The sequence below is a fragment of the Providencia sp. PROV188 genome (assembly GCF_027595165.1).
Taxonomy (GTDB): Bacteria; Pseudomonadota; Gammaproteobacteria; order Enterobacterales; family Enterobacteriaceae; genus Providencia; species Providencia lanzhouensis.
This window is the reverse complement of record NZ_CP097291.1, coordinates 519,043-576,713: the sequence shown is the minus strand read 5'-3', so window position 1 is coordinate 576,713 and position 57,671 is coordinate 519,043. Positions and strand designations below refer to the sequence as shown.

The window sequence follows — 57,671 nt, the reverse complement described above, 5'->3', positions numbered from 1 at the left end:
TTTTGTTCACTATCAATTCATTCGGGAAGTGGTAAATGGAGAATATCGAAGTCCGCGGCGCACGCACGCATAACCTAAAAAATATCAATCTCATCATCCCCCGAGACAAGCTGATAGTTATTACAGGGCTATCTGGTTCAGGGAAATCTTCCCTTGCCTTTGATACCCTCTATGCTGAAGGTCAGCGTCGTTATGTTGAGTCACTATCCGCGTATGCTCGTCAATTCCTTTCTTTAATGGAAAAGCCGGATGTTGACCATATCGAAGGGCTGTCGCCTGCTATCTCCATTGAACAGAAATCCACTTCTCATAACCCACGTTCAACGGTTGGGACCATCACCGAGATCCATGATTACCTGCGTCTATTGTTTGCCCGTGTAGGTGAGCCACGCTGCCCTGATCATGATATTCCGCTTGCGGCACAAACCGTTAGCCAGATGGTGGATAACGTCCTCGCACAGCCGACCGATCGCCGCATGATGCTGCTGGCTCCGGTCGTAAAAGAACGTAAAGGTGAGCACGTTAAGTTACTCGATAACTTAGCGAGCCAAGGGTATATTCGCGCCCGTATTGATGGTGAAGTTTGTGATTTATCCGATCCACCAAAACTCGAGTTACAGAAAAAACATACCATTGAAGTCGTGGTTGACCGTTTCAAAGTACGCGACGATATCGCCCAGCGTCTTGCAGAATCCTTTGAAACTGCACTCGAGTTATCTGGCGGCACCGCTGTTGTCGCTGATATGGATGACTCAAAAGCCGAAGAATTAGTGTTCTCTGCTAACTTTGCGTGCCCTGTTTGTGGCTATAGTATGATGGAGTTAGAGCCACGCCTGTTCTCATTCAACAACCCAGCAGGGGCTTGCCCAAGCTGCGACGGCTTAGGGGTTCAGCAATTTTTTGATCCTGAGCGTGTGATTCAAAATCCCGAAATTTCCCTTGCGGGCGGGGCTATTCGCGGCTGGGATCGTCGTAATTTCTATTATTTTCAGATGCTAATGTCATTGGGCGAACACTATAAGTTTGATGTTGAAGCCCCCTATGACTCACTCAGCCCAGCTATTCAAAAAGTAATTTTGTATGGTTCAGGCAAAGAAACTATTGAATTCAAATATCGTAATGATCGCGGAGATATTACCGTACGCCACCATCCGTTCGAAGGTGTGCTTAACAATATGGAACGCCGTTATAAAGAAACGGAATCCACCGCGGTGCGCGAAGAGTTAGCAAAATACATTAGCAACCGCCCTTGTGTGACTTGCTCCGGAACCCGTCTGCGTAAAGAAGCTCGCTTTGTGTTTGTGGAAAATACCACCCTGCCTGAAATTGCAGATTACAGCATCGGTCATGCAATGGAGTTTTTCCAAAACTTAAAACTCAGTGGGCAACGCGCCAAGATTGCCGAAAAAATCCTGAAAGAGATCAGCGACCGTCTAAAGTTCTTAGTGAATGTGGGACTCAATTACTTAAGCCTTTCACGCTCCGCAGAAACATTATCCGGCGGTGAGGCCCAACGTATCCGTCTAGCAAGCCAAATCGGTGCGGGTCTGGTCGGTGTGATGTATGTGCTGGATGAACCGTCTATCGGGCTCCACCAGCGCGATAATGACCGATTACTGGAAACCCTGATTCACCTACGTAACTTAGGGAACACCGTGATTGTGGTTGAGCACGATGAAGATGCGATCCGCGCTGCTGACCATGTGATTGATATTGGTCCAGGTGCCGGTGTTCACGGTGGTCAAATTGTGGCGCAAGGTACATTGGAAGATATCGTTGCTAACCCAGAATCCTTAACGGGTAAATTCTTAAGTGGTGAGCGCAAGATTGATATCCCACAAATGCGGGTTCCATTTAATAAAGATAAAGTGTTGACGGTGATGGGCGCAACAGGCAACAACCTGAAGAATGTCACCCTGAATATTCCTGTTGGCTTATTTACATGTATTACAGGGGTTTCTGGTTCCGGTAAATCCACGCTCATCAACGATACGCTATTTCCAATTGCTCAGCGCCAGTTAAATGGGGCAACAGTGATTAACCCTGCGCCGTATACCAATGTCGAAGGTTTAGAGCATTTCGATAAAGTGATCGATATCGACCAAAGCCCTATTGGACGTACACCGCGTTCTAACCCAGCCACTTATACGGGTATATTTACGCCAATTCGTGAGCTGTTCGCAGGTGTACCAGAATCACGGACTCGTGGCTATAACCCAGGGCGTTTCAGCTTTAACGTGAAAGGCGGTCGTTGTGAAGCCTGCCAAGGGGATGGGGTAATTAAGGTGGAAATGCACTTCCTGCCCGATGTCTATGTGCCGTGTGACCAATGTAAAGGTAAGCGCTATAACCGCGAAACCTTAGAAATCAAATACAAAGGTAAAAGCATTCATGAAGTGTTGGATATGACCATCGAAGAGTCCCGCGAATTCTTTGATGCCGTGCCTGCGCTAGCGCGTAAGCTGCAAACGCTGATGGATGTGGGTCTCTCCTACATTCGCTTAGGTCAATCTGCGACAACCTTATCCGGCGGTGAAGCCCAGCGCGTAAAATTAGCTCGCGAGTTGTCTAAACGCGGCACCGGACAGACCATCTATATCTTGGATGAGCCAACCACCGGATTGCACTTTGCCGATATCCAGCAACTGCTTGTTGTCTTGCACCAATTGCGTGATCAAGGCAATACCATCGTCGTCATCGAGCATAACTTGGATGTGATCAAAACGGCAGACTGGATTGTTGACCTAGGCCCAGAAGGTGGTAGCGGTGGAGGTGAGATTTTAATTTCAGGTACCCCTGAGCAAGTGGCTGAGTGTGAAAAATCCCATACTGCGCGTTTCTTGAAGCCTATCTTAGCGCGTGGCTACTGAGTTAACTGAAGTAAAAATAGTTAACAGAAACCGCCAATCAAAATAGAAAAAGGGGAACTCAGTTCCCCTTTTTAATGCTTATATAACCGTTCGTTACTAACGATTACTGGCTAACTGCCGCGAACGCTTCCACGATACGCTTCACGTTATGACGGTTTACACCTGCCATACACACGCGACCTGTTCCAACTAAATAAACCGCAAACTCATCTTTCAGACGGTCAACTTGTTGTTGAGAAAAACCCGTGTAGCTAAACATACCGCGCTGTTTTAACAAGTGGTCGAAGTTTTTGTTTGGTAGTGCTTTTTTCAGCTCATCCACCAAAACAGTACGCATATCTAAAATACGCAAACGCATCTCTTCCACTTCGTCCAGCCATTTGGCTTTTTGTTGGCTATCAGTCAGTACTGCCGCAACAATTTTTGCGCCGTTAGACGGTGGGCTTGAATACAGACGACGGACACCCGCTTTCAATTGACCCAACACGCGGTCGCGCTCATCTTTATCTTTACAGATAACAGATAAACCACCCGCACGTTCACCGTAGATACCAAAGATTTTCGAGAATGAATTGCTGACGAATACTGGCAGACCCGCTTTTACCATCGTGCGAATTGCATAAGCATCTTCATCGATACCTTCCGCAAAACCTTGATATGCGATATCTAAGAATGGGATCAATTTGTGTTCAAGTGCCACTTTCGTCACTTCATCCCACTGAGCTGGGGTTAAATCCGAGCCGGTTGGGTTATGGCAGCAAGGGTGCATTAAGATGATGCTGTTCTCTGGTAACTTCTTGAAGGTTTCCAGCATTTCATCAAACTTAACCCCTTTAGTTTTTTCATCGAAATAAGGGTAGTAATGCACTTTCGTGCCTGCGCCAGAGAAGATAGAGGCGTGGTTTTCCCATGTTGGGTTACTGCACCAGACTTCTGAATTCGGGAAATAATGGTGTAAAAAATCAGCCCCAATTTTCAGTGCGCCAGAACCACCGATGGTTTGTACGGTAGCAATACGCTCTTGAGCAATTAGCGGACAATCTTCACCGAACACCAATTTTTGTAATTCAGTACGGTAATCTTTCAAACCTTCCATTGGCAGATAAAGCGATGCACTTGCCGGAAGTTTTCTCAGTGCAGCTTTCGCTGTGCCGACGGTTTCCAGCTCAGGGGTTTTCCCCTCTGCATCATAATAAAGACCAATACTCAGGTTAATTTTGCCTTCACGAGTATCTTTATTAAATTCATCCATCAGCGACAAAATTGGGTCGCCCGGATAAGCATCAACATGTTGGTACACAGGATATCTCCTACTTGTAGGTTTTCTTTATTACTTTTGTCTTGTGAAAATAACCCTTTAAAACCTATTCGTCTACATATTCCATTGCGACTCGTGAGGTCAATTTCGTCAAAAGCTCATAGTTAATGATGCCTGTTTGTGTGGCAATTTCTTCCACAGGCAGAGCATTTCCCCATAGAATGACGTCATCCCCCACTTTATCGGTGGCATCTGGTCCTAAATCCACGACGGTCATGTCCATGGAAATTCGTCCAATAATCGGCACTTTTCGCCCATTTACTAGAACGGGTGTTCCTGATGGTACGTTACGCGGATAACCATCTCCATAACCAATCGCTACCACCCCAAGGCGGGTATTGCGTTCACTGCACCATGTTTCGCCGTAGCCAACACACTGCCCTACCGAATGCTCTCTCACTGCAATTAGGCTGGATTTTAAAGTCATGACGGGTAATAAACCAAAGCTTGCAGCGCTTTTGCCTTCTTGCGGTGAGGCGCCATACATCATAATGCCGGGGCGAACCCAGTCATAATGGGCTTCTGGCCATAAAAGGATCCCCGCGGATGCCGCGATGGATTTTTCACCCGGTTTATCAGAGACAAACTGTTGGAAGCATTCGATTTGTTTTTTGGTGGTTGGGAGTTCAGGCGCATCGGCCTGACAGAAGTGGCTGACAATGTTGATAGGTAAATCCACGTTGCTACAGCTTTGAAGACGTTGGTAAAAACTTTCCGCATGCTGAGGAAGTACGCCAAGGCGATGCATGCCAGTATCGAGTTTCATCCATACTTTGATTTTTTTAGCGAGCTGGGCATTTTCCAGCATTTCCAGTTGTTCAATGCAGTGGATCACCGTATCGATGTTGTATTCCACCATCAACTGCAAATCGGATTTTTCGAAGAAACCTTCTAATAAAACAATCGGTTTTGTCACGCCTTGATGTCGAAGCAGCAGGGCTTCATTTAAACGCGCCACCCCAAAACCGTCGACAATTCCTTGAATTTCGGTGCCAACTCCAATTAATCCATGACCATAAGCGTTTGCTTTAACAACTGCAATCAGACGGCTATTCGGCGCCAATTCTCTCACGCGTTGCAGGTTGTGTCGCAGAGCGCGGCGGTTTATTAATGCGGTTGCCGCTTTCATTTCTTCCTCTTAATTATTCATTTTAAAATTTAACTTATTTAGTCTTCAGTCTTCAATCTTCAATTTTCAATTTTCTATAAGCTCTAAATAATTCGCACTGTGGCTAGGCGGCAAGAGAAGCTAAGCCTGGGGAGCATACAAAAGTATGTGACTCAGGTTAGCGAACGCAGCCAACAACGCCACAGTGTGAAGTATGACGAGATTACTCGTCGTCATAAGCCGGGCCGGCGTAGTTATCAAACCTCGACCACTGCCCATTAAACGTCAGCCTCACCGTCCCTATCGGACCATTACGTTGTTTACCTAAAATAATTTCTGCGACCCCTTTGAGGTCGCTGTTATCGTGATAGACCTCGTCACGATAGATAAACATGATTAAGTCGGCATCTTGCTCGATGGAGCCTGATTCACGTAAGTCGGAGTTTACTGGGCGTTTGTCTGCACGTTGCTCCAAGCTACGGTTTAGCTGAGAAAGCGCCACCACTGGTACGTTTAATTCTTTCGCTAACGCTTTGAGGGAACGGGAAATTTCGGCGATTTCTAATGTACGGTTATCCGACAACGCTGGCACACGCATTAACTGAAGGTAGTCGATCATAATCAGGCTTAGCCCCCCGTGTTCGCGGTAAATTCGGCGAGCACGAGAACGCACTTCCGTTGGCGTTAACCCCGATGAGTCATCAATGTACATATTGCGTTTTTCCATCAATATGCCCATGGTGCTCGAAATTCGTGCCCAATCCTCATCATCAAGCTGCCCCGTACGAATACGGGTTTGGTCTACGCGAGACAGTGATGCGAGCATACGCATCATGATCTGGTTGCCGGGCATCTCCAAACTGAAGATAAGTACTGGTTTTTCTTCAGTCATCGCCGCATTTTCACACAAGTTCATCGCAAAGGTGGTTTTACCCATGGATGGACGCGCGGCAACAATAATTAAATCTGAGCCTTGTAACCCTGCGGTTTTCTTATCTAAATCTTGATAACCCGTAGAAACACCGGTGACACCATCATGAGGCTGCTGATAAAGCTGTTCTATTTTCTCAACGGTTTCCGACAAAATCGCTTCAATCCCTTTCGGACCTTCATCTTTATTCGCGCGAGATTCTGCGATTTGGAAAACTTTGGTTTCTGCGAAATCGAGTAAATCTTCGCTACTGCGACCTTGTGGGTCATACCCTGCATCAGCAATATCATTGGCGACAGAGATCATATCGCGAACAATGGCACGTTCGCGCACGATGTCCGCATAAGCGTTAATGTTCGCCGCACTTGGGGTATTTTTCGATAATTCCGCTAAGTAAGCAAAGCCTCCGACGCTGTCCAATTCTCCTTGCTGTTCAAGGGATTCTGACAGGGTGATCAAGTCAATAGGCTTGCCCTGCTCAAGCAGGATCTGCATTTGTGCAAAGATTGTGCGGTGAGGACGACTAAAAAAGTCAGCTGACGTGACACGCTCAGAGACCGTGTCCCAGCGTTCGTTGTCTAACATCAGTCCCCCCAATACAGACTGTTCCGCTTCGATAGAGTGCGGCGGAAGTTTTAAACCTTCCATTTGCTGATCGCGCGGTGGGTTTGTCTTGTAATCTGAGGAGGGTTTTTTAGCCATACTTGAAATATCCACGTCTATAATTAACCAACAGTTAGTATACGCCAATCTTAGGTGTCATGTGGCGTCTTTATTGTTATCTGCACAAGATATTATTGCAGGCACAATCTTAACACAGCGCACAAACCGATAATTCTTCTCAGTAAAGCATCGCGTTATGATGGGGCAATTGATACTGTTAATAAAAACAAACTCACTCATTGGAGATGATCATGGCAAAACGTATTGAATTTTCGCAACATGGTGGTCCTGAAGTCCTCAATTTTGTCGACTATTCCCCGAATGCGCCGGCTGAAAACGAAATCCAAATCGAAAACCGTGCAATTGGTATTAACTTTATTGATACCTATGTACGCAGTGGACTGTATCCAGTTGCAAGTTTGCCATGTGGACTCGGCACCGAAGCGGCGGGTGTCGTGGTTAAAACTGGCTCCCAAGTCACCGGTTTCAAACCAGGTGATCGCGTAGTTTATGCACAAGGCCCGCTAGGCGCATACAGTGAAGTTCATAATGTACCTGTCAATGCCGTGGCACACTTACCCGATGGTATCACTTTCGAACAAGCAGCTGCCTGTTCGCTTAAAGGCATGACCGTTTACTATCTGCTCAATCAAACCTATCAAGTTCAAAAAGATGAAGTTTTCTTATTTCACGCTGCCGCGGGTGGTGTTGGTCTGATTGCTTGCCAATGGGCAAAAGCGTTAGGCGCGAAAATGATTGGTACCGTTGGCTCTGAAGAGAAAGCGCAGCGTGCGAAAGCCGTAGGGGCGTGGGAAGTCATCAATTACCAAACCGAAAACATCGCTGAACGCGTAAAAGAAATCACTCACGGTGAAAAAGTGAATGTGGTGTATGACTCTGTAGGTCAAGCGACTTGGCTCGCTTCTTTAGATTCACTGAAACGTCGCGGTTTAATGGTGAGCTTTGGTAATGCTTCTGGCGCCGTAACTGGGGTTAACTTAGGGATTTTAAATCAAAAAGGCTCTCTGTATGTGACCCGCCCATCATTAGGCGGCTATGTCACTAACAGAGAAGAGTTAGACCAAGCCAGCAACGCCCTGTTTGATATGATTTTAAGTGGCAAAGTGAATGTGGATGTGCCGGCATCTCAAATTTTTGCGCTGAAAGATGCCCAAAAGGCGCACCAAACATTAGAACAACGTAAGACTCAAGGCTCAAGCTTGCTCATTCCTTAATTCATAAAAAAGCGCCAGCTATCAATAACTGGCGCTTTTAAAATTCTAACAACGGTAATTTTTACTCACTTCCGTTGCACTAAATAATTACTTCAGTTGCACGAATTAATAGTGCCCTTTGCGTGCTTGCTGCTCTTTGTAGATCTGCTGGTTCTCTTTAATGGTGTTTAACACTGTTCCCTCATAGGGATCTTGCTTTGGTGGTTCTCGCATCTGCCCACCTGACCCCGAACATCCAGCAACTAACAGCAGCAAAGAGGTTGCTATTAATATTTTCATCTGCTTCTTCCTCATTCATTAATGAGTTTTATCATAGCATGCAGATAATCCTACTCAGCCCGCATCAGCCAAAATCGCAATTTCATTTAAGTAATATTTACTCGCCACGGGTCACAAACGCGAGCGCTTGTTCAACCACTGATAAGTCAGCACCCTGTTTATGGGCATTTTCGCTTAAGTGGCGACGCCATTGACGAGCCCCCGGAATTCCTTGGAAAATCCCTAAAATATGGCGAGTCATATGCCCTAAATAAGCCCCGTTAGACAGCTCTTTTTCGATGTATGGATACATGCTACGGACAGCAGCAACGCTATCGACAATGGGCATTGTTTCATCAAACAATTGATTATCTACCGCGGTTAAGATTGATGGATTTTGATACGCTTCACGACCCACCATCACGCCATCTAAATGTTTTAGATGTTCTTTAGCTTCTTCGAGAGTTTTAACGCCCCCATTGATAGCCATGGTGAGATGCGGAAAATCACGTTTTAATTGGTATACGCGAGGGTAATCCAGTGGGGGAATTTCACGGTTTTCTTTTGGACTTAACCCTGATAACCACGCCTTGCGAGCATGGATAATAAACATGTCACAGTCCCCTTTTGTGGAGACGGTATCAATGAATTCACATAAAAATTCGTAGCTATCTTGCTCATCAATCCCAATGCGTGTTTTCACCGTTACAGGGATAGACACCACGTCACGCATCGCTTTGACACAATCCGCGACCAGCTGAGCATCCGCCATTAAACATGCACCAAAACGCCCGTTCTGTACGCGGTCTGATGGGCAACCAACGTTCAGGTTGATTTCATCGTAGCCACGCTCTTGCGCTAATTTTGCGCATTGCGCTAAAGCCGCGGGGTCACTGCCACCCAACTGCAAGGAAACGGGATGCTCTTCTTCGCTATAAGCAAGATAATCACCTTTGCCATAAATGATCGCGCCCGTCGTCACCATTTCGGTGTACAGCAACGTATTTTTCGTTAATAAGCGATGGAAATAACGGCAATGGCGGTCGGTCCAATCCAGCATAGGCGCAACCGAGAAGCGGTTAAGGTTTTTGTAACCACCTGTTGTTGATGGTGTATTTTGTTCTATCGTTTGATTTTGTTGCATGTTGGTCTTTTGGCGTTGATATCGAATTTAAGGCTTATGCTGTTGTGAAATAGCAAAAGAAAGCCGCATTTTAACAGCTGACTTTCTTTTGTCATAATAAACTGTGCTGGCCGTTTTCGAGGAGTTGGTGACGCCCTTGTTATCTATGATAAAAAAGGCGCTTCTGGCTTAGATTTTTTGAAGGGAAACTTGGCCGAACGTCATAAAAATCAGTGTACTACCTGCAACGCCGCGATAAACACCTTGTTGCTCATTTAACTCACAAGCCAATGCCGCCAACTGCCATGCATCATACTCTTCGATATCGCTCACACGGGAGGTCAGCAAACTATTATCTTGGCGCTCACCGTAAGCTTTAACCGCAATCGCATCTCGCATTAATGACTCATCAATGGAGCTATTCGCCCAGCCCCACATCCAGCTCCCCACATTTTGGTCATAAGTCCCAATGATTTGCACGGGTGCCGTCACCATTATATTGTCCGGTGCATGGAAAATAATGGTGCCTTCATCTTGATCCACCGACCAACTGGCTTCATCCAATTTCCAATTATCGCAATGGAACTGATTTTTCAATTCCAGAGAGTTCATGCTGCGTTCAATTAATGCCTCATAAGGCATCTGTTCTAATTCACTCTTCATGTTAAATACGATTCCATTAACCAATATTTTTCAGTGCGTCGATAACCATCTGCCAAAACTTGTCGCGGTCTAATTTCACGGCAACCTGGGTATGGCAATCCGCAGGAGCGGGATGTCGAAAATCTGCCACCGTCATGCCAAGAGTCAGCGTTCCCGTTAATTCGATGTCCACAGGAACTTTTTGGGTGGTCATTACTGATGGGTCTATCACATAGGCAACAGCGCAAGGATCATGCACTGGTGGCGCATCAAAACCCTGAGCTTGTTTGTACATTTTTCCGAAGAAATCCAGCAATTCGACAACAAACTGCGAGCATTTCGTGTCTATTTCGGCAATTTTCGCCACGACTTCTGGCGTTGCCAGTGCTTGGTGAGTGAGATCCAGACCAACCATCGTTAGCGGCCATTTTTCATTGAAAACAATATGGGCGGCTTCTGGATCTATTTTGATATTAAATTCTGCGACTGGACTCCAATTTCCCACATGGTAGCCACCGCCCATCAACACCACTTCTTTTACGCGTTCCACAATCCGAGGTTCTAGTCTTGCCGCTAACGCGATATTGGTCAGTGCCCCCGTAGGCACCAAAGTAATGGTTTTTGGTGGGTGGGACATAATCGTATCGATGATCAAATTCACCCCATGGCGCTCATCCAACGCTAGCGTTGGAGTTGGAAGCTCAGGACCATCCAACCCGGAATCCCCATGAATATCGGGCGCCACTTCCACTTCACGCACTAATGGACGCGCTGAACCCGCAGCAAAAGGAATGCCGCGAATATTCGCCATTTCAGCAATCGCACGGGCATTACGGGTGACTTTTTCGAGAGTTTGGTTGCCTGCAACCGTGGTGACGGCGAGTAAATCGATGTCTGGATTACCGTAAGCCAGTAGCATAGCGATGGCATCGTCATGCCCTGGGTCACAGTCTAAAATAATCTTTTTCGTCATAGGGTTGCCTTATCGTCAATCGGGATCCACATTTTGCGGATCCCAATTTAGCTATCTCATGCGGCAAAATCTATGCTCGATGTCTGAATACGGAGAAATTTATTTCAAAACATGCGCATACACGCGTTTTGGTCCATTTTCATTTTTTGAAATATAGACCCCTTGTAGCTCTGGTGCAAAGCCCGGCAAGGCGTTAATTCCCGCTTCCAGCGCTTTAAAATACTGAAGAACAGGTCCTGACCAGACTTCCCCCGGTACCACACACAGCACGCCCGGCGGATAAGGTAACGCCCCTTCTGCGGCAATTCGCCCCTCTAACTCATCCAGTGGCAGTAATTCCACATTGCCGCGAATAAACTCCAGATGTGCCTGTTGTGGATTCATTTTCACTACAGGGAAATGCGCCTTGCGGAACATCTCTTTTTGTAGCTGTTTAATATTAAAATCCACGCTTAATTGATGCATTTCTTGGCACAATCGACGCAGAGTATACCCTTGATACTGTTCCTGATAACGCTGATACACGGATGGTAAAACGTCTTCAAATAATGCGTCTTCATCCAGAAGCTGCTCGAAACGTACTAAGTGAGAAACCAGCAATTCCAGCTTTTCACGTGATTCCGCTGGTGTTAGCAGGAATAAAATCGAGTTTAAATCGCATTTTTCAGGGATCACCCCATGTTCACGCAGGAAATGTGCCAAAATCGTCGCAGGAACCCCGAAAGACTCATATTCGCCGCTTTCTACATCAATCCCCGGCGTCGTCAGCATCAGCTTGCATGGGTCAACGAAATATTGGTCTTGCGCGTAACCCTCAAACGCATGCCAACGCTCTTTCGGAATGAAATTAAAGAAACGCTGCTCCGATGCAATTTGTTCTGTTGGGTATTCATGCCACGGCTTTCCATCCACTCGCTCAGGCACAAACGATCTAAAGTGACGGCAGTGTTGAATAATGGATTTTCTGACCTCAATCCCTTGTCGCACACACTCCATCCACATCATTTCCCCCGCTTCCCCTTGGTGCATGCGCGCATTCACATCTAATGAAGCAAACAGTGGGTAAAACGGGCTGGTAGAGGCGTGCATCATAAACGCGTTATTCAGTTTCTTATGGGAAACAAAGCGCTCTTGACCTTTGATATGGTTATCTTTTTTATGGATCTGCGAAGCCTGTGAAAAACCCGCCAACTGCTTATGAACAGATTGCGTCACCATAATACCGGGGTCATTCTCGTTCAGTTCCAGCAGCAACGGCGAGCATTGGCGCATCATCGGGATAAATTGTTCGTAACCCACCCACGCGGAATCAAACAGAATGTATTCGCAAAGGTGCCCAATCTTATCCACCACTTGCCTCGCGTTGTAGACTGTTCCGTCATAAGTCCCTAGCTGGATCACGGCAAGGCGGAACGGTTTTTCTGCCTGTGCTTTTTCCGGCATCACTTCGCTCACCGCGTTTCTTAAGTATTCTTCGGTAAAACAGTGGGCATCAATTCCACCAATAAATCCAAATGGATTACGCGCTGTTTCCAAATAAACGGGTGTTGCCCCTGCTTGGATCAGGGCGCCATGATGGTTAGATTTATGGTTATTGCGGTCAAACAGCACTAAATCACCCGGTGTTAATAAGGCATTTAAGACCACTTTATTGGATGACGACGTGCCATTAAGCACAAAATAGGTTTTATCTGCATTGAACACTTTCGCCGCAAATTTTTGGGCTTCTTTTGCCGCACCTTCGTGGATCAGCAAATCCCCCATCGCCACATCAGCGTTACATAAATCAGTGCGAAAGAGATTTTCACCATAGAATTGGTAGAACTGTTCACCCGTTGGATGACGACGGAAAAATTGTCCGCCTTGGTGTCCTGGGCAGGCAAACGTTACATTGTGACCCGCAGCATAATCCATCATTCTCGCAAAGAATGGCGGTAATAGCTGTTCAAGGTATTGGTTTGCAGCATCCCGTAATTGGCGGCTATTCTCTTCACGCGCAGCAGGCGCTGGCGGTAATAATGCGGTCAAATAGTCAGGTGTTGGTGCATTGTCTGGTAGCTGCTTGTCACTAATGACAAACAGCGGAATACTGAGTTTACTGTCTGCAACTCTCTTCCACAGCCCTTGGTTTGCATCTTGTTCAGAGAGCACAACCGCAGCGATATTATTTAACTGTGCATCGCGAATATCTACCCACTGGAATTGACCCGTAAAATAGATAGCGACCCCCTGGCTACATGCCACATTGATTTTCTTCATAGCAGTCTGGCTCTTGGTTAGCTGAGGTAAAGAGGGGCTCAATATACTTGATAGATACTGAGATTGAAATAGTCAGAATTAATGCAAAATTATTCAGTTTTGCCTAGAGTGAATATTTTTTATAACTTACTGGTTAATAGTATAAAAATTTCCGGATAACCTCACCGGATTTTTAGTCATAAACCATGAAAAATAGATTATTTGCAGATTAACCGACCGAAACAGACAATAATGACAGTGGATCAGTCGGTTAATTTTTCGAGACGACGAGGTTACTTGTTTCTTTCTACGTACAGAGTTTGAGATGGATATGCAAAGTCCGCATTATGACGCTTAACTATATCAATAATTTTCAAATAGACCGCTTGCTGCGCATCCAGCCATTCTGCCCATACGGTGGTTTTCGTAAAGCAGTACACCATAATATTTAGGGAAGAATCCGCAAACGCATCAAAATAGACCAGCAAGGTTTGCCCTGTATCGATATTTTCATCTTGCTTCAGCATGGTGCGAATATCGTCCACAATCGCGCTGACTTTGTCGGCATCTTCATAACGTAAACCGATTTCTGTTTTAATCCGTCGGTTAGTCATGCGCCCTGGGTTTTCAACACTAATGGAAGAAAATAGCGAGTTAGGAATATAAAGCGGACGATGGTCAAACGTAACAATCTTGGTGATCCGCCAGCCAATTTCGACGACCGTACCTTCAATATTTCTATCCGGCGAGCTGACCCAATCCCCAATATTAAACGGGCGGTCGAAATAGAGCATGATCCCTGAGAAAAAGTTACTCAGGATATCTTTACCCGCCATACCGATGGCGATACCGCCAATGCCCCCAAATGCCATTAATCCTGACAAACTCATGCCAAAATGTTCGCCAAATAACAGCATAATGATGACGATGACCGCAGTCTTAAATACTCGTGCAATAATCCGCGCGGAAGTCGGGTCACTGCCTTTTTTAATCTGTTTTTTCTCTAGGCGGTTAACCAACTGAAAGAATTTTCGCGTGATAATCAATGCTATCACCGATATGGCGACTAGATTAATCAGTGGTGTTGAAATAAAGGTTAAATCAAAGTCACTGGCTGCCATATCTACAGATTGAGCTGTCACCAACACCATCACGCACAGCACCATGGTTTGGATCACATGCACCAAAATGCTTTTTCGCTTATGTTTGTGCCGCTTGTGTAAAACTTCAAAAAGCAAATACAACGCTAAACAGACGGCAATGATGGTCATGCCAATGGCATATTTTTCAAGTAATGCTTCTATCATGTTTATTGCCCTAAACTGACATTGAAAACTAATTTGCTGTGTAAAATATAACACTCTAAATAGTGAGTGAATAACTGCTAAGATATCAATTATTCATTTAATTTTCTCAATAATTATCAATTACTTTTCAGGTAGTCTAATAATGAACAGTGTCTATTTCTCACCTAAAAAACAAGAAATTCAAAATGTTCTACTACTGAATCCTCATCAACGATATGACTATTTTATCGGCAAGGTTGCAGATTGGGAGCAAGTATGGACATTGGGTAACCATGAGGGTTTAGTCACGGCACAAGATGATAGCCAGTGTTTATTTTTACCTCTGTGGGTCGCAAAAGAGTATGCCGAATTATGCTTAACCGATGAATGGAGCAGATGTTACCCGCTTCCTATGACACTGGAACATTTAATGGCGGAAATATTACCTGACATGGCGAGCGCCAATATTAAAACGGCAATTATGATGCTACCTAATGGTAAGGGTACCCCGATATTTGATGCTCAGAGCGTGCTCGATGACTTACAAGAAGAGTGCCAGCAATATGAGTAAAAGGCTGCGTATTGGCAGCCTCATAAAAAATTAAAAAACAAAATTTACTGTTCAACACCCGTCGTCACGGTAAATTGACGGTTTTCCCCCGCCTCCAACCAAATCAGCGTTTGGTTATTTTTCGCAGCAATAAACCCTTCAGGGCGACAGGTTGCTGGTAACACGAATGCCCCCACTTTTTGATCGCCATTATATAAAATCCAGCGAGTCGCATAATTCAGTTCATTGGCTTTAAAGCGGGTCACAAAGGTATTACCCGCTGGCGAAGTCATCTTAAATTCAGGGTTTGCCGTGTATTGGCTCAAATTGTCCATAAAAAAGACAATTTCAGGGTCGCACATTTGCGGCTGATTCAGCTGATTGAGCGTCGCCTTGCCTGACTTGAGCGCTTGATTAAAATCGAGCCATTTTTGCGTTGGATGCACATGCCCCGGAATAGATTCACGCAGCTTAATCGCCTGCTCAGGAATATTCTGCGTTAAAGTACCATCGTCCACATAGGCATAGTTCATATGGCACATATATTGGAGCGGCATAGGTACTGATGCCAAGTTAGTGACGGACATATGAATGTCAAACAGCGCGCTATCGGTATGTAATTGCACAGACGGCGCGGCACGATAATGATGGCCAAAGCCCATCACATACTCATACTCGCCACACACTTTAAGGCTGTTTTCCGTCAATTCAAGCCATGCGCTATCCATTGGTGCGCAAGGCATTTCCCCGTGCAATGGGTGATTATCTTCTGGCGATGGGCAACCATTACTAATTAATCCAGAATGGAAGGCGAAGCAGCCATAGGTTTCAATCACAGTTGGAACAGGCTTAGGTTCTGAAAACATATTTTCCATTTTCAGATTTTGCCCGCAAAACTCAGCATCCCAAATCATCTGCCCTAAAAATGGCAAAATGGTTAAATGCCCCTGCGAGTTTTCAACACGCAGCCCTTGCACACCAGATTGATAGACAAATGCGGAAACGGAAAACTGGCTATTTTTCAGGATTAAGGTCGGTTTTTCCGTAAATAAGCGTTTATGTAACGGGATAATTGTGTTCATTGTCATACTCACGGTTTGAGGTAAAGATGGGTAGGCGTAGCGCCTACCCTGAGTCACAGTTAATTATTTGGCTTGTTGTTTAGCTTTAAAGCGACGTTCGCCAACGAAGTAAATGCCCACGTAGACGAAACACAACATGGAAACTAAGAAAGAGAGTTGCAGAGAGTGAGTGATATCCGCGACATAGCCTTGGATAGCAGGTACAACTGCCGCACCAACAATCGCCATGACAATCACTGCACCCGCCATTTCAGTATGCTCGTTGTCGACGGTTTCCAAAGTGCCCGCATAGATAGTTGCCCAGCACGGTCCAAACAGGATGCTCACCAGTACTGCTGCATACACCGCAGTGAAGCTCGGCATAAAGGCCACATACACCAGGAACAGCACACCAATAATCGAATAGATAATCAGTACTTTATCCGCGTTAAAGCGAGTCATTAAGATGTTGGCAATAAACTTACCGATAAAGAAACAGGCAAAGCTGTAGACCATAAAGTTAGAGGCATCACGCTCGTTGATATCCCCCATTTCCAGCGCTAAACGGATGGTGAACGACCAAACGGCAACTTGCATTCCCACATATAAGAACTGGGCAATGATCCCTTTTCTAAAGCGACTGTTTTTAGCTAAATATTTTAAGGTATCCAGTGCAGAAGGACGTTTATGTTCCGCCGTTTCTGCCACTTTGCATTTCGGGAATTTAGTCAGTAAAAACAGGATCATCACAACAACCAATACCATGATCATATAACGGTATGGTTCAAGGGTGTTTTCCAGCATCGCTAAACGGAATTCATGGATTTGAGTCGCATCCATGTTTGCCATTTGATTTTGCAGGCTTTCCCCTTCAGAGAAGACCAAATATTTACCTAATAAGATCCCGCCTGCGGCACCAATTGGGTAGAAGGTTTGGCTGATGTTCAGACGCAGAGTCGCGTACTGTTTTGGACCAATCATCGAACTGTAAGTATTCGCTGCGGTTTCAAGGAAGCTTAAACCAATCGCGATAGCAAAAATCGCGGCTAAAAACATGGTGTAAGTCGCCATATGAGACGCAGGGAAGAACATGGAACAACCCGCGATATACAAAATAAGCCCGATCATAATCGCGTATTTATAACTGGTTTTTTTGATAACCAGTGAAGCTGGAATGGCAATCAAGAAGTAACCGCCATAGAACGCACTTTGCACTAATGCAGAGGCAAAGTTACTGAGTTCGAAAACGCTTTTAAACTGTGTGATTAAAATATCATTCAGTGCTGCTGCACATCCCCAGAGCGGGAATAAGCAGGAAAGTAGGATAAATTGGAATATAGGTGTCTTATTCAGGTACCCATCAGGTAACTGAGTTATATTTTTGATGTTCATATTAACCCTTAATAATTTTTATTATATTTTTAACCGGCTAAACGGGCTTTTTGCTCTAATGGCAACCTTCATTTCAACCGGCCATGCTCAACATCATTCAAATTCAGAGCAAATATTGTGGGTACAGGTAATGCTTCTGGTGCTTGAAAGATGATGCGTACTAATTATTCAACTGCACAAACTCACTGAACTGCTCGATGCTTGGGTAAGAAGATTGGGTGCCTTTTCCCGTTACGCTAAAGGCTGAAAACAGAACCGCTTTTTTCATCGCTTCTTCGATATTTCCGGTATGAACATAGTAATGAGAGAAACAACCAATGAATGCATCCCCTGCCCCGCTGGTATCAATCGCGTTCACTTTAATAGCGGGAATGAATAGCTCATTGTCGCGAGTCATCCATAGCGCACCTTTATCACCTAAAGTGACAATCAGATTTTTCAGGCCTTTGTCTAACAAGGATTGAGCCGCACGACGCACGTTATCCATGGTATCCACTGGCATATTGGTCAGAATTTCTAGCTCGGTTTCATTTGGTACAAAGAAATCACAACGGCATGCGTAATCTAAATCCAGTGCGCGTTGTGCTGGCGCTGGGTTAAGCAATACAGGGATGTTGTGCTTATTACCAAAGGCAATTGCGTGGTAAACCGTTTCCAGCTGCACTTCCAGCTGCAATACGATCAATTTACATTTTTTCAGATCTTCCGCAGCGCGGTCGATATCTTCAGGGGATAAAAACTTATTCGCCCCTTTGACAATCAAAATGCTGTTAGACGAATTTTGGTTAACGAAAATTGGCGCAACACCGCTTGAGGTACATGGCACTTTTTCTACATAACGCGTATTGATGCCGTAAGACTCAAGATTACGAATAGTGTTATCCGCAAAAATGTCGTCACCGACCTTAGTTAGCATAATCACTTTGGAGTTTAATTTTGCTGCGGCAACAGCTTGGTTTGCCCCTTTACCGCCACAACCGATTTTGAAGGCTGGAGCTTCGAGGGTTTCCCCTTCTTTAGGCATTTGATCAATGTAAGTGATCAAATCGACCATGTTTGAACCGATAACTGCTATATCCATAATGTCCCTCGTGTTAAATAAATCACATAATGATATAATCCTAACATTATCATGTTGCAAAAATATCATTTGTGATTAGGATCTCGAATAACGAATGATCAAGTGTTATATCTGCCACATTTCCTCATTCTTTGTTACCTATTCCACATCTATTCTGAAAAACTTCATATAGGAAGGTTTAAAATGCAAGATTTAGCGAAATATATTGATCACACTTTATTGGCTGCCAATGCAACAGTTAACGATATCAAAACGTTATGTGCAGAAGCCGCAGAGCATCACTTTGCCTCTGTGTGTGTTAACACTGGCTATGTGCCATTGGCAAGCGAATGTTTAAAAGATAGCGATGTGATGGTGTGCTGTGTTGTTGGTTTCCCATTAGGCGCATGTTTAACAGAAGCCAAAGCGTTTGAAGCTGCTGAAGCAGTACGCCGTGGTGCCGATGAAGTGGATATGGTCATCAACGTAGGCATGCTGAAAAGCGGTGATTTAGACTTTGTTCGCCAAGATATCGAAGCTGTTTTTGCGGCTTGTGGTAAGGCAACATTAAAGGTGATCCTCGAAACTTGCCTGTTAACTGATGAAGAAATCACACAGGTTTGTGAAATTTGCCGCACAATTAACGTTGGATTTGTGAAAACTTCAACAGGATTCAGTACAATGGGTGCCACTGAGCATCACGTCGCTTTAATGCGCAAAGTGGTTGGTAATGAAATTGGCGTCAAAGCATCCGGTGGCGTACGTACGCGTGAAACCGCAATTAAGATGATTGAAGCTGGTGCTAACCGCGTTGGTGCAAGTGCGAGTGTCGCTATTGTAACGGGAGAAAATACCACTCCAAGTGACTACTAAACAACGGGGCGCGGTTCGTCCGCGCCATCATAAAAAGGATTGCAGGGTGATAGAAACTAAACAAAAAGAACGCCTTCGCCGATTAAGTGAATGTATTAAACGTTCAGGACGCATTCATCTTAAAGAAGCCGCGAGAATACTCGAAGTCTCTGAAATGACCATTCGCCGAGATCTCAATGCGGACACCGAAGGTCCTATCCCAATGTCACTGCTTGGTGGCTATATTGTTTCTGTCACTCAACCTACCGCTTTAGCTCCTCACGAACCCCATGCCGATATTTTCACGCCAGATCAAACTGAAGACCTATATATTCCTAATTTAGCCGCCAGTATGATCAGTGAAGACGATGTGATCTTTTTCGACAATGGCATCGAAATGGCGACCTTAATAGCCTTAATCCCAGAAGAAATTAGCTTTACCGGAATTTGTTATTCTCATAACGTTTTTCTCGCATTGAGCCAGAAAAAAAATGCCACGGCGCTACTGTGTGGTGGGGAATACCGCCCAAAAAGTGATTCTTTTTACAGCCCAACGCTGCCTTCGTTATTAGATTCCATTAACCCCAAAAAAGCGTTTATGTCCGCCACTGGGGTTCACAGTGCTTATGGGGTGACTTGCTATAATCTCGATGATTTACCGATGAAAAAGAAAGGCATGGAAAAATCTATCCGTAAGATTTTATTAGCACCTTACAATCTGTTTGATGAAGTGGCGACCGCCAATATGGGCGAACTATCCCAGTTTGATGTGATTGTCACAAATCGGCAACTCAGCGATGAGTATGAAACCTACTGCCGCAATGGGTTTGTGAAAGTGATTTATTAGTACAATATATCCCTTCTTCTTTATATGTCGATTTTTACAATAAAAATCGACATTTCATATCTATGTATCGATTGAGTCGACACAATTTTCCTATATGTATATTTTTCGTCAGTTTTTCGACACGTTTTCCTTATGCGTGTCGATTGCTTAAAAACTAAATCCGCACCGTCAAATAATCTTCCGCAATCTGCGTCTCAGGAAACTCAGCTTGGCACTCCGCCAGTAAACGCGGAATGTCATCCGACCCATAACGCCCACTGATATGCGTCGCAATAAACCGTTTTACTCCTGCTTGTTTGGCAAGTTGCGCCGCTTGTCGGGTAGAAGAATGCCCATGTTCATTGGCTTTCGCCTCTAGCGCCACTTCTAGCGTAGTTTCATGCACCATCACATCGGCATTTTTTGCCAATAACAACGCATCTGGCGTTGGGATGGTATCCCCAAACATCGCCACTACTTTACCTGCAACTGGCTCACCAAGGTAGTCAGCTCCATTCACGGTACGACCATCTTCTAGCTCAATCACTTCGCCCTTTTTCAGCGCCTGCATCCAAGGCCCGCGAGGGATCCCATCTTGCTCCAGTTTTTGCACATTTAGCGCCCCCGGTTTTGGATGTTCTTCAATACGATAGCCATAACATTCTACGCGGTGATCCAACCGATACGCAGTGACGATCATCTCCCCATCATCAAATAACTTACCTGCCTCAATTTCTACAATTTCAAGAGGATAAGTCATATAGGAGTCGCTCACTGATAAGACGGTTTCCACGTACTGTTTCAGCCCTTTTGGTCCATATAGCGTTAAGGGATCCGTCGTTCCCCCCATCGAGCGGCTACACAGCAATCCCGGTAAACCAAAAATATGGTCACCGTGTAAATGAGTAATAAAAATCTTCTCGATTTTGGGTGTTTTAAAGGGGCTGTTTAAGATTCGGTGCTGAGTGCCTTCGCCACAGTCAAAGAGCCAGTAGCTTTTACGGATACCGACTAAATTTAATATCATACTGGTGACATTGCGCTCTTTTGTTGGCACACCTGCGCTAGTACCCAAGAAAGTCAGCTCCATAATTCCTCTTCTATCTCTTTGTTTTTAAATTAAGAAAATACAATTCCAAACTTTTCCAAAATGGCTAACGTCGCTTTTTTGAGGGCTTTTTTATTGTTGCAATTTTCGTCGTGACCACGCGGGTAAAATTTATGGAATTCACAGCTATTCCAACTAGCAAGTTTAGTTTCTTTTTAAGTCAAATTAATTCACAAGCTCATACCTAGCTCCCTACTCCAAAATGGCCGCGTAAATTTTCGCCACTAGGAATCCATTGAATGAGTCCCTCTTTTTTAACCGTTAAACAAAAACTGGCTAACAGTTTTGTTATATTTACGGCTATTTGGTCGTCCGTCATTATGCCTGTTGTTCCAGCTTATGCAAAAATGTTGGATAACAAAGAGCTACCATCACTAGGTAGCGACCAGATCATCAACGAAGATAATACTGAGCGCTTAACCGCCGAGCACACTAAAACAATCGGAACCTTCTTTTCACAAAAGAAAACGATGAAGGATCTGTCTGAGATGGCGCAAGACTACGCGCGAAATAAAGTTGCCAGTGAAGCCACAAAAGAGATTGAACATTGGTTATCCAAAGCGGGTAATGTCAAACTCAATATCGATATTGATAAAAAGTTCTCCGTTAAAAACTCACAGTTTGACTGGCTGATCCCTTGGTATGACCAAGAGGAAATATTGCTATTCACCCAGCACAGCCTACATCGTTATGATGAACGATTTCATACCAATAATGGGATTGGCTTACGTCATTTCCATGAAAAAAGCACTATTGGTATGAATGCATTTATCGACCACGATTTTTCTCACGCCCATACTCGCGCAGGATTAGGAATTGAATATTGGCAAGACTACTTAAAATTAAATGCCAATAGCTATTTCGGTTTAACCGCATGGAAAAGCGCTCCAGAACTCAACCATGACTATAATACCAAACCCGCCCACGGCTGGGATATTCAAGTAGAAGGCTGGCTACCGGCTTATCCACACCTAGGTGGAAACTTAAAGTATGAGCAATACTATGGCGATAGCGTTGCCTTATTCGGAAAAACAAAACGTCAAAAAAACCCGAATGCCGCGACCATCGGTGCTAACTGGACGCCATTCCCATTATTAACATTAAATGCCAGCCATAAATTTAGCAGCGAAAAACAAGCCGAGACCCAAGCGAAACTTCAATTTACTTGGACTTTCGGTAAGAGCTTAGCCCACCATTTAGATCCAACTAAGGTCGCCGAGACACGCCGTCTTTCAGGTAACCGTTATGATTTTGTTGAACGCAATAATAATATTATTCTCAACTATCAAAAGAAAACCTTACTGCACCTGTCATTACCGACTAAAATCCAAGGGGAAACAGGACAATCCGTTCCACTAGTCAAATCTTTCACTGGTAAATATCCTCTCAAGCACATTGAGTGGCAAGCACCTGAGTTTTTAGCTGCAGGCGGCTCTATTAGCTCCACTGATCAAACGGCTACCCTGACTTTACCATCATATAAAACATCCAATACGGCAAAAGATACACAAAAGATAAATCGCTACCGTTTACAAGCAACTGCCTATGATATTAAAGGCAACGCCTCTCCTATTGCTGAAACCTTAATTGAAATTATTCATCCTGACATGCTCAGCATCAGCCCTAATGACGTGACCTTTCATGGTAAAGGTTTAGCTAATGGTCTTGATATTAATGCCCTTACCGCCATTGTCAGAGACCCTTTAGGTAATCCAGTTTCCAACGCAAAAGTCATGTTTATTTTACCCAATACACTCTCTCTCGCTTCCCAGAATATAAAAACTGCCACTAACTCCAGTACTCAGAACGGCCTACGTAAAAAAATGCAAGCGATGAAAGGAACAAAACCATTGGAGTACACCACGACAACAAATACGAAAGGCGAAGCTCGAGTACAATTCACTTCACAAATTGCAGGATCATACGAAATTAGTGCTTACACAGGTAATCAGCAACTCACGAAAGCTCAAGTCGTTTTCAAGCCTGATTCCACTCAAGCGCATATTTACAGTGTTATCGTCACCCGGGCTAAGGCTATAGCTGATGGTATTTCAACAAATTCAGTTCAAGCTTATATTACTGACAAAAATGGAAACCCTATTGCCAATCAGGAAGTTACCTTTGCAGCTACTCATGCAAAAATCGTCGATAAAGCAACAACGGATAAAAATGGTGTTGTTGAAGTTACACTCACTAGCTTAAAAGCCGGTCCAAGTGAAGTGACCATATCAGTCAATGGTCATAGTGAGACCAAAGCCGTTGAGTTCCTTAGCGGAAAATTACATCAAGTTACTATCTTAGATGTACATGAAGTACATGCAGGCAGAGAAAGCCAAGTGTCATTCCAATTATTGGATAGCCACGGCAATCCAATAATTGATGCCCAAAATGACATTACAGTCATCATTGACAAAAAACCGGAATCTGCCGCAATTAGGTATACTGATGTCGATAATGGTATCTATGAGGCTAAAATTTCAGGACAACAATCAGGGAAGCATACGATCCAAGTTGTTCTGGATAAATTAATCTCACCTGAGCGAACATTTACCACACTTGGAGCTTCATCCATAAAATCAGCCAATACAGATGGTAGTGGTGCAGCAGGGGCATTAGGCGTCATTGCAAGCATTGAAATAGACATCAGCCCTAACCGGACTAATTTTAAATCTGGTGACAACCCGCTGATTATGGTCACGCTGAAAGATAGTTTTGGTAATGCAATTGAAAATGTGGATTTCAATAATATTCACCTTGGCAACACTAAAGGCAAAGATCTTGCTTGGCGCGATGAAGGGCACAGTGACTATATTGTCAATTTACCATTAACCACAGTTGGTGATATTGATATCACTGCCCATGTAAATGGAATATTTAGTCCGAAAACCATTTTGACGGTCAACCGCAATAGTGATATTTCAAATATTCAAAATGTCGTGGTGACACCAATCGATCCATCGGCCAATGCGGGGGATAAACCGGCATTAAAAGTTGAACTAACAGATAGCTACGGCAACTCTGTTAACGATATTAAGCAACTTGACGTGATCATTGCCGGAACAAAACTCACGCTGCCAGCCACCCAAAATCCAGATGGTAGCTACACCGTCACCCTGCCGGCACAGCACAGTGGAAATAAACATATTCAGGTGTCGGTCAATGGTAAAGGCTCCAACCAAGCGACCATTACCGTACAAACACCTTCTACCATCTCGTCGGTCCCAAATGGGCAATCCGGTGCACAAGGGGTGCTGGATACTGTTATCCTGAGCAGCAGCGCCCTCACCAACCTCAAATCCGGTGACTCACTGGCGTTAACCGTGACAGCAACCGATAGCTTTAATAACCCGTTAACTGGTTTGGCTTCAGCTATCACGTTGGCCCATGTCCAAACCGGCAATGTAACATGGACAGATAATCAAGACGGCACTTATACCGCGTCACTGGTATTAAGCAAACTGGGCAGTGATACCCTGACGGCAACTGTAAATGCTATCGCTAGCCAAACCATTTCAATCACAGTGGAACCTAAATAAAGTAAAGCAATAACCACCGTAGAGTTACATGCCTAGCCCCCAATGATTATTACTACGGGGTAAAGCACAACGTTCACTCTTACTCTACGTGACAAACTTGCATTAACAATGCTTTACCCCTCCCCCGCTTCGGCGGGGATTTTTCTTATGGCTTTATATTTTCTGCGATATAGCACCTTCAAACTCCTGCTTTCACCCCATCCCAATCCAATCCAAATTTAGCTAAATACTTTCGCAGCCTATCTGCATCATTCGGTTGCTTTTTCTGTTGGCGAGACACCGCAAATAGAGTGCGCCCAGCTTCTGATAATGATGAAGATTTTCGGCACACATCCAGTACGGTGGCTAACTGCTGCTGCTCAAACAGGTCGATTTCCCCGACTTGCTTAGGTAGCTGTAGTTTAGATTTCGGCTGCCACTGCTGGCTTAAACGCTGAATTTCCTCCTCCACCACAGATTGCGTAATACGCCCACGTTCGGCGAAGGTTGCCATACGGGAAATTGAAGCGCCTAATTCACGGAAGTTGCCTCGCCATGCGGCTTTAGGGGAGCAAGCAAACTGAACATAGTGCTGACGAGCTTCTCTATCAAAACGGATTTGGCTCTGCTCTGCTTGGCAGAATTTTGCCAGTTCATAATCGATATTCGGCTCAATATCCTCACGGCGATCCGCCAGCCCTGGCAGCGCAAACGTCCACATATTAATACGGGCGAATAAATCTTCGCGGAATTTTCCCTCTTCCACCCACTCGGCAAGGTTGCGATGGGTGCCAGCTATCAACTGAAAATCACTTTGAATTTCACTGTCCGAACCAAATGGAAAAAAGCTTTTTTCTTCAATGGCTTTTAATAGCATTGCCTGCTCATCAAGCCCTAACTCGGCAATTTCATCCAAAAATAAAATGCCGCCGTCGGCCTCTTTCAGTAACCCTTGGCGTGGGTTAAGCGCGCCCGTAAATGCGCCCTTCACATGCCCAAATAACGTGGACATCGCATTATCGCCGCGCAAGGTGGCGCAGTTAATCTCCACAAAGCGACCTTTGACTTGATGGCGCCCTTGGCGTAACTGGTAAATTCGCCGAGCCAGAAATGATTTTCCTGCCCCCGTTGGACCATTGAGCAAAATCGGCGCTTTAGAGCGTAGTGCCACACGCTCGATTTGCTCAATCATGGTATTAAATGCCTGATTACGGGTGGCGATCCCCGCTTTTAAGAATGCCAACTGAGTTTGCTGCTGGCTATCAAAGCGGCTGGTGATTTGCGCATAACGGCTTAAATCAAGATCAATTTCCGCATACATACCCACAGGATCGGTTTCCCGTTCCCCGCGAGTCGGTGAAGTTTGGATCAATTTTGCGGGCAAATAGTGTGCTTCCGTCAGTAAGAACCAACAGATTTGTACCACGTGGGTGCCTGTCGTGATATGCACCAAATACTCTTCGTTTTCTGTATCGAAAGGGTAGTTCGCAGAAAAATCCAGCAGTGAAGTGTAGACCTCTTCAAAATCCCACGGATCCGCAATATCCACTTCACGCAGTATCACCTCAGTTTTCGGTGATGCCTGCTCAATATCTTCTTTCACCCGGCACGCGAGCGAGTAGTCGTTCACCTGATGAATTAGCTCAAAACGGTGAATATCTAAATCTGCTTGCTGGCACAGTCCCACAGTAGGACGCCATTTTTTCCAGCGATTGGCTTTTTTACCGCGTCTATCAAGCACAGTACCCAATACGCCAATAACCACTTTTCTTTTTTGATTCATATTTATAAATATTTATAAGTTACGATATAAAAATATATAAATAAGCATAAGTCATTCTGATAAACAATGGCACCGGAAAAATCATAAAAATAATTAAATGTTAATTATCAATTAATTAAAAGTATTTAATGGCATTTTTAGAAAGTTGGCACGCATCTGGCAATAGTCTGACTGTCCACTACCGGAATTTGTCAGAACTTCAGTTCTACCGGTGCAGACATGGTGGCTAGCCCCACTTCATGGTCTGTATTCCGCCGTTGGTAAGACCTATCTGGTAATAGCATGCGCTATCGGGTTCGAGTCCCGACATTCAAAACCAAATGAATAAAACGTGGTTGCCGTTTCGCCACACAGTGTTATCCGAGTCATCGCACCGGGCATTGAGCAAAACAGTAGACAGCCGTATGGCGCTCGATTGTTTCCCTCCTCGCTTCGTCGATGATTTCGATAACACCTCAATAAATAAAAAGGAAAATAACAATGACAAAAATTAACGTGGCACAGGGATACATTGCACTGACTTCAAACAAAGGCGACTTCAAGCAACTGTTCGTGGCTGGCGAATATCGCCTTAATGATTGGTTTAATAAACTGACCGTTTCACTGTTTGAACTAAATAATGACCCAATTGAAGAGAAACTTGCTGAGCATTTACGCCAGTTTCACCCTGATTGGGTTGAAGAATACTGTGTGGATATCACTCTTGCAGATGATGAAATGGGCTTTGTGTATTTGCATAACAGCTTGAATGAAATTTTAGCGCCCGCGACGCGCCGACTGTACTGGAAAACGGGCAATACGTTGCACATCGAAACTCAATCGACGGACGATGTGGTTATCAACCCAACACTACTGGCGCGTTTGGCGGGTAAAAAACGCATCAAAGGTACCGATCTGGCGTTAATCAGCCAAGTTCCTGCATGGCATGTAGGTATCTTCAAATTAGATGGTGAAATTCAATCCATTTTACAGCCCGGCACTTACGGCTACTGGAAGATTTGCCGTAAACCTGAAGTGGACGTGATTGATACACGGTTACAGGCATTGGAAGTCAGCGGTCAGGAGATTTTGACCAAAGATAAAGTCACTTTGCGTGTTAACTTATCGGCAAACTGGCGCTATGCCGACATCCTGTTGGCGTTATCCAAATTGAGCCAACCGGTAGATTATTTATATCGCGAGCTGCAATTTGCCCTGCGTGAAATTATCGGCACACGCACCTTAGATGAACTGTTGGAAAACAAGCAGTTAATCGACCAGCTGATGATGGAACATGTGGTACAAACCGCCCTCACCTTCGGTTTAGAAATCGATAGCATTGGCGTGAAAGACATTATTTTACCGGGAGACATGCGCACCATCTTGTCTCAGGTAGTAGAAGCCGAAAAATCAGCACAAGCCAACGTGATCCGTCGCCGTGAAGAAACTGCCGCCACGCGCTCACTGTTAAATACCGCCAAAGTGATGGAAAACAACCCCGTTGCCTTGCGTTTGAAAGAGCTCGAAACCTTAGAAAGTATTGCACATCGAATCGACCAAATTTCCGTTTATGGTGGATTGGATCAAGTATTAAACGGATTGGTAAAAATTAAGGAATAACAATGAATAACAATAACTTTAACCAAATTATGCAGCCCAATAGTGCGCCAGTAAAAATGTGGACTCACGGAGTCCCTGTTGACCCTGCGGCAGTGACCCAATTGCAAAACACCGCAAAAATGCCGTTTATCTTTAAACACCTCGCAGTGATGCCGGATGTGCATGTGGGTAAAGGTTCCACTATCGGGAGCGTGATCCCAACCAAAGGGGCGATTATCCCTGCGGCGGTTGGAGTGGATATTGGGTGTGGAATGATTGCGGTGCGTACATCATTAACTGCATCGGATTTACCCGATAGCCTGCAAAATATTCGTTTTGCCATTGAAGCGGCAGTACCTCATGGGCGAACCACTCATCGACACGGTCGAGATAAAGGCGCTTGGCATCGTGCCCCTGATATTGTGGATACCCACTGGGCGCAACTGGATGAAGAGTTCAAACGCATCTGCGATAAGTACCCGAAGCTACGTGGGACAAACCATTACAACCACTTAGGGACGCTGGGAACAGGGAACCACTTTATTGAGCTGTGTTTGGATGAGCAAGACCGCGTTTGGGTGATGCTACATAGCGGGTCTCGCGGAGTGGGAAATGCGATTGGTAACTTGTTTATTACCTTGGCGCAAAAAGATATGCAGCAACATATCGCCAATTTGCCAGACCGTGATTTGGCGTACTTTCAAGAGGGAAGCCAATATTTCAACGACTATATGGAAGCCGTAGGTTGGGCGCAGGATTTTGCCCGTCATAACCGTGAAGTGATGATGCATCGCGTGCTGGAAGCGCTGTCGAAAGAAATCACCAAACCGTTTATGACGCAGCAAGAAGCCGTAAACTGCCACCATAACTATGTGCAGAAAGAGCAGCATTTTGGTGAAGAAATTTTGGTGACTCGAAAAGGGGCAGTATCTGCCCAAAAAGGGCAAATGGGGATCATTCCAGGCTCAATGGGAGCCAAAAGCTTTATTGTTCGCGGTCTAGGAAACGAAGAGAGTTTTTGTTCATGTAGCCACGGCGCAGGACGCGTAATGAGCCGAACAGAAGCCAAAAAACGTTTTTCCGTGAGCGACCAAAAGATAGCCACCGCCCATGTTGAATGCCGAAAAGATAGCGATGTAATCGATGAAATTCCAATGGCGTATAAAGACATTGATGCAGTGATGGCAGCCCAATCGTCGCTAGTGGAAATTGTGCATACATTACGCCAAGTGGTGTGTGTGAAGGGGTAATTTTCCCCAATTAGGAGTTCAAATGAAAAGTAACAGCATGGAAAAAATGAGTGATGGCGTATCCATGCTTATGCAAGAAAGGATACGTGAAACATTAAGCGAGATAGAACGCACTCACCAAGTCAAAATATTATTTGCCTGTGAATCCGGTAGTCGTGGTTGGGGATTTGCCTCACAAGACAGTGATTATGATGTGCGCTTTATCTATGTGCATTCCCTCGATTGGTATCTGACACTCGATAGAAAGCGTGATGTGATAGAAAAGCCGATTGACGACGAGCTAGATGTGTCTGGTTGGGAATTATCAAAAGCCTTAAAACTGATGCGTAATTCTAACCCCGCATTAATTGAATGGTTACAGTCGCCGATTGTTTATCATAAAGATGAGGACTTTTTTGCTCAGTTAGAATCATTGGCTGAACAATTTTACTCACCGTTAAAAGCGCGTTATCACTATCTTTCTATCAGTAAAAGGAACTTATACACTGATTTTAAGGGCGAAGAAGTGAAATTAAAAAAATACTTTTATATCTTACGGTCAGTATTAGCTTTGCGATGGATAGAGAACCATAAAAATATGCCACCGATGGCTTTTCGTGATTTAGTCGCGGCATGTGTCAGACAAAAGGATGTATTAACGGAAATTAATACGCTGCTAGAGATAAAAGGTCGAGGCAAAGAAAGCCTATATGGCGCGCGCAGACCCGCTATTGATGCCTTAATCCAAGAAACCATAGACAGCATGGAACGCTACCAATTTCCAGAACCGTCTTGTAAAGATAGTCGCCTGTTAGATGCGTTCTTACAGAAAACCATCTTAGAATTTAGTACTAAATAGCGTTTCCCGTTATCAAACAAAGGGCATCGATTTCGATGCCCTTTTCACTATTCCACGCTATTTATCGCCAATTCTCACTTTTTACCACAGAGAATTTCCCTGCCCCCAGTAACGCAATCGCCAGCGCACTCACAAAGAAATAAACGATGCTCTCAATCGCCCATGCCCCTGTTTTATCCAGTAAGAACGTTTTATCTAACCCCACCATTAACCATGCAACAATCATCGTGAACGCCACTAACAATGCAGATGGTCGGGTTAAAATACCCAACACAATGAAAATAGGAGCAACCACTTCACCCAAAATTGTGCCGTAAGCAATAAATTCAGGTAAACCATAAGAGGCTAACAACCCTTTGATGCCACTCGCACCTGTTAGCAGCTTGCTCATTCCGTGAAATAGCATTAACCCACCCACAGCTAAGCGCAACAGCAATTTTCCTGCATCTTCATGTGACAAACAACGATTGAAAAGTCCGACCATTTTGCACCCCATCTCTCTACGTTATGTTACTTATCATTATGGTTCAAAAATCAGAAATGAGAATTGTTTTAATTTTCATTTTATTCATCTATATCAAGGTAATTCTAGTTATTTTTAATCCACTATTTCTTATTCAAAAATAGCGTCTGTGCTCTCTTTTTTTGAACTAATTTTTTGAACCCAACGACTCAATGTGCAGTTCAATTGAAAAATATCCCATCAAAAAATTAACCACATAATTAACAAGATTAATCACTCAATAAATTTTTAATTAATTAAACAAAAATATTAGAAAAAGAATAATACTCTTTTTACTTGTTTAAATATTGAAGATAAATAGAAACAAAAAAATCCAGAATAAAAATAAAATAGAAACAAAATCACAAAATAAAATATTCCTTATATTATCTATACTTAACTAAGTAACATCACTCATTACAAGCAAAAATTCAGCACATTAAATAATAAAAAACAAAAAATACAAAATTTTAATCTGAAAATTTGAAATCAGTGGATTTATAAACCCATTAATTCCACTTTACATATCTTGAAGATCTTTAAACCTTGTCTAAGCTTAAAAAGCTAGTTAATTCTGACTCGCAAAAAAAATCACTTATTTTAATTAATCGAGAACCTCGATGGGGTTAATTATGCCTAGACATATACTTTCTCTATCAATACTGTCCTTATCCGTGTTATCTGGCTCAGTAATTGCTGCCACAAATAGCCCTGGAGGTATTATTTCTTTCTCCGGTGCAATTAGTGATACTACCTGTACGATTAATGGTAATAACAGCGCTGATATGTCGATTGCTTTAGATCCGATTATATCTTCTGATGCAGGAACAACGGCAAGTACAGTTATTACAAAAAACCAAAAAGCCTTTGGGCTTACCTTTTCAAACTGTGCAATTGTTGGTGGAGGTACGCCAGCAGGGACATTAAAACTTCACTTCTCTTCAAGTAATATTTCGCCTTCAGGCCTGTATTTAATGAATACAACAGTGAACGAAAATGATCCGGCCATTGCTCGTAACGTGGGCTTTAGCTTGTCACAGACTGGATCACCAACCGTTGCTATTCCATTAAATACGACCTTTGATACTCAGTTAACCGCAGCCAATACCACTTCAGCTGCTGGTGCAACATTGAACTTAATTGCTAGCTACTACAAAACAAATGCGACTGCCGCATCTGTCGGTGCGCTGCAATCAAACGTTGTTTATACCGTTTCATATCTATAACAATAAACTCAAGCTAGGTTCCTCTGAACCTAGCTTTTAGTGAGAATTTATTATGAAAATAAAATTATTATTCTTACTTCTTTTATTATTTTCTAAAGAAACATTTTCAAACGTTATTATTACAGGAACAAGGATTATATATCCAGAAGCTGCACAAAGCATGTCTGTGCAATTAACTAATAACAGTAACACACCGTCATTAGTTCAATCATGGATTGATGATGGTAATATAAACTCAACACCTGAAAATTCAGATGCACCGTTTTATCTTTATCCTCCTATTATCAAAATAGAGGGTTTACAAGGTCAACAATTAAAAATTAAAAAAACAGATAGAAAACTTCCAGATAATGTTGAAAGTGTTTTTTATTTAAATGTCCTAGATATTCCTAAAGCGCCTGATTCAATGAAAGGGAAAAATGTCATTCAATTAGCAGCGCGTTCAAGAATAAAATTATTTTATCGACCTAATGGATTAACTGAATTACCTGAAAATATCACGGACAATATTAATTACCAGCTAAATAATAACGGTATTGTCGTGAATAATAACTCCCAATACCATTTTACTATTGCTGCTATTACAACGTCTGAAGATAAAAAAACAGCGCTTGTTGATTCAGAGATGGTTCCACCACACACATCCAAAACACTGCCTTTAAAAAAACAGTTAAAAAGTAGCAATCTTATTCTGACTTATGTTGATGATTATGGTGTTTTCAAATCTAAAAACCTTCAGCTTTAACAGAAGAAACCATCATGAAAAAAGAAAATTATCTCTACATCCTTATTTTAATAGGGCTACAGACTTATCTAAAAAATGCATTTGCAGATGAATTCGATACCTCCCTTTTGGTGGGTGAATCTGCGAAAGGAGATATTTCTCGTTTCTATTCTGATGGACAAATTCCAGCGGGCAAACAGCTTGCGGATATCTATGTTAATCAGGTTTGGAAAGGGCAGTTTGACATCAATGTTGAAGACAATGGTAAGCAGATCAGCCTTGCGCAAAGTGATGTCCCTAAGCTCGGTTTAAAAACCACACCTAACCAAGTAGATCAGCCTGAGAATAATGCATATGTTCAGCTCAGCTCACTGGCACCCAATCTACATTACCAATTTAAAATCAGTGAATTACGACTAAACATTACCGTTCCACAAGTGTCGATTAAACAATCTGAATCTGGTTATGTCGATCCCAGCTTGTGGCAACATGGCGTACCCGCCATTATTTTTGCTTATAATACAAACTATTACACTTATAAAGAGAAGAAACACGAAAAGAGAAATAATGAGAATTTCTATGCCACCCTCAACTCGGGTGTCAATTTAGGTGCGTGGCAATTTCGTGATGAATCCAGTTATCGCTATTCATCCCATGGCTCGCAAAAATGGCGCAATAACACCCGCTATGTATACCGCCCAATCAGCCAGATTAATTCAGGGCTAAAGGCTGGCGATTTTTATACACCAACAGCGCTATTTAATAGCATTCGTATGCGAGGCATTATGCTCGCAACGGAAGTGGGCATGTTGCCAAACTCAAGCCAAAACTTTGTTCCTATTATTCGGGGCGTCGCACAAACCAACGCCTTAGTCACCGTTTATCAAAATGGGTATTTGGTCTATCAAGAAAACGTGCCGCCAGGAGAGTTCGCATTTAACGATATTCAACCTAGTGCGGGAAGCGGTGATTTATTGGTGGTAATACAAGAAGCCGATGGTCGAAAAGAGTCATTTTCTGTACCCTACTCCGCTGTACCAGACATGCTCAAAGAAGGTGTTTCCAACTATAACGTTCTTGCTGGGCAAGCAAAAATCGACAATACCTCATACCAACCTAAATTTATTCAAGGCGAATATCATTACGGCTTGAATAACTTGGTGACGCTCTATTCAGGCGCTCTACTCAGTGAGAAATATTATTCCGCCGTCATTGGAAGTGGTTGGAACTTTCGCTTTGGTGCTATCTCCGCGGACGTCACTCACGCCAAAACTCAATTGGATAGTGGAGATAAGAGTGGTCAAAGCTATCGTTTAACCTACAGTAAATTTATTGATGCCACTTCAACCAGTTTAACTCTCGCCACATACCGCTATTCCACTAGCGGCTACTATAGCTTTGTTGATTCAATTTACTCTCATGATAACTACAAAGCATGGCAGCGATATCAAGACCAAAATGCTAACCCAATTGGCAATAATAATAACAATTCAGATCTTTCGTTAAGCAACTTCGATGCCCTACGTGGCTCACGAGCGAAAAATACCTTCACCATTAACTTGAATCAGCAGCTTGGCAACGATTATGGCTCTGTTTTTGTTTCTGGTACCCATCGTGATTACTGGAACACTCACGGCAGTAGCCGAGAATATCAAGTCGGTTATGCCAACAACTACAACGACATTTCCTACAACGTATCCGTATCACGGGTGCGTAATTATGATAATAAAGAAGAAACTCGCGTTTATATGAATATCAGCGTTCCCATTAGCCTATTCGAAAAACGCGCTAACGTTAGCTTAGGTAGCTATTTTACTGATTCTCACTATGAACAAACGGCTTTGAGTGTCAGTGGCATCGCGGGGAAAGATAACCAAGTTAATTACACCGTAACAGGCACAAATCAGTCTGGGGGCAACAATGTCCTCGGTGGAAATATTACCTATAAACACCCTTACACCACATTATCCGGTTCTTATACCGAAGCGAATGATTATCGCCAGGCAGGATTAGGCGCCCGAGGTACCTTGGTCGCTATCCCTAACCATATCGCCTTATCGGGTGATACTGGAGATACCTACACCATCATTGATGCCCCAATGGCCAATAATATGATGGTAAATGACGATAAAACCACGCTAACCAATCAGCGAGGTGTGGTACTAGTGACCAACAGCACCCCTTATCGCGCTAACTCATATACCCTGTCTGATACCGAAAACACGGCAGGCGCTGAAGTCCTCGGAAATATGGCGAACATCAGCCCGTATCAAGGTGCAGTTAACTACATCAAATTAGAAACAGACACTCGACAAACCTTTATTTTACGAGGCGAGTTAGCCAATGGTCACAGCCTGCCATTCGGTACTGAAGTCGTCGATCCACAACAGCAAAATATAGGATATGTAGGGCAATCTGGCGTGCTGTACCTTAAGAGTGAACAGCTACCTTCAGCCTTGCACATCAAGCTGAAAGGGGAGAAAGAGTGCGTGATCCATCAACCGGTTAACACGATGGATAAAGGTAAAAACCGCTGTCAATAAAGGAAAATCCAATGAAAAAAACCACATTGGCACTATTATTTTCAAGTTTACTTGCCGTCAGCCAGTATGCTTCCGCTAACTGCCGACAAGCGTCAACCGTCACGGCATCCCCGATTGCTTTTAATTTATCAAACGATTTAACCAGCTCATCGACTGTCGTGACCAAAGACTCTCGAACCATATTTTCCGGTACATTTACTTGTACCAATAATGGATTACTCCCCAATGTCGTAGGTATTGCCTCACCATTTCAAGGTCGAAAAGCGACCGTGGGATTTAATGGGGGTAAGCAATTAGTCGAAGTCACCGTCACCCAATTAGAAAAAAATAATGTGTCAAACTTGTCCCCCGGTACCCACAATGCCAATGAACTCAATGTAAATTTCACCATGCAATTTACCCTAGTGACCGTCAAACCAAGCTCGAACTATATTGAAATTGCAGGAAGCACCGCAACCATTAACCCTGTTGTTTTTGCTTCGGATGCATCTACTTTAGGTCTTGTACAATGGCTTCTTGATGTGGTGGCTAGGCTCTTAGCATTTTTACTGGGATTTGTATGGACAACTCAGCCTGATGATATCTATTTACAACCCGTTCAAGTGACTTATAGCCCTATTACCACCACCTGTAATTTTTCAAACCAAGGTTTAGTGGTGACTCTGCCTCCCGTCAGCATCAGTACCGTCAAATCAGCAACGCGCGCAGGTTACACCCCCTTTAATCTCAACTTCACTTGCAGTGATTTTCTTGCGGGAGGCAACGCATCAAGGGATATCAATATTTTCTTATCCAGCAGCAGCTTACTCGCGGCGGATAAAACCACCATGAATAACACCGCCAGCCAAGGCGCTGCCGGTGTAGGTTTTAGACTCGTTATGGCGAGTAATCCTAATACGCCTATCACTCTATCCAATAGCGTGTCAGCACAAAGTACCGCAACGTCTATTTTCACTGTGGCAAAAGGAAGTCCCATTTCCCCATCATTTACCCTCAACATGGGAGCTTACTATTACCCTTATACCCCTGCCATCGTGACGCAAGGCCCTGTATCCAGCACCGCAACTGTGGTCATGTCATACAATTAGAAGGATGAGAAATGCAGTATATTCAAGGAATTATTTACGGTTTAATATTGCTTCTTCTTAGCTCACAAACGCACGCGAGCTTAATGCTCAAAAAAACGCGTCTGATTTACTTAAGCGACCAAAAATCTGCCAATATTCAAGCCATTAATGACAGTGAACACGCAAGCTTAGTCCAGAGTTGGATTGATGAGGGCAATATCCATTCCACCCCTGAAACGACAGAGGCACCGTTTATTGTGACCCCCCCGGTGACCAAAATCGCCGCTCATGATGGTACGCAATTACGGATTCGATTTATTGGTGGGGATTTACCACAAGATAGAGAATCCGTTTTTTACCTGAATGTACTTGATATTTCACCAAAACCTCAAAATAAAGAAGGAATGAATATTATCCAGCTGGCGCTACAAATTCGTATCAAAGTTTTTTATCGACCTGCAGCGCTTGCCAATGGCATAGAGTCGTTTATCAATAACGTGAGTGCGTTGCATTCCGAGAGTCAGCTTTCAATTAAAAATCCCACGCCTTATTTTTTGAATATTTCACAGCTCTATTATGAAAATAACCAAAATACCCCCATCGCGAAAAGCATTATGATCCCACCATATTCAACCGAAAAGCTAGAAGGAAGTCATCGGCAAAATGGCAAACTTATTGCAGTGTATATCAATGATCAAGGTGGCTTAGTCACCCATGCGTTAAGCGTAAATTAGATAACCGAACCTATCTGGCTCGGTTATTCATTTTTAAATATGGATTGTATAAAAACAGTAACGCAGCATGAATTCAGCAATCAAAGCACAAACGCAACCCACCACAAGAACATATTGGCTACGCCCAATCAGAACGCCCTGTGCCTCGTCTTTAATTCGGTAAAATGCCCCTATGCCGATAGCAACAATGGCAATGAACCCAACCACCCAACTGGCTAAACGCAGTGACCAAATTTGTTGATAAGCATTAATTGAATCAATGGGAAAAGTGACGGATTCATTGGTGTAAGCGGTTTCCAGCAAATAGTTTTCGTAGAATGGTTGATAAATCAAACGAACCACTAAGCTCACGCCCACCACCATCAATAATGCGAGCGCCCTATTTTGACCTTTATCTTTCAGGAAGAAGCTAACCAATAAATAGTACCCTGCCGCCCCTAGGGTCAACATCGCCCCATAAAACATCAGGTAGGTATTGTCATTCATCCACACTAACATGGAGGTATAACGGTAAATCGATCCCATCGCATACACATCACACAGCCCCGCGATAATCGCCAGCCCCAGTAACCCATAGGACAGGCGTTTTTTAAACCACATCCACAAAAAAGTGAGGCCCAAGAACGTAAAGTAAGTTGCCGTAAAAACCACTTCACGACTGAGCCAAGAGGAGAAAATGTTTAATAACGAATTAGGCGCATTAAGTGGCACTCCCAAGTGTGTAATGGAGGAGAGCAACCCCACTCCCGCTAGCACACAAGCGATAAATAAATAGCGCAGCAGAAAGCTCGAAGGAATATTTCCACCCAGAGTCGTCGCCAATCTTTTTGCACAAATCCCCAGCATCACGCTTAGCCCGATAGAGGCTTGCATCAACAAGGTAAATATCAATAGTGGCCATTCATTCATTTTTTCGCTCCTTGGATCACGGTATGACGCCCCGCCCCTTGGTGCGGGTGGATCACTAAATTAGGGAGAGTAATGGATGAGTCTGGCAGCCCTTTCACATCCGCTTGCGAACCAAACCGTTCGCGCAGCTCATCAATGGGACCAAACTGAATCGCACCGAGTGGGCACGTCGCCACACACACGGGAGTCTGCCCTTGCAGTTGTAAATCAATACAGAAATCGCACTTGGACATTTGTTTGGTTTCAGGATTCATCTGCGGTGCACCATATGGACACGACCACGCGCAAGTTCCGCACCCCACGCATTTATCCGTATTCACCATCACGATGCCATCCCCTTCACGCTTATGCATTGCCGTGGTTGGGCAGTTTTTCACGCACATTGGGTCAGCACAATGGTTACACGAAATAGACAAGGTATAGGCGAACACATTGTTCTCCCAGCTACCGCAGCCATTTTCGATAAATTCCCCACCCGTAATTTCATAAACTCGACGAAATTTACGTCCAACTTCGAGATTGTTTTTATCTTTGCAGGACACCTGACACGCTTTACACCCTGAGCAGCGTGCCGAATCAATATAAAACCCGAGTTGTTTGTCGCTCACTGCGGGATAAACGTGGAATTTACTCATGCTTTTGCTACCTCCACCAATAAGGTTTGATGGGCATTACCGTGCGCCATTGCCGTACTGCGCGCTGACGTTAAAACGTTGGCACATCCCCCTTGATCGACACCATTTTTATCTGGCTGCCACCAGGCTCCCGCTTGTAGTGCCACCACTCCTGGCATGATCCGCGAGGTAATTTTGACGGGTACCATCGTAACCCCTCGATCGTTATGCACTTTCACGCGATCGTCCTCCGTAATCTGGCGGTGCTTCGCGTCGATCGGATTGATCCACAACTCTTGGCGCTGCACCTCTTGTAACCACGGGTTCGCAAATTGAGTGGAATTCGCGCGGTTGCGCCCTTTCCATGTAATCAATTGCAGCGGATATTGCTGCGTTAGAGCATCTTCAGGGCCTTCAATCGCAGGCACATAATGAGAGAGTGCGGGAATATCGCGGTCATTACGGTCATATAGACGTTTCGAAAAAATCTCGATTTTGCCCGATGGGGTTTCAAACGGGTTATTGGCTAAATCTTTAATATTTTTCTCAAATGCCACATGCCCCGTGTGGGGTTTATGTTTCAAAAGATGGCGGCGTTTAACCAGCAATTCATCAAAGGTGGGAATTCCATCTTCAGGACGTTTTTCATGAGCATCATTGACCAGATGTTCAATCCACTGCTTTTCCGTGCGCCCTTCACTGAATTTTTCACCCACACCCAATTTGTTTGCCACATCACAGAGCCATTCATAATCACTGCGGCGCTCAAATTCAGGTTCCACGACCTTTTCAGACAGAATAATGTAGTTCCCTGTACCCCATGTCCCGCCGACATTCCAGCGTTCTAAAAAGCTGGTTTCAGGCAGTAAGATGTCGGCATATTTGGCGCTTGGCGTCATATACAAATCACTGTAGACGATAAACTCAACCTTATTTTCATCCTCCAGCACTTTGGCGGCATGGCGAATATCGGGGTTCTGGTTCGTCATGTAATTTCCCGCAAGGGAAAAAATCATTTTGATTTCGGTATCCAGTTTTTCTGCATTTTTTAAGCCGTTATCCGGTGTGACTAGGCTGGCATCCTCACAGGCTTGTACCCAGTTAGTAATATTAATTTTCGCTTTAACGGGGTTTTCAAATAGGCTGGGACCCGCCAGTGTTTTACGAAGATCAGGCGTCACGGCCATGCCATAACCAGCAGCCCAACCCCCTTTCACACCGACGTTTCCCGTAATGGTTGCCAGCAATGTCGCACCACGCGCAGAGCGTTCTCCACAAATATGACGCTGAGGTCCCCACCCTTGCATCAAGGCAGCGGGTTTGGTTGTGGCATATTCACGAGCCAGTTGGCGAATGGTTTGTGCAGGCACTTTGGTAATCGGTTCCGCCCACTCAGGGGTCTTCACCACACCATCTTTTTTTCCCATCAAATAGGCGACTAAGGATTCATTCTCCGGTACACCATCAGGCATTTGGTGCTCATCAAAGCCAACGGTGTAGGTATCGATAAATGCCTGATCATGCAGACCTTCGCTAATGATCACGTACATCATGGCATCCATCATGGCGTTATCGGTGGTAGGCAAAATCGGGATCCACTGATCCGCTAACGAAGACGCGGTATCGGAGTAGCGCGGATCCACCACAATAAATTTGGTGCCATTTTTCTTCATTTTTTGGAAGTAATGGTTGGTATGCCCGAAAATAGTCTCATTTGGGTTATGTCCCCATAAAATCACCAGCGGAGTCTCTTCCAATGTGTCTAACGTACTGCCACTCGCCGAGGTGCCATAAGTGTAGGGCGTCACTGCCATAGTGTTGCCGTTACTGACAGAGTGGTAATTTTCGAGAAATCCCCCCGTCAAATTAAACAGGCGGCGTAACATATTCGCCCCTGAAAAAATGCCGCCCGTCACCCCAGTACTTAGGCTGACAAATCGCGATGCAGGACCATATTGCTGGTTAATTCGCTGCATATTTTCAGCAATCAGCGTGGTGGCTTCTTCCCAGCTAATTCGTTCGAAATGCCCTTCACCGCGTTTGCCTACTCGCTTCATTGGGTATTTTAAGCGGTTCGGATGGTAGACAAATTTGCGATAGCTGCGTCCGCGCACACAAGCACGCATAATCGGCATCTCTTCATCAAGATCCCCGTCAGGACGTGTACTGATGCGCGTAACAACACCCTGCTTAACGTGGGCGCGAATATCACATTTTCCGCCGCAGTCAAAACTGCTGCATGTGGAAACCACTCGCTCACCGTCATTCGGTAAGGTGGTCGTAGGGATAATATTGGAGTTTTCTGGTGTTGAAGCGACCGTGTTCGTGGCAATAAATGGGACAGCCATGAGTGCAGAGCTGCCTTGAATAAACCGACGACGGGTCAATGGTTCAATCAGATGTTCACTCTGATCATTATAATTTTTCATGATAACTCTACCTCTGGCGTACATTAGGTTGCCGCGATAGCGTAAACATTTCCCACTGAGCCAACTTTTGAAAAACCGCCAAAGGCATTGGAATTTCAGCCAACCGCGTGAAACATGTGGTTATATCAATAAATTTTGCCTATATTCAGAAAATAATTCGTTATGTTTGAATTTCAGCCAATAAACGACGGTAACCAAAATTACAATGAGAAATATTCCACTGAGTACCATTGATAGTGTCGCTCGGGATGTTATCGCACTCGCGACAGATTACTTACCCAACGTGCTGTTGGATTCTCATAAGCATCGCCGCGCTCAATTCTTATATGGGGCAACGGGGCTAATTGAGGTGAGTACTGAAGATGGTGAGTGGGTTATTCCCCCCGACAGTGGCGTGTGGATCCCTGAAAATACAGCCCATGAAACACGGATGCTGAATGTCAGCACTCGCAGTTTATATATCGAACCTGCGGCTGCGCCCCGCCAAGGCAATCGATGCGAAGTTTTGCGCGTCACGCCTTTACTTCGCCAATTGCTATTAGAAGCGGTTGATGTGCCACTGGAATATGATCTTAACGGACGAGATGGCTCATTGATGCAGCTGATCCTCCATGAAGTGGCGCGCGCCGAGCCGCTACCATTCTTTGCCCCGATCCCGCGAGATGAAAGCCTCGCAGCCTTGTGCCGCGAATTTTTAAAATCACCGCAAATTACCTCGCTTCCCCAAGAGTGGGCTGCAAAACTGCACAAAAGCGACCGCTCATTTAGCCGCTTTTTTGGGGCGCAAACGGGTTTGTCATTTTCAGATTGGCGACAACAAGCCTGCTTACTGAGTGCCATTAGCCAAATTTCAGCAGGTAAATCGATCACTGAAGTGGCGTTTGATCTTGGTTACAACAATGTGGGTTCGTTCTCAACCATGTTTAAGAAATGGCTCGGACAAACCCCATCGAGTTTTATTCAGCGTATTGAGTCCTAACCTTAATCCAAGGTGGCAATCAGCCATGCAGAACCACGATAGTCACCCGCTTGGGCATTTTCCCCTTGCAGGTGGCTACTGATTTCGAACTCTTTCAGGCTGTGAATCTCCGCTTTGATCTCTTTACCGGATTCCCCCGTTTCAAGATCAGTGATCACCAAATCGCTGTAGATCGTATCGTTCGCCTCATTTCTCATCGGTAAGCGCTTTTGAGGGTCATCATCCTGCGTGTAATCCAAGCGTAACCGTACTTTAGTTGCCGATTGGAAGAGGCAACTGTAGGTGACTTGACCGCTAGCACGGTTGTCATAGTACAAGCTGTTTAACTGCCCATGGCGTAAATTTAATATCCCTTGCTCCCCGCTGCTGGTGCTGGATGTGCATTTTGCACCGATATTAATTTGCGAAGCCGCCAAGCGTAATGGCACAGAAGATTCGTGAAGCGGCCAGCTATCATAAGGTGGCGCCACTTTTGGATTGGTAAATGCACGCACGTAACCCGCTAATGGCATTTCACTAATAATCAACTGCCCATCGATAATTTGCTCTTTGATATAAAACGTCATGATGATAGGAAAATGGTTATTAAATCGAGGAACCTCAAATTGTGTATCTGCATAAGACATTGAGCACACACCGGAGCTGCGGTTCGTCCATTCCATCATGTCGGATTGCACCGTCATCACGAGGTTGGCGTTCAACCGATACGCTTTGAGTCCTGCAATCGAAAACCCCGTTTCAGGCACATACATGAATAATCGATGAAACGCATTTGCTGGCAGAATTTGCGTGCTTGTACTTCCCCAGCGGCGCCCGACACACTTCACCATACCGGTCGGTTCCGCAAGGTTACTATCTACCACAAAAGGCTCTCCAACTTGATAATAATTTTGACCGTCAGACCCCCTATCAGGGTGATCCGCCAGCGTGCTGCTGTTATTCACGCGTATGGTATAGCCCGTATTAGGATCGATAATTTGTGCCGCATAATCTGCATGAGCCATCATCGCTGACAGTATTCCTCCGACTAAACAACCTGCCCGCGCTATGGATTTAATTGTCAACATATTGCTGTTCCCATTAGTGATAAGTGACTGAGATCATCATGGCCGACGTAAATCTTCCTGCGGGTAATTGGCTTAGTGGTCGAGTGTTCACCAACTTTGCTTGAAGATTAATACGGTGCTCCGTCGCGCTGATAGGTTGTGGTGTAATAGTTTGTATTTGATTGAGCTCTAAAGGAAATGTTAGTCCATCCGTGATATCAAAAAAATCGATCCCCAACCCTTTTGCGCTGGTGGATAAGATTTGGCGACCTTGGTACTCTTCCGTTCCATAACCTTTTGGGTTGAGTAACACCGACAACGTTTTTCTCCCTGAGCACCCACTGATATACACCGGAAAATCTTTGGTCAACGAAACCCCTGGCGCGCCATTAATTTCAACCACCCCAAAATTAATTTGCAGTGGTGAATCGTTATTTTCACTACGTACGTGGCAAGCAGGGTCGACCATTGTCGCCACGACATCCACAAACACATCCCCATTAACCACCGGTGAGATAAATATCAGAAAACCCCACCAATACTTCCTGATTTTATTGATTTGCTTCACTATTTATACTCCACGGAAAATGTAGCCCAACCGGAGAAATTCCCTGTGCCAACGTAACCATAAGGAGGTTTGCGCGCTACCACACCAAAGGACAAAGATTGCTCATCATTCACCACTGCAACGCTGCCCACATCAATAGGCTCATCCCAATCAATGAGTTTATCTTTACTATCCATAATCCCCAGTACCACGCCGCTATCACCTTGAGTGATAAGGTAGTTATCCCCATCAATATTCACTAGCTGCGTTCCATGCCACGCTATCTTGATGAGCTTTCCCAGCTCCGCACGCTGGCAATGGTCAATTTCAATGGAAAACGGCGTGATAACGCTGGTCTCCCCCAGATTAAGAGACTCCATACGTAAATTTTCTAATTGAATCTCTTTTTTGACGGAACCTGCACTCACTTTGCAGGATAAATGCACTAACTCTCCGCTAAATTCCACATCCAGAAATTGCGCATTAGCTTGAGTCGAAAAGCTCCAGAAAAGGGGCGCTAGCAGCCACCAAAACAGGGTTACCTTACTCATAACTCACCTCCAGTCGCAGTGGATGCGCACTCTCAATCACAGAAGGAAGCTGAACGGGGTTATTTCCATCAATAAGTGCCACGGGGTAACGCACTGTTTCTTCCCCCGTTAACATATCCACCACGAGCAAAATTGCCGGTGTTTTTGCTCCATGTTTATTTTCACTGAATGCAACTCCTGCGCCGCAATGGGTCAACGTCAGCGTTTTCCCTACCGTTAAACCACACGGGGCATTGAATAGCGTGGCATTCACCAAAAACCAGCCCGCCTGTGAAGATTCATAATGGGATTCAGTGGGTGGCACGCTGCCTAGAAATTCCTCTCCTTGCCCCCAAGCACTTACGGTCATTGTGATAATCCCGATAGCTAACCGGATAATATTCATCCTCATTCTCCCCTTTTATGCCTTGGTTCTATTACTGTTCCCCGGAGACTGTGCAGGTGTCTCCTTGGCAACGAAATACCAGTGTTGGCTTGCCGCCATAGTCATTGATGTAAGTGAGATAAGGGGTGGTCAGCGTGTGGCTGTTAATCTCGAATGTGGATTTAGGGGCGACCATAACAACCTCGAAGCTGCTCTCTTCCGACTGTTTCTTGCTATTCCCCACCCCAATCACCGTTAAGTTAAACGGCGTGGTGTTATTCAAACGGTAGCCTTTGGCCGTTTTTTGCAACGTAATGTTGTGCGCCCATTTGGTTTGAGAAGCTTCGAGGATTTTTTCAGGGCGATAGAACAATTTGACGCGGGATTGCAACGCAATTTGCAGTGTATTTTCTTCCGTGGATTTCGGCGGAACTTCACGCAAATTGAAATAGAAAACGGACTCTCTATCATCGGGTAATTGGCTTAATAATGGCGTTTTGCTCAAGCGCACTAGGCTGTGGCTATTGGCTTCTATCCGCTGTAATGGTGGCGTGGCAAGGATCGCGCCTTGAGTGAGTTTTTTACCTTGAAGGTCTTCAATCCAACTTTGCGCTAAATAGGCTTCTTCGGGATTATCATTCGCGATGCGCACGTTAATAGAATTTTCATTACCCGGAAAAACAATTCTCGTTCTATCCAGAGTCACCGCGCCATAAGAGGCTTGTGGTATTCCAATAAGCCCGCTTATCAATGCTGCAAAAATAGGTTTAAAATTCAACATAATCAACCTCATAGATTAAAGAGAATAAAAATTTCGTTATTTTTGACATGCCAGTTATTTTTGACATGGTAGTAACAGCATTGAAGAGGATGTGGTTAACCGGTCTGGCAACGTTATCTGACACTGTTTTTGGTTACGCCAATAAACCCACAACGCGGTATTCTTCTCGATCCCCACCAACCAGGTCACCCCTTCTTCTCCGACTATCCCAAGTTCTTGATTCACCTCATTACGCACACTGGCACCAAACGGTGGTTTTTTACCATCCGGTAAGGTGATCACCGAGAAGAGTTTTTCCCCTTTCATCACAGGGAAACTTCGATAGCCAATCGCGCCTTTTGTAAGCGTGATGTCGCTGGTGGCACTGAGCGCTTCAATGTTTTCAGGTAATTTGCTGGTGTTAATGGAAGCCGAGGATTTACGGTAACTATTCACATTTGGGATCACCGCTAAACCGAAGCGGTTGGTTTTTGTAACGCCATGATTCAGTGGTACGCCGCCAATATCTGAAGTTTCCACCATTAAGCGAGTATCACCGTGGGCAGAGCGATGCAGCGCGGCTCCCTTGGTCGTTATTGTGATCCCGCTATTAATCGATGCCCCAATACTGCGGTATTGATGAGGGACATAGCTGCCATTAATGGACACACTGGCATCCGAGAGGTCACGGGAATAAAAACCGCTCAAGCTCGTTTGGCTATCCACATCTTGCCCGTGGTTATACCCCATCGTTAAGCTGTAATTATCCCTCTCCCCATAACCGCTATATCCCACATTATGGTTATATTGATTCTTTTTATTGGAACGAGAGTACAACTCAGAAAACGTCAAGCTATGTCCGCTGTACAGCGGGATCGTCAAATAAAGGTTAATGGCATCATCTTCATAACCGTTACTTCGCTCCGTTCGCGTCGCGGAGATAGCAATATTGCCGCTATATTGGGAAAGGGAAGCAAAATTCAGGCTTGTATTGGCGTATAAACCGTACTGGGTTTGTGGGTCATCCTGCCAATAGGTGCTGTACTGGTAATTTAACGAGAAGTTAAAATCATCAAAATATTTATTTAAGTAGACTTGGTAATTTTCCTTGGTGGCTTGCGGTGAATGCCCAGTTCTGTCCTCATCCATATATTGCATTAACGTTCGATACTCTTTATCTGCAAAACGGTAGCCCGCAAAAGTAATATCGGTACGAAGATCCTCGAATGACTTCGCATAATTAAAACGGTAAGAGCGCCCCTGTAAGTGACTTTTATCGTCATCTGAATAATCAGCAAAAGATTGGGTAATATCCACCGCGACGGCCCCAAAAGAGAACAAGTCACGCCCAATCCCTAAAGCGGCACTTTGGTAATAGGCATTAAGTTGAGTTCCCCCATACAACGACCACGCATTTGATACACCATATGACAATTCACCACTAATGACGGGATCTCCCGTTAAATGTCGATTGTCATAACGTGTTTTCCCCAGCGCCGCTTTATAATTTACCCGACCCGGACGAGTTAAATAGGGCAGCGATGCAGTACTAAGACTAAATTTATTCTCTTCCCCATTTTCTTCACGTACCGTCACATCCAGCACACCACGGATCCCGCTATCAAGGGTTTGAATGCGAAAAGGTCCCGGTGGCACCGAAGTTTCTGAAATGATCCGATCCTGACTCCGAACGATCACAATGGCGTTAGTCTTTGCCACACCGATAATTTCAGGGGCATATCCCACCAATTTTGGCGGCAACATGCGATCATCACTTTCAATCGAAATACCCGTGTATTGCCAAGAATCAAACACGTCCGAGTAAAAATTATTTTCCCCGAGCGTGAGCAAAGCAGCGCTTTCTTTCAATGATCGAAAAGCATATAACCGACTGAAATCAAAGTTGTGTTTTTCTTGCGAATAACTGCCCCCATGTTGCTTTTGATAAGTCCCATTGAAGTCACCACGCAGCCGCCAAGCCCCAATGTTAATGCCCGATATTCCATTACCAGATAAGTAAACACGCTTGTCGCCATCGGTCTCTTTTGTGGCAGAAATATTCGCACTGTAGTCCACAAACAAACCATTGATCCCCTCTTCCCATAATTTTGGGGGAACCCAATAAGGATCACGATATTCCATCCACATTTGGGGAATGGTCATTTTTAGGGACATAGAAGGCAAGTCCACTTTGGTTTGTACCCCAGCCAGAGCCGAAAAATTCAAACATTTTTCATCATGAAATAATGTGATTTTTTCCTCCGCAGATTTTTTTAGTCCCATAAAATCCAGCAACTGAGGTGCCAGACACACTTGCTGAGAACCTACACTTTTTGTACTGTTATCATCAAAAACAGCAACATCTCGCGGCTCGCCTAAACGCTGACCGTTAACAAAAACAGTCAAAACATAGTCTCCAGGTGGAACATATCCCGCAACAGAGAACTGGCTCATATCAATGTTATTCATATCTTCGGCATCTAACACATCGGTATTAAATTCAGCAGCATAGCTATTGCCAATTCCCATACTTAGCGCCAATAAAATCGTCTGTCTTAGTTTGCTATGTTTGAACATCATGCTCTATACCATCCCAAATGCGACGAGTGTGCCCCTCTCGAAAATGACTTCGAGATCATGTTTATCTGCAATTTATTGATAATCGATAAAAAAACGGATTAACCCTTGATAGTTACCCGCTTGAATAGGTCGCCCAGTTAGCTCTAGACGTAAAAAGTACTGTAGATAGAGCGCTTTCCCTGATTTGTCTTGCCGTAATACATTATTTGCCAAAGGGTAATATTGCCCTGGAATCAATGTATTAAAACGGCTATCAAGGACAGAAACCCCAAGACCTTGTGATGCGCCTCTTAGTACAAATGCATCAATGTGTTCCGCTGTTTCCCCTGCAAATCGAATAGACCATGTTTTACTGTCGAGTAAAGAGTAAAGGCTTCCGCAGTCTCGTAACTCAATAATAAAAGGTTGGTTATGCTGCTCACGCTGCAACTTTGTACCAAGCAGGGGGATTGCCAAAGGTGAAAAATCAATCGTTTGAAATCTATTTTCAATTACAACCGAACACGGTGTAGCGATAACAATACCTTTCAATGTTGCGCTGCCATCAAGCTCTATTTTTTTATTCGCCGCCGCCCCCGAAATCATCAGGCACATCAGAATGGTCATCGTCATCAGTTGAGCTAATTGGCGAGTTACCCGTTGATAAACAATCACAATTGTCTCCCTCAACTTTCTCCTTCAACTCCGTATTGATACCGCCAGTTATTCACTGGCGGTAGACTCAGATGCTTACTGATAGGTAATTCGGAAGTTAGTTACGGCGCTAAACTTACCTTCAGCGACATCTTTTGTGGTATCAATCGCTTTAGCTAATGCTTTGAAGGTTAAGGTGTTATCCCCCTTCTTATTGATAATTCGCGATAAAATATCCTTAGCTTTGCCAAATTCAAAACCATCAATACCAATACCTACGTTGTTTACATTGCCCGGAGAAGTTGAAAGCAAAGTGTTACCCGCATCGGCGTAATTTTGCCCTGTAAAGACTAACTCCATGCTTTTCACTGCTGCTGACGCCCCTGTACCATCTTTGGTGTAATCTGAAAAATCACACCCTGTTAATTCAATATTAAAATTCACTTCAGCCGTTCTGCCATTCTCTAAACCACGGCGAGAAAGCTGACCAAAATCAATAGTTTGTTTTAACGATGGTTGTGCAATATTGCAGGGTGAAGTCACCACTGTACCGATAAAATTCACCGTACCTGTATTCTCTGCCATTACACTAAAAGAAGTCGCTGATGTTGCCAGCAGTGTAATGATTGCTAACTGATTAAGTTTCATATAATGACTTTCCTTTCGTTTAAAAATAGGAGAAACGCAATACACCATTAAATAATTAATGGAACAGAAAAACATTAAATAACAATTAGTTATATAATCACCAAAGAACATGTTAATTTAATTAATCATGATTAAAGATCATGTAAGGCTTTGAATTTTAATTTATCGTAATAGGAATATTTTGATTTTTTATCTTGAAATAAAAAATTATCTTGTAATTTTATCTCTGCTATTTCATCTGAATAGTTAGCAATAACTTTGAAAAAGAATTCAGACCAATCCTTACCTAATTTCTTTAATATGGCGTCAAGCGTTTCTATATTTACACTCGTAATACCACGTTCATAGCGAGATATTTGCTGTTGACTAATATGAAGCATACGCCCTAATTCCTCACCTGTTAATGAGCAATTAAGCCGTGCTTCCCGAATAAATAAACCAACTTCTTCACGTAATCGATATTTGTTTTTCATCATATTAAAACCAGTTTAAATAGCTTTAATTTCATTTACTCAAAGATAGCCAATTCATTGAGCAAATAGCGTAATAAAAAATGGATATATCCAAAGTGCAGGAAATTTAATTTATTAAAATATAGGTACAGGAAATAAATCTGTAAATACGTTTATATCGATCGAAAATATATAATTTAATAGTTAATACCTATCAAATTAACTTTATTGATCGTTTTAATATCTGAATTTGATTTATATAAAATTAAATATCAATAGGTTACACAAATAAGACCATATAATATAATTAGCTAGTAATTTAAATATTCACTTATCTTAATCATGATACCCCTTAAAAAAAACATTATTTCAATTTAAATAAAAGAAAATTATCCAATTATAAATATCGCATATAATAACTTATTTAAATTTATTAAAAATAAAAAATCAAGAATATCAAACATAAAAACTTAATATTTTAATGAGAAATAAAAATATACTTAAATAACTCATATTTTGTGTTTTATAAATTCATCCAATAAAACTTTAAATATAATTTAAATTCATCAAAATAAGTCATATTAATCATGATAAATTTTCCATTATCCATATCATGCTTAAACTATGCATATCGTGCACTTTTCATTTTCTAATATTAACTAGAATAAATTAATCCGTTAGGATAACAAAAAAAGGAGCCAATAATGACAACTCAGTTTTACAGCTACCAACCGCAACAAGGTCATGGGCTTCCCCATGATCCGATACCCTCATTAATTGGTCCACGCCCTATTGGCTGGATCTCCACATGCGATAAGCAAGGTAACACCAATCTTGCGCCCTATAGCTTCTTCAATATCTTTAATTATTCACCGCCCATTTTGGTCTTCTCGAGCGTTGGGAAAAAAGATTCCGTCACCAATGCAATCGAAACAGGTGAGTTCGTTTATAATCTTGCAACTCTTGAGCTTGGGCAGCAGGTCAATTCAAGCAGTGCAATGTTACCTCGTGGAGAAAGTGAGTTTGACCTTACTGGGCTTTCCACCTTACCGTCCACATTGATTACGCCTCCGCGCATCGCCCAAACGCCTGTTTCCATGGAGTGTGTAGTCACTGAATATCAGCAATTAAAACGCGCTGACGGTAGCCTATTGGATACGTGGATGATCATGGGAGAAGTGGTAATGGTGCATATCGATGAAGCTACCTTAGAGCAAGGCTTATATAACAGTGCTCGCCAAAAACCTTTGATGCGGGCAGGCGGACCTGCGGATTATTATTGGATTGAAGAGCAACAAAAACTCGAAATGTATCGCCCTAAATAACGTAAAAAGTCTTAGGCCAGTTTCTATCACACCGGCCTAAGATTCATTATTTGGGGACACAGGTATACACCCATGCAGGTGGAAAATTGCGATACACACGTTCTTTTGTGAATGAAAAATAACGTGAAAATAGCGGTTCACAACCTTGGGTATACTGAAATAGCACTAATTTACCCTGATTCTTTAATAGGCTCTGACGCACCTGTTTTAATATTCGCATGCTGGTTTTTTTATTCAGGGACAGAAAAGGAATTCCTGAAATAATCAAATCATAATCACCCAATAAATATTCTGCTGAACATGGATTAACAGCCACTCTCGGGTCATCAATCTGATTTAAAATATCGATAAAATCACGATTAATTTCATAGAGATCTAAACGTGTTTGCGTCGTAATTTTGTTCACAATATAGCGAGTCATGACGCCGTTACCCGCACCAATCTCTGCAATTTGATGACATTGAGCCCAGTCAATATTGTCAATCATGGTATGACATAACCAACGAGATGATGGGAACACCGTTCCCATCGAAGCTGGTGATGCAATGAAATTCTTAACGTAGAGCTGGTAATGATTTTTATGAGAAAAAAACGATTCCGCCATGCTTCCTCCTGAATCAAAAATACCTTTTCTATTTCCTTAAATTGATGCTCCACATTCACCGCAAAAATTGGCATTTGGGTCTACGGCACTTTTGCATTGTCGGCATCTTATTTTTTGGATGTTTTGTCCGTGTGAAAAATAGTTGTCTTCGCCTCGACCATCATTGTGCTGATAACTCCCGCCATGCTTACCTCGAGAACCATGCTTGGAACTGCTGCCATGCCCTGAATGACCCCGATATTGGTTATCGCGTTTCGAGTTATAGCGATTTCTGCCGAGGTTAAATAACCAGCTGAAAATTGACATAATAAATATCCTCCACTGTTATTCTTGTCCCGAGTATAAACCTTAGACTTAACTCCAGAGACAACAGTAAAACTGAATAATTACAATAAAAAACCATTTATTACGTAAACTGAATATCGCTATTTTTTCATGACACACGCGGGTGAATGAGACAAAGCTTTCCTTAGGATTTGAGCAGTGAAGTTCCATAAGAATTATCAATCACACATAGCCACTTACCGTCGATGAGTTTAAATACGTAGGTGGCATCTCGCACAGTATTAAACGGCGTACCATCTTGCATTTGCGCACTCAAAATAGTTTCAGCTAAGACTAAGGCGCAATCTTCACCAAAAATAACTTTTACCGTACCTTGAGACACTTGCAGGCTGTGATTAAAAAATTCAGCGATAGCAGAAAATGCTTTCTTTAGGTTCTCTTTTCCATGGACATGTAAACCGTCTTTCACCACTAACGAGCCATTCTCAGAATAAAAATCCATTAAATAGCTGAAATTTTCTTCTGTGATGGCGCGATCTGCGCTGGCAATTAGGGCTTCAAGTTCTTGCGTGTGTTTTTGAGTATTGTCGAAAAGATTCATAGAGGGCTCCTTGTTGAATACTAACCAGACAAGGACAAAAAACCCGCCTTATCTGGCGGGTTGAGGATGTAGCAAACTCCCACCAGTTAAGTGATGGTCATCATAATAATGAGGTGAGCTACATGCTGTGACATAATTTTTTCCTGAATATAATTAGAGATTACATTATCAGCAATAAAATTTTTTTCAATGAGTATATAAAAAGGGCTTAAGTTACCTTAAGCCCTTTAGTCGTAAATTAGAAACTAGTGTTTTGAACTCTTATGGTGATTTAATGTTTCTTCTTTTAAATCAAGCTCATCACGTAAGCGATGGTACACTCGCTCATTGATATTTTTCCCTTTACGCATTTGATATAACGCTTCCCGCTTCGCCTTCAGAGCCGAATCTGACATCGAACGTTCCATCTCGATCATCCGATGTAAATCAAACACATCTGACTCTGTTTCATCCGTATTATCTAAACGACGACCATAAATTTCTAACAGCTGAGCACCCACTTCGGTACGCATCGCAATTTCATCCATATCATCAGAAGGGTGGTTCATCAGCTCACGAATATGTGCCATTGCTGCTTCATTGAGTGCCAGACGAGCGCGAATTTCATCGTTATCATAAGGTAAATCTTGCACTAAACCTTTGGTTAAAATCGGCAAGGCGATGCTGGCAATTAACAGCGAACACAGGATCACCCCCATCGCGAGGAAGATAGCCACATCACGGTTAGGGAATAATGATCCATCGGGCATTAAGAATGGCAACGTTAAAATACCGGCTAACGTAATTGCCCCGCGAACTCCCGCCGTTGCCATCACCGCCATCATGCGAATACGTACTTCATCCGCTTGCTTTCCACGACGACGATTGTGGAAAACTGTCAGGGTCATTGATATCCATACCCAAGCAAAACGCAGTGCACCTAATGCAATGGTGATAACGGCAACATACACAAACAGCATCCAAGGATGGCTAGCACCTGCAGCTTCGGCCACCTGAGGCAAATTGGTCCACATCCCTGGTAGCTGCTCACCCAGTAGAATAAAGATCATGCCGTTCAAACCTGTTTGTACCGTGTCCCAAACTGCCTTACTTTGCATTCGAGTCGCCGCTTGCATACGCCCTGCGATTTTTTCGTAGTGCATCGCAATACCCGCAACAACGGCAGCAAGGATTCCGGAAACATGTAAATGTTCAGCCAGCAGATACGCGGTAAAAGGCATTAACAGGCTGATCATAATTTGGATAGCTGGTTCTTCACCTGTGCGCTTGACTAAGAATTGGTTTAACCAGCCAATTGCCCATGCGACTAATAAACCAATCACTATCCCACCAAATGCCACCAGCACAAATTGCCCCGCAGCAGATGTCAGAGAGAACTCCCCTGTCAGCGCAGCCACAACCGCAAAGCTAAAGCATACTAAGCCCGTCGCATCATTGAGTAGAGATTCCCCTTCAAGAATGTGCGCCATACGCGATGGTAGTGGCGAATTCACTGTCATTGCAGATACCGACACAGGGTCAGTTGGGGAAAGGATAGCTGCCAGTGCAAAGGCAACCGCCAGTGAAATCGTTGGGATCAGCCAATGGATAAAGAACCCCATCCCAATAACGGTGACGACCACTAAGCCAATCGCCAATGACATAATTGGCTTAATTTCTTGGAATAAGGCTTCTTTTGGAATTCGCCATCCATCAAGAAATAGCAATGGAGGAATAAATAAAAAGAGAAAAAGATGTGGTTCGAATTCCACTGTAAATCCGTAGAACGATAAGGCAGCCCCTAACGCTATCTGGATAATTGGCAATGGAATGATGTCTTTAAGTAATCGGGAAACAAATACGCTCACGATGACTGCAAGTAAAAAAACGAGTACAAGTGTCACTACTGACATTGAGTGCTCCATAATGGTTTATCTTAGTTATCTGCATTGCAGTAAATAGATAAATCAAATCAATGTAAAGCATCAATTTATTACCAAATAAAAAAACAAAATAAATCAAAAACTACGATAGCAATCATTGTGTTACAGGATATTACTTAATTTCCAATACATTACATATCCATTCAATATACTCGTGTTTTATAAGGATTTAATCTATTCTTCTGGTATAAACCCTTATCACTCATCAAAAACGGATAATTCCGAGTATTTTAATGCAACTTATCTATTTGATTTCTGGGCTATGTCTATCAATTAATTCTTGTAAAACCTGCTTGAGCATTTTGCTTTTGCGAACACCAAGAGGCGCTAAAACCTGCCTTTCATGCTCTTCCGCTGCAATCAATAACCCTTCGACCAGCTCGACACCACTAGAAGTCACACTCACTAAAGTCACACGGCGGTCACTTCCTGTATGGTTATTGTGACGGATGACATGCCCTTGCTGTTCCAATCGTTGTAATACCCGCGTGATTGTTGGTTGCTTGCTGACTGTTTTTTGCGACAGCTCAGTGATCCCCATCGAACCATTATTGGCCAATGTAGAAAGCACTCGCCACTCCAACACTGATAGCCCATTGGCTTCTACAACCGCATGAAATTCAGATGAAACTAGCATCCATGCCTGCCCCAAAAGAGCAGGCAGGTAATTATCAACGAAGACTTTCGATTCAGGCATCAATTCCTCTTTTCTTGCTTCTGGTTTTATGACATTAGAAGCTAGCAGAGTAGCAGAAGGAAATCGAACTCTTAACATAATTTAACTAAAATCTTCCGCTAAGTAGTGAGCCAAAACCATCCACTCGCGTATCAAGTCCCAATTTTTTTAGCATCATGTAAGTTGTTGCCACAGACGAAGACAATACTGGTAAGCCCACTCTATCTTCGATAAGTTGAATCGACGGTAATGACGGCATTTGCACGCAAGCTGATGCCACAATCGCATCCACATTGGTATTTAGCTTTCTGGTGATTTCCACTGGTGCTAATGGGTTTTGTCTCCCCACCTCGAGGTTATCGGGGATCTCCAATGAGATGCTATCAACCACTTCAATACCTTCATGTTCAATATAGTCGATAACCATTTGCGTTAATGGCTTCATATACGGCGTCAAAATCGACACTTTTTTCGCGCCAATGGCATGCAGCCCTTCGACTAATGCCCCTGCACTAGTGACAACCGGCGCTGGATGCCCATTATCTATGGTGCATTGATGGAGGCGTTTTTGCGAAACTCGGTGATACCCCTTCCCCATGCTCATAATGGCAACCAAGCAGGCATACCCTAATACATCGACATCGGCGTCTGACAGTTCAATAGCACAGCGGTCACTGTCTGAGTCCATTTTGGCAAGCTCATCCTTAGTCACTTTCTGCATACGCATACGGCTAGAGTGGAATGTGAAACGCTCTGCAAACATCGCTTCACGGGCGCGTAATATAGCCGGAATTTCAGTTTCCATGGTGGTATTAGATGAAGGCACAATCTGCCCAATACGAAACGTACGCGCTAAGCTCATAGCCCTTTCTCCACTGAAGAGTCATCCGATTCAGCAAACTGATTAAGTTCATCGACATCTTGCCCACCATGATGGAAACGAGCAGCCGTTAATGGGCGACGATTAACCTGTAAGTCAAAGATATCAAAGCGATTATAGTGCCCTGTAATATCATGCATCTGGCGAGGTTGAATACAGCGATTCAAGTCGATTTCGCCATAAACAATGCCTTCTTTATCAATCAATGGTTCCCCAATTACTCGTCCATCAGGACCAATAATGCCGGAAAATGCGCTATTTGGACGCGCAAGCAACTCACGGGATTCGGGATGCGACGCCGCCATGGCTTCAACGATTTCTTCAGAGACTGTCGAACAAGAAATGATGGTAAATACTTTGCCTTCAAAGCAATGAGCAGAGGCACGTAAACGAATCGCATCCGCCATGTCATAGTCTTTTGGTGCCACTGGCAGTGCAATATAACTGGCAATATGAACCAACTCACCTTGAGCCAGCAACGAGAAACGTGCCAATGTATTGGTGTTTTCGCCACATGCCAACGCCCCTAAAGGACCAATGCTGGTTTGGTGAACTTTCAGCGAGGAGGCATCCCCATTTGCCCACGTCAATTTTTCCGCCCACGTTGGGACTAATTTACGGTGACGTCCTAAAATTTTACCTTCATCAGAAATCGTCACTAACGTGTTGTATAACGTGGCAATTCCGTTCGGATTGCGCTCATTCACCCCCACAACCACGTTGATATGGTGACGAGCGGCGGCTTGGGCGATTTTTTTAATTTCAGGTCCAGGGACTTCAATGGCAGATTTGCACAGTTTTTCAAACCAAGGGCTGCCATCAATCGGGTTCATTACCCAACTCCAATACGGGTAGCCAGAGACAAACACTTCAGGAAATGCCACTAATTTGGCACCATTATCCGCTGCTTCTTCAATCAACCGACACACTTTATCAACGGTAGCATCGGTATCGAGGAATACAGGGGCGGCCTGTACAGCCGCTGCCTTAAATTGAGGTAGATTCAACATGTTAGTATCTCCCTTGAGTTATACCGCAACCACTGGGTGGCGTAACTCACCGATTTTTTCGACATACGCTTCAATTACATCACCCGGCCATACCCACTCTTGTGGGGAACGACCCGCACCAACCCCTTCAGGTGTGCCCGTTGCGATAATATCCCCCGGTTCCAACGTAATGCCTTTGCTGATATCAGCAATCAACGCATTCACATTGAACAGCATATGGCGAGTATTGGAGTCTTGCTTGGTTACACCGTTAACTTTCAAACTCAGGTTTAGTGAGTGAGGATCAGGAATTTCATCGGCAGTCACAATGCAAGGACCGAATGGGGCGTAGGTATCCTGCCCTTTAGAGTAAATCCATTGACCTGCACGGCGACAATCACGTGCACTCATATCAATCATTAAGCTATAACCGAACACATAGTTCAGGGCATCTGCTTCAGAAACCCCTTTAGCACGCGTCCCCATGATCACCGCCAACTCCACTTCCCAATCTAATTGCTGAGTAATTTGGCTGTTATGTTCAATCGCATCACCCGGTCCAATCACCGTTGTTGGCGGCTTAGAAAAGATAACCGGCTCTTTTGGTAGATCTTTAGAGGTAT

51 protein-coding genes (1 of these 51 running past the window's edge) are annotated in these 57,671 nt (G+C 43.8%); 16 read left to right on the top strand and 35 right to left on the bottom strand.

From position 1 onward, the window contains the following. Positions 1–35 precede the first annotated feature (35 nt). Positions 36–2,870, top strand: a complete 2,835-nt coding sequence (uvrA, locus tag M5X66_RS02525; protein WP_036955029.1) for an excinuclease ABC subunit UvrA — start codon at positions 36–38, stop codon at positions 2,868–2,870. A gap of 103 nt (positions 2,871–2,973) precedes the next feature. On the opposite strand, the gene M5X66_RS02520 is transcribed toward uvrA, so the two are convergent. From M5X66_RS02520 to dnaB, 3 genes are all read right to left on the bottom strand, one after another. Beyond that, entirely contained in the window at positions 2,974–4,170 is a 1,197-nt protein-coding gene (locus M5X66_RS02520) for an amino acid aminotransferase (RefSeq protein WP_036955033.1), read from the bottom strand. Positions 4,171–4,234: 64 nt separating this feature from the next. Then, positions 4,235–5,317: an alanine racemase gene (gene alr / locus M5X66_RS02515; RefSeq protein ID WP_154599633.1), complete on the bottom strand. Its 1,083-nt coding sequence runs from the start codon at positions 5,315–5,317 to the stop codon at positions 4,235–4,237. 202 nt (positions 5,318–5,519) lie between these two features. Further along, positions 5,520–6,929 (bottom strand): replicative DNA helicase, encoded by a 1,410-nt coding sequence (dnaB, locus tag M5X66_RS02510; RefSeq protein ID WP_036955040.1) that lies wholly within the window; start codon positions 6,927–6,929, stop codon positions 5,520–5,522. 212 nt (positions 6,930–7,141) lie between these two features. Between dnaB and M5X66_RS02505 the strand changes: the two genes are divergently transcribed. Then, the gene (locus M5X66_RS02505) at positions 7,142–8,125 is read left to right on the top strand and encodes a quinone oxidoreductase (RefSeq protein ID WP_270103853.1); all 984 of its coding nucleotides are present in this window, start codon (positions 7,142–7,144) and stop codon (positions 8,123–8,125) included. Between the two features lie 105 nt (positions 8,126–8,230). Here M5X66_RS02505 and M5X66_RS02500 read toward each other — a convergent pair whose 3' ends face one another. The 6 genes from M5X66_RS02500 to M5X66_RS02475 all read right to left on the bottom strand — a co-directional run bounded on the left by M5X66_RS02500 (position 8,231) and on the right by M5X66_RS02475 (position 14,666). Beyond that, a complete protein-coding gene (locus M5X66_RS02500) occupies positions 8,231–8,404 on the bottom strand; it encodes a hypothetical protein (RefSeq protein WP_181477955.1) in 174 nt (57 codons plus the stop codon). A gap of 97 nt (positions 8,405–8,501) precedes the next feature. Further along, on the bottom strand, positions 8,502–9,527 hold the full coding sequence (gene dusA / locus M5X66_RS02495) for a tRNA dihydrouridine(20/20a) synthase DusA (RefSeq protein ID WP_036955045.1): 1,026 nt from the start codon (positions 9,525–9,527) through the stop codon (positions 8,502–8,504). Between the two features lie 168 nt (positions 9,528–9,695). After that, complete coding sequence (locus M5X66_RS02490) at positions 9,696–10,169, bottom strand: DUF6882 domain-containing protein (RefSeq protein ID WP_036955048.1); 474 nt, start codon at positions 10,167–10,169, stop codon at positions 9,696–9,698. A gap of 16 nt (positions 10,170–10,185) precedes the next feature. After that, positions 10,186–11,121 (bottom strand): uridine-preferring nucleoside hydrolase UriH, encoded by a 936-nt coding sequence (gene uriH / locus M5X66_RS02485; protein WP_036955049.1) that lies wholly within the window; start codon positions 11,119–11,121, stop codon positions 10,186–10,188. 99 nt (positions 11,122–11,220) lie between these two features. Beyond that, positions 11,221–13,380 (bottom strand): ornithine decarboxylase, encoded by a 2,160-nt coding sequence (locus M5X66_RS02480; RefSeq protein ID WP_270103852.1) that lies wholly within the window; start codon positions 13,378–13,380, stop codon positions 11,221–11,223. 272 nt (positions 13,381–13,652) lie between these two features. Then, positions 13,653–14,666, bottom strand: coding sequence for a mechanosensitive ion channel family protein (locus tag M5X66_RS02475; RefSeq protein ID WP_036955051.1), 1,014 nt, complete (start codon positions 14,664–14,666; stop codon positions 13,653–13,655). Positions 14,667–14,808: 142 nt separating this feature from the next. Between M5X66_RS02475 and M5X66_RS02470 the strand changes: the two genes are divergently transcribed. After that, the gene (locus M5X66_RS02470) at positions 14,809–15,216 is read left to right on the top strand and encodes a DUF2750 domain-containing protein (protein ID WP_036955054.1); all 408 of its coding nucleotides are present in this window, start codon (positions 14,809–14,811) and stop codon (positions 15,214–15,216) included. Between the two features lie 44 nt (positions 15,217–15,260). On the opposite strand, the gene M5X66_RS02465 is transcribed toward M5X66_RS02470, so the two are convergent. From M5X66_RS02465 to rbsK, 3 genes are all read right to left on the bottom strand, one after another. Next, positions 15,261–16,277: an aldose 1-epimerase family protein gene (locus M5X66_RS02465; RefSeq protein ID WP_195848050.1), complete on the bottom strand. Its 1,017-nt coding sequence runs from the start codon at positions 16,275–16,277 to the stop codon at positions 15,261–15,263. A 63-nt stretch (positions 16,278–16,340) separates the two neighbouring features. After that, positions 16,341–17,648, bottom strand: a complete 1,308-nt coding sequence (fucP, locus tag M5X66_RS02460) for an L-fucose:H+ symporter permease (protein ID WP_108479327.1) — start codon at positions 17,646–17,648, stop codon at positions 16,341–16,343. A 160-nt stretch (positions 17,649–17,808) separates the two neighbouring features. Beyond that, the gene (rbsK, locus tag M5X66_RS02455; RefSeq protein ID WP_154599639.1) at positions 17,809–18,729 is read right to left on the bottom strand and encodes a ribokinase; all 921 of its coding nucleotides are present in this window, start codon (positions 18,727–18,729) and stop codon (positions 17,809–17,811) included. A gap of 183 nt (positions 18,730–18,912) precedes the next feature. On the opposite strand from rbsK, the gene deoC reads away from it, so the two are divergent. Further along, entirely contained in the window at positions 18,913–19,581 is a 669-nt protein-coding gene (deoC, locus tag M5X66_RS02450) for a deoxyribose-phosphate aldolase (RefSeq protein ID WP_036955058.1), read from the top strand. Positions 19,582–19,627: 46 nt separating this feature from the next. Continuing rightward, a complete protein-coding gene (locus M5X66_RS02445; protein WP_270103851.1) occupies positions 19,628–20,407 on the top strand; it encodes a DeoR family transcriptional regulator in 780 nt (259 codons plus the stop codon). A gap of 154 nt (positions 20,408–20,561) precedes the next feature. On the opposite strand, the gene rnz is transcribed toward M5X66_RS02445, so the two are convergent. Next, positions 20,562–21,476, bottom strand: coding sequence for a ribonuclease Z (rnz, locus tag M5X66_RS02440; RefSeq protein ID WP_108479326.1), 915 nt, complete (start codon positions 21,474–21,476; stop codon positions 20,562–20,564). Positions 21,477–21,733: 257 nt separating this feature from the next. Here rnz and M5X66_RS02435 point away from each other — a divergent pair, with 257 nt between their 5' ends. Next, positions 21,734–25,030, top strand: a complete 3,297-nt coding sequence (locus tag M5X66_RS02435; RefSeq protein WP_270103850.1) for an inverse autotransporter beta domain-containing protein — start codon at positions 21,734–21,736, stop codon at positions 25,028–25,030. A 178-nt stretch (positions 25,031–25,208) separates the two neighbouring features. Here the strand turns inward: M5X66_RS02435 and rtcR are convergent, their stop codons facing one another. After that, positions 25,209–26,792 (bottom strand): RNA repair transcriptional activator RtcR, encoded by a 1,584-nt coding sequence (gene rtcR, locus M5X66_RS02430; protein ID WP_036955160.1) that lies wholly within the window; start codon positions 26,790–26,792, stop codon positions 25,209–25,211. A 480-nt stretch (positions 26,793–27,272) separates the two neighbouring features. On the opposite strand from rtcR, the gene M5X66_RS02425 reads away from it, so the two are divergent. The 3 genes from M5X66_RS02425 to M5X66_RS02415 are packed head-to-tail and all read left to right on the top strand — an operon-like array spanning position 27,273 to position 30,458. Further along, a complete protein-coding gene (locus M5X66_RS02425) occupies positions 27,273–28,391 on the top strand; it encodes a slipin family protein (RefSeq protein ID WP_036955162.1) in 1,119 nt (372 codons plus the stop codon). A 2-nt stretch (positions 28,392–28,393) separates the two neighbouring features. Then, the gene (locus tag M5X66_RS02420; protein ID WP_006663311.1) at positions 28,394–29,620 is read left to right on the top strand and encodes an RtcB family protein; all 1,227 of its coding nucleotides are present in this window, start codon (positions 28,394–28,396) and stop codon (positions 29,618–29,620) included. 22 nt (positions 29,621–29,642) lie between these two features. Beyond that, positions 29,643–30,458, top strand: a complete 816-nt coding sequence (locus tag M5X66_RS02415) for a nucleotidyltransferase domain-containing protein (protein WP_410431325.1) — start codon at positions 29,643–29,645, stop codon at positions 30,456–30,458. Positions 30,459–30,519: 61 nt separating this feature from the next. Here the strand turns inward: M5X66_RS02415 and M5X66_RS02410 are convergent, their stop codons facing one another. Next, complete coding sequence (locus tag M5X66_RS02410; protein WP_036955165.1) at positions 30,520–30,942, bottom strand: DoxX family protein; 423 nt, start codon at positions 30,940–30,942, stop codon at positions 30,520–30,522. 650 nt (positions 30,943–31,592) lie between these two features. Here M5X66_RS02410 and M5X66_RS02405 point away from each other — a divergent pair. From M5X66_RS02405 to M5X66_RS02385, 5 genes are read left to right on the top strand one after another with little or no spacing between them, the layout of a single operon-like run. Then, entirely contained in the window at positions 31,593–32,186 is a 594-nt protein-coding gene (locus tag M5X66_RS02405) for a fimbrial protein (RefSeq protein WP_270103849.1), read from the top strand. A gap of 52 nt (positions 32,187–32,238) precedes the next feature. After that, entirely contained in the window at positions 32,239–32,931 is a 693-nt protein-coding gene (locus tag M5X66_RS02400) for a fimbrial biogenesis chaperone (RefSeq protein ID WP_036955168.1), read from the top strand. A 14-nt stretch (positions 32,932–32,945) separates the two neighbouring features. After that, positions 32,946–35,453 carry a fimbria/pilus outer membrane usher protein gene (locus tag M5X66_RS02395; RefSeq protein ID WP_036955171.1) on the top strand — a complete coding sequence of 836 codons (2,508 nt, stop codon included), beginning with the start codon at positions 32,946–32,948 and terminating at the stop codon, positions 35,451–35,453. A gap of 11 nt (positions 35,454–35,464) precedes the next feature. Next, positions 35,465–36,541: a fimbrial protein gene (locus tag M5X66_RS02390; protein WP_036955173.1), complete on the top strand. Its 1,077-nt coding sequence runs from the start codon at positions 35,465–35,467 to the stop codon at positions 36,539–36,541. An 11-nt stretch (positions 36,542–36,552) separates the two neighbouring features. Further along, positions 36,553–37,254, top strand: coding sequence for a fimbrial biogenesis chaperone (locus tag M5X66_RS02385; RefSeq protein WP_270103848.1), 702 nt, complete (start codon positions 36,553–36,555; stop codon positions 37,252–37,254). 33 nt (positions 37,255–37,287) lie between these two features. Here the strand turns inward: M5X66_RS02385 and M5X66_RS02380 are convergent, their stop codons facing one another. The 3 genes from M5X66_RS02380 to M5X66_RS02370 are packed head-to-tail and all read right to left on the bottom strand — an operon-like array spanning position 37,288 to position 41,206. Continuing rightward, the gene (locus M5X66_RS02380) at positions 37,288–38,163 is read right to left on the bottom strand and encodes a dimethyl sulfoxide reductase anchor subunit family protein (protein ID WP_036955178.1); all 876 of its coding nucleotides are present in this window, start codon (positions 38,161–38,163) and stop codon (positions 37,288–37,290) included. Beyond that, positions 38,160–38,798 carry a DMSO/selenate family reductase complex B subunit gene (locus tag M5X66_RS02375; protein WP_270103847.1) on the bottom strand — a complete coding sequence of 213 codons (639 nt, stop codon included), beginning with the start codon at positions 38,796–38,798 and terminating at the stop codon, positions 38,160–38,162. The genes M5X66_RS02380 and M5X66_RS02375 overlap by 4 nt, the downstream gene beginning before the upstream one ends. Next, positions 38,795–41,206 carry a DMSO/selenate family reductase complex A subunit gene (locus M5X66_RS02370; protein WP_036955185.1) on the bottom strand — a complete coding sequence of 804 codons (2,412 nt, stop codon included), beginning with the start codon at positions 41,204–41,206 and terminating at the stop codon, positions 38,795–38,797. The genes M5X66_RS02375 and M5X66_RS02370 overlap by 4 nt, the downstream gene beginning before the upstream one ends. Positions 41,207–41,411: 205 nt before the next feature. Here M5X66_RS02370 and M5X66_RS02365 point away from each other — a divergent pair, with 205 nt between their 5' ends. Beyond that, positions 41,412–42,185 carry an AraC family transcriptional regulator gene (locus tag M5X66_RS02365; RefSeq protein ID WP_036955189.1) on the top strand — a complete coding sequence of 258 codons (774 nt, stop codon included), beginning with the start codon at positions 41,412–41,414 and terminating at the stop codon, positions 42,183–42,185. Positions 42,186–42,187: 2 nt separating this feature from the next. Here M5X66_RS02365 and M5X66_RS02360 read toward each other — a convergent pair whose 3' ends face one another. From M5X66_RS02360 to M5X66_RS02320, 9 genes are all read right to left on the bottom strand, one after another. Beyond that, positions 42,188–43,252 (bottom strand): adhesin, encoded by a 1,065-nt coding sequence (locus tag M5X66_RS02360; RefSeq protein ID WP_270103846.1) that lies wholly within the window; start codon positions 43,250–43,252, stop codon positions 42,188–42,190. Between the two features lie 13 nt (positions 43,253–43,265). Next, the gene (locus tag M5X66_RS02355; protein WP_036955195.1) at positions 43,266–43,799 is read right to left on the bottom strand and encodes a fimbrial protein; all 534 of its coding nucleotides are present in this window, start codon (positions 43,797–43,799) and stop codon (positions 43,266–43,268) included. Continuing rightward, a complete protein-coding gene (locus M5X66_RS02350) occupies positions 43,799–44,329 on the bottom strand; it encodes a fimbrial protein (protein ID WP_154599644.1) in 531 nt (176 codons plus the stop codon). The genes M5X66_RS02355 and M5X66_RS02350 overlap by 1 nt, the downstream gene beginning before the upstream one ends. After that, entirely contained in the window at positions 44,322–44,714 is a 393-nt protein-coding gene (locus M5X66_RS02345) for a hypothetical protein (protein WP_036955200.1), read from the bottom strand. Before M5X66_RS02345 ends, M5X66_RS02350 begins: the two co-directional genes overlap by 8 nt. A 31-nt stretch (positions 44,715–44,745) precedes the next feature. Beyond that, positions 44,746–45,474, bottom strand: a complete 729-nt coding sequence (locus M5X66_RS02340; RefSeq protein WP_154599646.1) for a fimbria/pilus periplasmic chaperone — start codon at positions 45,472–45,474, stop codon at positions 44,746–44,748. Between the two features lie 54 nt (positions 45,475–45,528). Then, positions 45,529–48,033: a fimbria/pilus outer membrane usher protein gene (locus M5X66_RS02335; RefSeq protein WP_270103845.1), complete on the bottom strand. Its 2,505-nt coding sequence runs from the start codon at positions 48,031–48,033 to the stop codon at positions 45,529–45,531. 72 nt (positions 48,034–48,105) lie between these two features. After that, entirely contained in the window at positions 48,106–48,687 is a 582-nt protein-coding gene (locus tag M5X66_RS02330) for a fimbrial protein (RefSeq protein WP_036955213.1), read from the bottom strand. 75 nt (positions 48,688–48,762) lie between these two features. Next, positions 48,763–49,314, bottom strand: a complete 552-nt coding sequence (locus M5X66_RS02325; RefSeq protein ID WP_036955218.1) for a fimbrial protein — start codon at positions 49,312–49,314, stop codon at positions 48,763–48,765. A 131-nt stretch (positions 49,315–49,445) separates the two neighbouring features. Then, positions 49,446–49,790, bottom strand: a complete 345-nt coding sequence (locus tag M5X66_RS02320) for a helix-turn-helix domain-containing protein (protein ID WP_036955222.1) — start codon at positions 49,788–49,790, stop codon at positions 49,446–49,448. A gap of 680 nt (positions 49,791–50,470) precedes the next feature. Between M5X66_RS02320 and M5X66_RS02315 the strand changes: the two genes are divergently transcribed. After that, the gene (locus tag M5X66_RS02315) at positions 50,471–51,091 is read left to right on the top strand and encodes a flavin reductase family protein (RefSeq protein WP_036955226.1); all 621 of its coding nucleotides are present in this window, start codon (positions 50,471–50,473) and stop codon (positions 51,089–51,091) included. Between the two features lie 46 nt (positions 51,092–51,137). Here M5X66_RS02315 and M5X66_RS02310 read toward each other — a convergent pair whose 3' ends face one another. The 8 genes from M5X66_RS02310 to M5X66_RS02275 all read right to left on the bottom strand — a co-directional run. Next, a complete protein-coding gene (locus tag M5X66_RS02310; RefSeq protein WP_036955231.1) occupies positions 51,138–51,695 on the bottom strand; it encodes a class I SAM-dependent methyltransferase in 558 nt (185 codons plus the stop codon). Positions 51,696–51,731: 36 nt separating this feature from the next. Continuing rightward, the gene (locus M5X66_RS02305) at positions 51,732–52,001 is read right to left on the bottom strand and encodes a zinc ribbon domain-containing protein (protein WP_154609802.1); all 270 of its coding nucleotides are present in this window, start codon (positions 51,999–52,001) and stop codon (positions 51,732–51,734) included. A gap of 163 nt (positions 52,002–52,164) precedes the next feature. Then, positions 52,165–52,581 (bottom strand): YybH family protein, encoded by a 417-nt coding sequence (locus M5X66_RS02300; RefSeq protein ID WP_036955236.1) that lies wholly within the window; start codon positions 52,579–52,581, stop codon positions 52,165–52,167. A gap of 245 nt (positions 52,582–52,826) precedes the next feature. Then, positions 52,827–54,473 carry a Na+/H+ antiporter gene (locus M5X66_RS02295; RefSeq protein ID WP_108479310.1) on the bottom strand — a complete coding sequence of 549 codons (1,647 nt, stop codon included), beginning with the start codon at positions 54,471–54,473 and terminating at the stop codon, positions 52,827–52,829. A gap of 274 nt (positions 54,474–54,747) precedes the next feature. Continuing rightward, entirely contained in the window at positions 54,748–55,200 is a 453-nt protein-coding gene (locus tag M5X66_RS02290; protein ID WP_036955244.1) for a MarR family winged helix-turn-helix transcriptional regulator, read from the bottom strand. An 85-nt stretch (positions 55,201–55,285) separates the two neighbouring features. After that, on the bottom strand, positions 55,286–56,041 hold the full coding sequence (locus M5X66_RS02285; protein ID WP_036955248.1) for a maleate cis-trans isomerase family protein: 756 nt from the start codon (positions 56,039–56,041) through the stop codon (positions 55,286–55,288). Continuing rightward, positions 56,038–57,069 carry a carbon-nitrogen hydrolase family protein gene (locus tag M5X66_RS02280; RefSeq protein WP_270103844.1) on the bottom strand — a complete coding sequence of 344 codons (1,032 nt, stop codon included), beginning with the start codon at positions 57,067–57,069 and terminating at the stop codon, positions 56,038–56,040. Before M5X66_RS02280 ends, M5X66_RS02285 begins: the two co-directional genes overlap by 4 nt. Positions 57,070–57,087: 18 nt before the next feature. Continuing rightward, positions 57,088–57,671, bottom strand: the 3' portion of a protein-coding gene (locus M5X66_RS02275) for a fumarylacetoacetate hydrolase family protein (RefSeq protein WP_036955256.1). The gene runs 328 nt beyond the window's last position; the window shows 584 of its 912 coding nt (coding positions 329–912); its start codon lies off the right edge, out of view — the gene reads right to left on this strand; its stop codon occupies positions 57,088–57,090.

What these genes read in the sequence shown, in the direction of transcription:
- uvrA (WP_036955029.1), top strand. Translation starts at nt 36, where the DNA reads ATGGAGAATATCGAAGTCCGCGGCGCACGCACGCATAACCTAAAAAAT.
- alr (WP_154599633.1), bottom strand. Translation starts at nt 5,317, where the DNA reads ATGAAAGCGGCAACCGCATTAATAAACCGCCGCGCTCTGCGACACAAC.
- dnaB (WP_036955040.1), bottom strand. Translation starts at nt 6,929, where the DNA reads ATGGCTAAAAAACCCTCCTCAGATTACAAGACAAACCCACCGCGCGAT.
- M5X66_RS02505 (WP_270103853.1), top strand. Translation starts at nt 7,142, where the DNA reads ATGGCAAAACGTATTGAATTTTCGCAACATGGTGGTCCTGAAGTCCTC.
- M5X66_RS02500 (WP_181477955.1), bottom strand. Translation starts at nt 8,404, where the DNA reads ATGAAAATATTAATAGCAACCTCTTTGCTGCTGTTAGTTGCTGGATGT.
- dusA (WP_036955045.1), bottom strand. Translation starts at nt 9,527, where the DNA reads ATGCAACAAAATCAAACGATAGAACAAAATACACCATCAACAACAGGT.
- M5X66_RS02490 (WP_036955048.1), bottom strand. Translation starts at nt 10,169, where the DNA reads ATGAAGAGTGAATTAGAACAGATGCCTTATGAGGCATTAATTGAACGC.
- uriH (WP_036955049.1), bottom strand. Translation starts at nt 11,121, where the DNA reads ATGACGAAAAAGATTATTTTAGACTGTGACCCAGGGCATGACGATGCC.
- M5X66_RS02480 (WP_270103852.1), bottom strand. Translation starts at nt 13,380, where the DNA reads ATGAAGAAAATCAATGTGGCATGTAGCCAGGGGGTCGCTATCTATTTT.
- M5X66_RS02475 (WP_036955051.1), bottom strand. Translation starts at nt 14,666, where the DNA reads ATGATAGAAGCATTACTTGAAAAATATGCCATTGGCATGACCATCATT.
- M5X66_RS02470 (WP_036955054.1), top strand. Translation starts at nt 14,809, where the DNA reads ATGAACAGTGTCTATTTCTCACCTAAAAAACAAGAAATTCAAAATGTT.
- M5X66_RS02465 (WP_195848050.1), bottom strand. Translation starts at nt 16,277, where the DNA reads ATGAACACAATTATCCCGTTACATAAACGCTTATTTACGGAAAAACCG.
- fucP (WP_108479327.1), bottom strand. Translation starts at nt 17,648, where the DNA reads ATGAACATCAAAAATATAACTCAGTTACCTGATGGGTACCTGAATAAG.
- rbsK (WP_154599639.1), bottom strand. Translation starts at nt 18,729, where the DNA reads ATGGATATAGCAGTTATCGGTTCAAACATGGTCGATTTGATCACTTAC.
- deoC (WP_036955058.1), top strand. Translation starts at nt 18,913, where the DNA reads ATGCAAGATTTAGCGAAATATATTGATCACACTTTATTGGCTGCCAAT.
- rnz (WP_108479326.1), bottom strand. Translation starts at nt 21,476, where the DNA reads ATGGAGCTGACTTTCTTGGGTACTAGCGCAGGTGTGCCAACAAAAGAG.
- M5X66_RS02435 (WP_270103850.1), top strand. Translation starts at nt 21,734, where the DNA reads ATGAGTCCCTCTTTTTTAACCGTTAAACAAAAACTGGCTAACAGTTTT.
- rtcR (WP_036955160.1), bottom strand. Translation starts at nt 26,792, where the DNA reads ATGAATCAAAAAAGAAAAGTGGTTATTGGCGTATTGGGTACTGTGCTT.
- M5X66_RS02425 (WP_036955162.1), top strand. Translation starts at nt 27,273, where the DNA reads ATGACAAAAATTAACGTGGCACAGGGATACATTGCACTGACTTCAAAC.
- M5X66_RS02420 (WP_006663311.1), top strand. Translation starts at nt 28,394, where the DNA reads ATGAATAACAATAACTTTAACCAAATTATGCAGCCCAATAGTGCGCCA.
- M5X66_RS02415 (WP_410431325.1), top strand. Translation starts at nt 29,643, where the DNA reads ATGAAAAGTAACAGCATGGAAAAAATGAGTGATGGCGTATCCATGCTT.
- M5X66_RS02410 (WP_036955165.1), bottom strand. Translation starts at nt 30,942, where the DNA reads ATGGTCGGACTTTTCAATCGTTGTTTGTCACATGAAGATGCAGGAAAA.
- M5X66_RS02405 (WP_270103849.1), top strand. Translation starts at nt 31,593, where the DNA reads ATGCCTAGACATATACTTTCTCTATCAATACTGTCCTTATCCGTGTTA.
- M5X66_RS02400 (WP_036955168.1), top strand. Translation starts at nt 32,239, where the DNA reads ATGAAAATAAAATTATTATTCTTACTTCTTTTATTATTTTCTAAAGAA.
- M5X66_RS02395 (WP_036955171.1), top strand. Translation starts at nt 32,946, where the DNA reads ATGAAAAAAGAAAATTATCTCTACATCCTTATTTTAATAGGGCTACAG.
- M5X66_RS02390 (WP_036955173.1), top strand. Translation starts at nt 35,465, where the DNA reads ATGAAAAAAACCACATTGGCACTATTATTTTCAAGTTTACTTGCCGTC.
- M5X66_RS02385 (WP_270103848.1), top strand. Translation starts at nt 36,553, where the DNA reads ATGCAGTATATTCAAGGAATTATTTACGGTTTAATATTGCTTCTTCTT.
- M5X66_RS02380 (WP_036955178.1), bottom strand. Translation starts at nt 38,163, where the DNA reads ATGAATGAATGGCCACTATTGATATTTACCTTGTTGATGCAAGCCTCT.
- M5X66_RS02375 (WP_270103847.1), bottom strand. Translation starts at nt 38,798, where the DNA reads ATGAGTAAATTCCACGTTTATCCCGCAGTGAGCGACAAACAACTCGGG.
- M5X66_RS02370 (WP_036955185.1), bottom strand. Translation starts at nt 41,206, where the DNA reads ATGAAAAATTATAATGATCAGAGTGAACATCTGATTGAACCATTGACC.
- M5X66_RS02365 (WP_036955189.1), top strand. Translation starts at nt 41,412, where the DNA reads ATGAGAAATATTCCACTGAGTACCATTGATAGTGTCGCTCGGGATGTT.
- M5X66_RS02360 (WP_270103846.1), bottom strand. Translation starts at nt 43,252, where the DNA reads ATGTTGACAATTAAATCCATAGCGCGGGCAGGTTGTTTAGTCGGAGGA.
- M5X66_RS02350 (WP_154599644.1), bottom strand. Translation starts at nt 44,329, where the DNA reads ATGAGTAAGGTAACCCTGTTTTGGTGGCTGCTAGCGCCCCTTTTCTGG.
- M5X66_RS02345 (WP_036955200.1), bottom strand. Translation starts at nt 44,714, where the DNA reads ATGAATATTATCCGGTTAGCTATCGGGATTATCACAATGACCGTAAGT.
- M5X66_RS02340 (WP_154599646.1), bottom strand. Translation starts at nt 45,474, where the DNA reads ATGTTGAATTTTAAACCTATTTTTGCAGCATTGATAAGCGGGCTTATT.
- M5X66_RS02335 (WP_270103845.1), bottom strand. Translation starts at nt 48,033, where the DNA reads ATGATGTTCAAACATAGCAAACTAAGACAGACGATTTTATTGGCGCTA.
- M5X66_RS02325 (WP_036955218.1), bottom strand. Translation starts at nt 49,314, where the DNA reads ATGAAACTTAATCAGTTAGCAATCATTACACTGCTGGCAACATCAGCG.
- M5X66_RS02320 (WP_036955222.1), bottom strand. Translation starts at nt 49,790, where the DNA reads ATGATGAAAAACAAATATCGATTACGTGAAGAAGTTGGTTTATTTATT.
- M5X66_RS02315 (WP_036955226.1), top strand. Translation starts at nt 50,471, where the DNA reads ATGACAACTCAGTTTTACAGCTACCAACCGCAACAAGGTCATGGGCTT.
- M5X66_RS02310 (WP_036955231.1), bottom strand. Translation starts at nt 51,695, where the DNA reads ATGGCGGAATCGTTTTTTTCTCATAAAAATCATTACCAGCTCTACGTT.
- M5X66_RS02305 (WP_154609802.1), bottom strand. Translation starts at nt 52,001, where the DNA reads ATGTCAATTTTCAGCTGGTTATTTAACCTCGGCAGAAATCGCTATAAC.
- M5X66_RS02300 (WP_036955236.1), bottom strand. Translation starts at nt 52,581, where the DNA reads ATGAATCTTTTCGACAATACTCAAAAACACACGCAAGAACTTGAAGCC.
- M5X66_RS02295 (WP_108479310.1), bottom strand. Translation starts at nt 54,473, where the DNA reads ATGTCAGTAGTGACACTTGTACTCGTTTTTTTACTTGCAGTCATCGTG.
- M5X66_RS02290 (WP_036955244.1), bottom strand. Translation starts at nt 55,200, where the DNA reads ATGCCTGAATCGAAAGTCTTCGTTGATAATTACCTGCCTGCTCTTTTG.
- M5X66_RS02285 (WP_036955248.1), bottom strand. Translation starts at nt 56,041, where the DNA reads ATGAGCTTAGCGCGTACGTTTCGTATTGGGCAGATTGTGCCTTCATCT.
- M5X66_RS02280 (WP_270103844.1), bottom strand. Translation starts at nt 57,069, where the DNA reads ATGTTGAATCTACCTCAATTTAAGGCAGCGGCTGTACAGGCCGCCCCT.